Annotated in this window: 47 protein-coding genes (1 of these 47 running past the window's edge); 16 read left to right on the top strand and 31 right to left on the bottom strand. The window is 32.8% G+C overall.

Features of this window, described 5'->3' with window-relative positions; translation table 11 throughout:
- From QZU90_RS00235 to hemL, 5 genes are all read right to left on the bottom strand, one after another.
- Positions 1–682, bottom strand: the 5' portion of a protein-coding gene (locus tag QZU90_RS00235) for a TatD family hydrolase (RefSeq protein WP_295605729.1). The gene continues 80 nt to the left of window position 1, outside the view; 682 of the gene's 762 nt are visible here — the first part of the coding sequence; the start codon lies at positions 680–682; the stop codon falls past the left edge of the window.
- Between the two features lie 90 nt (positions 683–772).
- Complete coding sequence (uppS, locus tag QZU90_RS00230) at positions 773–1,537, bottom strand: polyprenyl diphosphate synthase (RefSeq protein ID WP_295606406.1); 765 nt, start codon at positions 1,535–1,537, stop codon at positions 773–775.
- Positions 1,538–1,759: 222 nt separating this feature from the next.
- Positions 1,760–2,551, bottom strand: coding sequence for a methanogenesis marker protein Mmp4/MtxX (gene mtxX, locus QZU90_RS00225; RefSeq protein WP_296854706.1), 792 nt, complete (start codon positions 2,549–2,551; stop codon positions 1,760–1,762).
- A gap of 180 nt (positions 2,552–2,731) precedes the next feature.
- The gene (locus QZU90_RS00220) at positions 2,732–3,274 is read right to left on the bottom strand and encodes a flavodoxin family protein (RefSeq protein ID WP_295606399.1); all 543 of its coding nucleotides are present in this window, start codon (positions 3,272–3,274) and stop codon (positions 2,732–2,734) included.
- Positions 3,275–3,445: 171 nt separating this feature from the next.
- Positions 3,446–4,711: a glutamate-1-semialdehyde 2,1-aminomutase gene (gene hemL / locus QZU90_RS00215; RefSeq protein WP_296854704.1), complete on the bottom strand. Its 1,266-nt coding sequence runs from the start codon at positions 4,709–4,711 to the stop codon at positions 3,446–3,448.
- 221 nt (positions 4,712–4,932) lie between these two features.
- Between hemL and QZU90_RS00210 the strand changes: the two genes are divergently transcribed.
- Positions 4,933–5,454, top strand: a complete 522-nt coding sequence (locus tag QZU90_RS00210; protein ID WP_295606393.1) for a nitroreductase family protein — start codon at positions 4,933–4,935, stop codon at positions 5,452–5,454.
- 358 nt (positions 5,455–5,812) lie between these two features.
- Here the strand turns inward: QZU90_RS00210 and QZU90_RS00205 are convergent, their stop codons facing one another.
- The 3 genes from QZU90_RS00205 to QZU90_RS00195 all read right to left on the bottom strand — a co-directional run bounded on the left by QZU90_RS00205 (position 5,813) and on the right by QZU90_RS00195 (position 8,289).
- Entirely contained in the window at positions 5,813–6,010 is a 198-nt protein-coding gene (locus QZU90_RS00205) for a hypothetical protein (protein ID WP_295606390.1), read from the bottom strand.
- A gap of 252 nt (positions 6,011–6,262) precedes the next feature.
- Positions 6,263–7,393, bottom strand: a complete 1,131-nt coding sequence (locus tag QZU90_RS00200; RefSeq protein WP_296854703.1) for a 3-dehydroquinate synthase II — start codon at positions 7,391–7,393, stop codon at positions 6,263–6,265.
- A gap of 98 nt (positions 7,394–7,491) precedes the next feature.
- The gene (locus QZU90_RS00195) at positions 7,492–8,289 is read right to left on the bottom strand and encodes a 2-amino-3,7-dideoxy-D-threo-hept-6-ulosonate synthase (RefSeq protein WP_296854701.1); all 798 of its coding nucleotides are present in this window, start codon (positions 8,287–8,289) and stop codon (positions 7,492–7,494) included.
- 386 nt (positions 8,290–8,675) lie between these two features.
- Here QZU90_RS00195 and QZU90_RS00190 point away from each other — a divergent pair, with 386 nt between their 5' ends.
- The 6 genes from QZU90_RS00190 (at position 8,676) to hdrA (ending at position 15,721) form a co-directional block, all read left to right on the top strand.
- Positions 8,676–9,389: a UPF0280 family protein gene (locus QZU90_RS00190; RefSeq protein WP_295606381.1), complete on the top strand. Its 714-nt coding sequence runs from the start codon at positions 8,676–8,678 to the stop codon at positions 9,387–9,389.
- A gap of 264 nt (positions 9,390–9,653) precedes the next feature.
- Positions 9,654–10,424 carry a phosphosulfolactate synthase gene (gene comA, locus QZU90_RS00185; RefSeq protein ID WP_295606378.1) on the top strand — a complete coding sequence of 257 codons (771 nt, stop codon included), beginning with the start codon at positions 9,654–9,656 and terminating at the stop codon, positions 10,422–10,424.
- Positions 10,425–10,436: 12 nt separating this feature from the next.
- The gene (locus QZU90_RS00180) at positions 10,437–11,693 is read left to right on the top strand and encodes a methanogenesis marker 16 metalloprotein (protein ID WP_295606373.1); all 1,257 of its coding nucleotides are present in this window, start codon (positions 10,437–10,439) and stop codon (positions 11,691–11,693) included.
- A gap of 127 nt (positions 11,694–11,820) precedes the next feature.
- On the top strand, positions 11,821–12,480 hold the full coding sequence (hdrC, locus tag QZU90_RS00175) for a ferredoxin:CoB-CoM heterodisulfide reductase subunit HdrC (protein WP_295606370.1): 660 nt from the start codon (positions 11,821–11,823) through the stop codon (positions 12,478–12,480).
- On the top strand, positions 12,477–13,418 hold the full coding sequence (gene hdrB / locus QZU90_RS00170) for a ferredoxin:CoB-CoM heterodisulfide reductase subunit HdrB (RefSeq protein WP_295606366.1): 942 nt from the start codon (positions 12,477–12,479) through the stop codon (positions 13,416–13,418). The genes hdrC and hdrB overlap by 4 nt, the downstream gene beginning before the upstream one ends.
- Positions 13,415–15,721, top strand: a complete 2,307-nt coding sequence (gene hdrA / locus QZU90_RS00165) for a ferredoxin:CoB-CoM heterodisulfide reductase subunit HdrA (RefSeq protein ID WP_295606363.1) — start codon at positions 13,415–13,417, stop codon at positions 15,719–15,721. The genes hdrB and hdrA overlap by 4 nt, the downstream gene beginning before the upstream one ends.
- Positions 15,722–15,968: 247 nt before the next feature.
- Here the strand turns inward: hdrA and comE are convergent, their stop codons facing one another.
- Entirely contained in the window at positions 15,969–16,514 is a 546-nt protein-coding gene (gene comE, locus QZU90_RS00160) for a sulfopyruvate decarboxylase subunit beta (RefSeq protein ID WP_296854697.1), read from the bottom strand.
- 4 nt (positions 16,515–16,518) lie between these two features.
- A complete protein-coding gene (gene comD, locus QZU90_RS00155; RefSeq protein WP_295606357.1) occupies positions 16,519–17,010 on the bottom strand; it encodes a sulfopyruvate decarboxylase subunit alpha in 492 nt (163 codons plus the stop codon).
- A 262-nt stretch (positions 17,011–17,272) separates the two neighbouring features.
- On the opposite strand from comD, the gene QZU90_RS00150 reads away from it, so the two are divergent.
- Positions 17,273–17,749, top strand: a complete 477-nt coding sequence (locus QZU90_RS00150) for a MarR family winged helix-turn-helix transcriptional regulator (protein ID WP_295606354.1) — start codon at positions 17,273–17,275, stop codon at positions 17,747–17,749.
- 107 nt (positions 17,750–17,856) lie between these two features.
- Here QZU90_RS00150 and QZU90_RS00145 read toward each other — a convergent pair whose 3' ends face one another.
- Complete coding sequence (locus tag QZU90_RS00145) at positions 17,857–18,510, bottom strand: tetratricopeptide repeat protein (protein WP_296854694.1); 654 nt, start codon at positions 18,508–18,510, stop codon at positions 17,857–17,859.
- Between the two features lie 227 nt (positions 18,511–18,737).
- On the opposite strand from QZU90_RS00145, the gene QZU90_RS00140 reads away from it, so the two are divergent.
- The 5 genes from QZU90_RS00140 (at position 18,738) to QZU90_RS00120 (ending at position 22,834) form a co-directional block, all read left to right on the top strand.
- Entirely contained in the window at positions 18,738–19,676 is a 939-nt protein-coding gene (locus tag QZU90_RS00140) for a 3-hydroxyacyl-CoA dehydrogenase (protein ID WP_295606348.1), read from the top strand.
- A gap of 460 nt (positions 19,677–20,136) precedes the next feature.
- On the top strand, positions 20,137–20,820 hold the full coding sequence (npdG, locus tag QZU90_RS00135) for an NADPH-dependent F420 reductase (RefSeq protein WP_012955793.1): 684 nt from the start codon (positions 20,137–20,139) through the stop codon (positions 20,818–20,820).
- A gap of 206 nt (positions 20,821–21,026) precedes the next feature.
- On the top strand, positions 21,027–21,416 hold the full coding sequence (locus QZU90_RS00130) for a GNAT family N-acetyltransferase (protein WP_363142458.1): 390 nt from the start codon (positions 21,027–21,029) through the stop codon (positions 21,414–21,416).
- 60 nt (positions 21,417–21,476) lie between these two features.
- Entirely contained in the window at positions 21,477–21,779 is a 303-nt protein-coding gene (locus QZU90_RS00125; RefSeq protein ID WP_295606342.1) for a putative quinol monooxygenase, read from the top strand.
- A gap of 149 nt (positions 21,780–21,928) precedes the next feature.
- Positions 21,929–22,834: a hypothetical protein gene (locus QZU90_RS00120; RefSeq protein WP_295606339.1), complete on the top strand. Its 906-nt coding sequence runs from the start codon at positions 21,929–21,931 to the stop codon at positions 22,832–22,834.
- 50 nt (positions 22,835–22,884) lie between these two features.
- Here QZU90_RS00120 and thpR read toward each other — a convergent pair whose 3' ends face one another.
- From thpR to priS, 6 genes are all read right to left on the bottom strand, one after another.
- Positions 22,885–23,460 (bottom strand): RNA 2',3'-cyclic phosphodiesterase, encoded by a 576-nt coding sequence (thpR, locus tag QZU90_RS00115; protein ID WP_296854689.1) that lies wholly within the window; start codon positions 23,458–23,460, stop codon positions 22,885–22,887.
- 14 nt (positions 23,461–23,474) lie between these two features.
- Positions 23,475–24,965, bottom strand: coding sequence for a CCA tRNA nucleotidyltransferase (gene cca / locus QZU90_RS00110; RefSeq protein ID WP_296854686.1), 1,491 nt, complete (start codon positions 24,963–24,965; stop codon positions 23,475–23,477).
- A gap of 194 nt (positions 24,966–25,159) precedes the next feature.
- Positions 25,160–26,422: a serine/threonine transporter SstT gene (gene sstT / locus QZU90_RS00105; protein WP_296854684.1), complete on the bottom strand. Its 1,263-nt coding sequence runs from the start codon at positions 26,420–26,422 to the stop codon at positions 25,160–25,162.
- Positions 26,423–26,662: 240 nt separating this feature from the next.
- Entirely contained in the window at positions 26,663–27,451 is a 789-nt protein-coding gene (locus tag QZU90_RS00100; protein ID WP_295606327.1) for a vWA domain-containing protein, read from the bottom strand.
- A 573-nt stretch (positions 27,452–28,024) separates the two neighbouring features.
- Positions 28,025–28,417: a hypothetical protein gene (locus tag QZU90_RS00095; protein ID WP_296854681.1), complete on the bottom strand. Its 393-nt coding sequence runs from the start codon at positions 28,415–28,417 to the stop codon at positions 28,025–28,027.
- 232 nt (positions 28,418–28,649) lie between these two features.
- Complete coding sequence (priS, locus tag QZU90_RS00090; RefSeq protein WP_296854679.1) at positions 28,650–29,636, bottom strand: DNA primase catalytic subunit PriS; 987 nt, start codon at positions 29,634–29,636, stop codon at positions 28,650–28,652.
- A gap of 277 nt (positions 29,637–29,913) precedes the next feature.
- Between priS and QZU90_RS00085 the strand changes: the two genes are divergently transcribed.
- Positions 29,914–30,405 (top strand): hypothetical protein, encoded by a 492-nt coding sequence (locus QZU90_RS00085; RefSeq protein WP_296854677.1) that lies wholly within the window; start codon positions 29,914–29,916, stop codon positions 30,403–30,405.
- A gap of 35 nt (positions 30,406–30,440) precedes the next feature.
- Here the strand turns inward: QZU90_RS00085 and QZU90_RS00080 are convergent, their stop codons facing one another.
- A complete protein-coding gene (locus QZU90_RS00080; RefSeq protein WP_296854675.1) occupies positions 30,441–31,814 on the bottom strand; it encodes a DNA primase in 1,374 nt (457 codons plus the stop codon).
- A gap of 317 nt (positions 31,815–32,131) precedes the next feature.
- On the opposite strand from QZU90_RS00080, the gene QZU90_RS00075 reads away from it, so the two are divergent.
- Together QZU90_RS00075 and QZU90_RS00070 are read left to right on the top strand one after the other, a co-directional pair.
- Complete coding sequence (locus tag QZU90_RS00075) at positions 32,132–32,596, top strand: hypothetical protein (RefSeq protein ID WP_296854673.1); 465 nt, start codon at positions 32,132–32,134, stop codon at positions 32,594–32,596.
- A 42-nt stretch (positions 32,597–32,638) separates the two neighbouring features.
- Positions 32,639–33,142 carry a hypothetical protein gene (locus tag QZU90_RS00070; protein WP_296854671.1) on the top strand — a complete coding sequence of 168 codons (504 nt, stop codon included), beginning with the start codon at positions 32,639–32,641 and terminating at the stop codon, positions 33,140–33,142.
- A 172-nt stretch (positions 33,143–33,314) separates the two neighbouring features.
- Here QZU90_RS00070 and QZU90_RS00065 read toward each other — a convergent pair whose 3' ends face one another.
- The 13 genes from QZU90_RS00065 to QZU90_RS00005 all read right to left on the bottom strand — a co-directional run bounded on the left by QZU90_RS00065 (position 33,315) and on the right by QZU90_RS00005 (position 57,191).
- On the bottom strand, positions 33,315–34,340 hold the full coding sequence (locus QZU90_RS00065; protein WP_296854670.1) for a multidrug transporter: 1,026 nt from the start codon (positions 34,338–34,340) through the stop codon (positions 33,315–33,317).
- 604 nt (positions 34,341–34,944) lie between these two features.
- Entirely contained in the window at positions 34,945–41,400 is a 6,456-nt protein-coding gene (locus QZU90_RS00060) for an Ig-like domain repeat protein (protein WP_296854668.1), read from the bottom strand.
- A gap of 680 nt (positions 41,401–42,080) precedes the next feature.
- Positions 42,081–42,761: a hypothetical protein gene (locus tag QZU90_RS00055; protein ID WP_296854666.1), complete on the bottom strand. Its 681-nt coding sequence runs from the start codon at positions 42,759–42,761 to the stop codon at positions 42,081–42,083.
- A 23-nt stretch (positions 42,762–42,784) separates the two neighbouring features.
- Positions 42,785–44,368, bottom strand: a complete 1,584-nt coding sequence (locus QZU90_RS00050; protein ID WP_296854665.1) for a DUF530 domain-containing protein — start codon at positions 44,366–44,368, stop codon at positions 42,785–42,787.
- A 184-nt stretch (positions 44,369–44,552) separates the two neighbouring features.
- Positions 44,553–46,586: a methionine--tRNA ligase gene (metG, locus tag QZU90_RS00045; RefSeq protein WP_296854663.1), complete on the bottom strand. Its 2,034-nt coding sequence runs from the start codon at positions 46,584–46,586 to the stop codon at positions 44,553–44,555.
- Between the two features lie 273 nt (positions 46,587–46,859).
- Positions 46,860–47,780, bottom strand: coding sequence for a hypothetical protein (locus tag QZU90_RS00040; protein ID WP_296854661.1), 921 nt, complete (start codon positions 47,778–47,780; stop codon positions 46,860–46,862).
- A gap of 363 nt (positions 47,781–48,143) precedes the next feature.
- Positions 48,144–49,481 (bottom strand): FAD-dependent oxidoreductase, encoded by a 1,338-nt coding sequence (locus QZU90_RS00035; protein WP_296854659.1) that lies wholly within the window; start codon positions 49,479–49,481, stop codon positions 48,144–48,146.
- Positions 49,482–49,873: 392 nt separating this feature from the next.
- Positions 49,874–51,334 (bottom strand): ATP-binding protein, encoded by a 1,461-nt coding sequence (locus QZU90_RS00030; RefSeq protein ID WP_296854657.1) that lies wholly within the window; start codon positions 51,332–51,334, stop codon positions 49,874–49,876.
- 435 nt (positions 51,335–51,769) lie between these two features.
- Positions 51,770–52,108, bottom strand: a complete 339-nt coding sequence (locus tag QZU90_RS00025) for a DUF2149 domain-containing protein (protein ID WP_296854655.1) — start codon at positions 52,106–52,108, stop codon at positions 51,770–51,772.
- Positions 52,109–52,121: 13 nt separating this feature from the next.
- A complete protein-coding gene (locus QZU90_RS00020; protein WP_296854653.1) occupies positions 52,122–52,754 on the bottom strand; it encodes a MotA/TolQ/ExbB proton channel family protein in 633 nt (210 codons plus the stop codon).
- A 359-nt stretch (positions 52,755–53,113) separates the two neighbouring features.
- On the bottom strand, positions 53,114–55,201 hold the full coding sequence (locus tag QZU90_RS00015; protein ID WP_296854651.1) for a right-handed parallel beta-helix repeat-containing protein: 2,088 nt from the start codon (positions 55,199–55,201) through the stop codon (positions 53,114–53,116).
- Between the two features lie 189 nt (positions 55,202–55,390).
- Positions 55,391–55,549 carry a hypothetical protein gene (locus QZU90_RS00010; RefSeq protein ID WP_296854649.1) on the bottom strand — a complete coding sequence of 53 codons (159 nt, stop codon included), beginning with the start codon at positions 55,547–55,549 and terminating at the stop codon, positions 55,391–55,393.
- Positions 55,550–55,568: 19 nt separating this feature from the next.
- Positions 55,569–57,191 (bottom strand): carboxypeptidase-like regulatory domain-containing protein, encoded by a 1,623-nt coding sequence (locus QZU90_RS00005; RefSeq protein ID WP_296854647.1) that lies wholly within the window; start codon positions 57,189–57,191, stop codon positions 55,569–55,571.
- Positions 57,192–57,671: the final 480 nt, after the last annotated feature.

Below are 57,671 nucleotides of genomic sequence, written 5' to 3'. Positions count from 1 at the left end.
GTTTTTCAACTGCAAGTGCAACATTTGCAGGTTCATTTCTTTCATCCTTGGTCATTGCCAAATATGGGCTGTCAGTTTCAGTCAAGATTCTTTCAATAGGGATTTCCTTGAATAAGTCCTGATGCCTTTGACTATAGCATACCATAGTAGAACAGCTTAAGTAATGGTCTTCCATATCCAAAATCTTTCTGGCTGTTTTTAGGCTACCCCCATAACAATGATAGATCACCTTAGGAATATCATCATAATCCTTCAACAAATTGAATATCTTCTTTTCACAGTCTCTTCCGTGAATGAGCAATGGTTTCTTATATTCATTTGCAATTTCAATGAATCCTGTGAAGATTTCCTGTTGACGAGCCCTCAATGCCTTGTCTGTGCAATAGAAGAAATCCATTCCAACTTCACCAATGGCCAATATCTCATCAAGATGCTCAATCATCTGCTTATGTGCTGCATCTATTTCCTCTTGAGGAGAGTTCTGGGATGATACCGGATGGAATCCAAAGGTTGGATAAACGAATCCTTCATACTCCTTAGAAAGAGCCAATGCCTTTGCATTGCTTTCCAAACCATATCCTGAATTGATGACAGCATTGAGTTTTTCCTTAGCTCTGGATATGACATTATCCCTATCTTCATCAAACTCATCAAAATCTATATGACAATGTGTGTCTATCATAATAATCACAATCAATAAAACAATGATAAAAATAAAATAATTATGTTAAAAAAAGATAAAAAGAGAAATAAATTTTAAGTTTTTAAAGTATTATACTCCAAAACGCCTATCTCTTTCCTGATAGTCTCTAATGGCTCTTAAATAGTCAACCTTTCTTAACTCTGGCCATAAGCTATCGCAGAAATAAAGCTCTGAATAGGAAGATTGCCATAAAAGGAATCCACTAAGTCTTTCTTCACCACTGGTCCTTATGATAAGGCTCGGATCTTCAAGCCCTGCAGTGTAAAGATTTTTGCTGACCATTTCCTCATCGATATCGTCAATGGAAATCTCACCTGCTTCCACTTGCTTATAGATCTTCTTGATTGCATCAACGATTTCCAATCTTCCATCATAACCGATAGCCAAGTTGAAAAGTCTTTCATCATAGTCCTTTGTAGCCTCTTCAGCTTCCATAATAGCTTCTCTAACGCTATCCGGCAAGAGTTCAGTTCTTCCTACAACCTTAACTTTAACCTTATTCCTATGAATCTTTTCATGACTTACAATTCTCTTGAAATTCTTGACAAAGAGATTCATCAATCCTTCCACTTCATGTTCAGGCCTATTGAAGTTTTCAGTGGAAAAAGCATAAGCGGTAACTATTTCGATTCCTAAATCAATACTCCAATCAAGAACCTTTTCCAAGGTATCTACACCAATTTCGTGTCCCTTGATAACTTCCATATTTCCTTGAATCTTTGAGTATCTTCTATTACCATCCATGATAATAGCTACATGCTTTGGCATCCTTTCAGGATCCAATTCCTTTAAAAGACGCTTTTCATAGATACTGTATAAAAATTTTGGTGGCAAAACAATCCCCCATGATATTTTTTTATTTTTTTATTTTTTATTTTGGAAAAATTTCCTTAATTTTATTTAACTATTACTTAATGAAGTAATTCTAATATTAATATATTTAAAAAAAATAATTTAAATAGTTTTATATAAATTTTCAGAAAAACAGTTCTTAAATTTATAAAAATAATTAAAAAAAAGTAAAATGAATAGATTCATGAAAATAAAAAAATAGAATTATTCTCTTAATTTAGATAGATTATAAGCTAATCTTAAGCTTCTCACATAACCTTCTACAGTTTGGTCACGGCTTGTATCAATGAAAATCTCATCTATTCCAAGAGTTACAGCACCATAGCTCGGCCATTTGTCAAGAAGCACAAGTGTCCTGAACATGATGTTTCCAAAGATGCCATCATTTGCAAGAAGGATGTTATAACCATCTTCAATAGCTTGTTCCAAGAGAATATAATAGTTTTTAATGGAATAATTCTTTGATAGTTCATCACTATCATTATCAAAATTATCCAATTCTTTAAAAGTCTCAATTAATTTATTTGTCAATTCTTCAGAGGATATTAAACTTTCATCAATTCTTTCGCTTCTTCCCAAATCATCCTTTCTTCCTTCAGCTAAAATAGCTATTTTAGGCTTTTTTCCAAGGTATTGGATGAAATTAGCTGCTTGAATAGCCAAAGTGACTTTTTCTTCAATGTTCTTTCCTTCATCAATGCCTACTGGAGCAAGCAGGAATTCATAATCCTTTGAAAAACTTTCATCGTCTTCTGTATTAATATAAGTGGTTCTGTTGATTGTTTTATCTGATTTGAACTCTTTAATGGCTTTTATGACTTTAGATGCCTTTAGGGATCCTCTGATAACTGCATCAATTTCCGGATTCTTAAATGCTTCTATAAGTTCATCTTCAGTTTTAACTAAAGTAATCTCCAAATCATCAATCTCATTGAGTTCGTTAGAAGCCTTAATGATATTCTCATTTTCTCCTAAACCAGCCACTATTCTAATCATAGTAATTGTTTTATTCATTATTTAATTTATAGTTTTATAAAATTAGAAAAAATGATTAGGAATTTTTTAAAAATAGTTAAAATAAGTTTAAAAAAAAGAACTAGTTAAGAGTAATTACTCCAAACTAGTGAAAATATTTTGGTCCAGGTTTTTCGTTGCCGAAGGCAACGTAAAAGCTGGTTAGAATTGTTTACCTAATTCGTAAGCTTCTTTTAATTTGTCTTCTTGTTCTTCTGCAACGATTCCTGCAGGACCAGCGCTACCAGCATCTACATGACCGATAACTTCATATCCCATAAATGTGAATGGGGAGAATTTGGTCAATTCGATGTATGCTTCGTAGGTTCCTTCAGGTTGGTTTTCAGTGAAGATAAGGGCTGCTTTACCGCTTAAGCTTTTATTTGGGTTTTGACCGATTGCATAGAAACGGTCAATGATTGTTTTTGCTTGTGCAGTCATTTGACCATAGTAGATAGGAGTTGCAAAGATTACACCATCTGCTGCAACCAATTCATTGATGATCTTGTTACCATCGTCTTCACGTACACAGTCAGGGTTTTCAGCACAGAACATACATGCTTTACAGCCTGCAATGTTTTCTTCTTCGAGGTAGTATTTAACTACTTCGTGACCGTTTTCTTCTGCCCCTTTAATCATTTCATCCATTAATACGTCACAGTTTCCACCGATACGTGGACTTCCTTGTAATGCAATAATTTTCATTTTTCAAACCTCCAAAATATTTAAATCAGTATTTAATAATTTAAATGATTATTAATTACATTTAATCTCCTATTTTAAATTAATAAAATCTTATTAATTTACATTTAATAGTTTATTTTACGATTATATATAGTTTTTTTAGTTAAATAGGTTAATCTAATCTAATTTTACCTATTTTTCCCAAGCAACTTTCAATGCAGTTTCAATAGCTTCTGATGTCTTTACCAAGTCATCTTCAGTATGTGCACCGGAAATGAAATTACATTCAAATTGGCTTGGTGGAATGAATACACCATTCTTCAACAATTCTCTGAAGTATACCAAGAACCTTTTGGTGTCTGACTTTTGAGCTATTTCATAATTGAGAACTGGCTCTGGATTGAAGTAGATTTGGAACATTGATGCAAGCCCTACAACCTGCAAGTCCAATTTCAAGTCTTCAACGATGTCTTTCATATTGTCTCTCAAGAAGTCTCCTTTTCTTGCCAATTCACCATAGAATACATAATCCAATTTCTTTAATGTGGAAAGACCTGCTTGAACTGAAATTGGGTTTCCGCTAAAGGTTCCTGCCTGATAAACTTTACCGTTAGGCGCAATGAGTTCCATGATTTCCTTTTTACCTGCATAAGCACCAATTGGGAATCCTCCACCTAATATCTTAGCGAAAGTGACCAAATCAGGTTTGACTCCATAATACTCTTGAGCTCCACCACGGGAAACTCTGAAACCGGTAATCACTTCGTCAAATATCAATACAATATCATTTTCTTCAGTGATTTCCCTAAGGAATTTCAAGAATTTTACATTAGGTTCCACACATCCTATGTTTCCCATAACCGGCTCTACGATAATACAGGCGATGTTTTCTCCTTCCTCATCAATCAATTTGGTCAATGCATCAACATCATTGAATGGTACGGAAAGGGTGTTTTGGGTTGTTTCCACTGGAATTCCTGCGGAATCCGGAAGACATGCTGCACCGGAACCTGATTTTACAAGCACATAGTCATGAGCCCCATGATAAGATCCTTCAAACTTGACAATCTTATCCCTACCGGTAAACCCTCTTGCAAGTCTGATTGCAGCCATTGTAGCTTCAGTACCGGAGTTTACAAAACGAACCATCTCAGCACATGGAACCCTGTCAATTATTTCCTGAGCCAATTTAACCTCATTTTCAGTAGGAGCACCATAAGCGGTTCCCTTTTGCATCTGTGCAAAAACGTCATTCATGACATCGTCATCACTATGACCAAGCAAGATAGGACCATAAGCCAAACAGTGGTCAACATAATCATTGCCGTCAATGTCTTTGATGTGAGAACCTTTTGCTTCCTTTACAAAGAATGGATAAGGTTCAAAAGCACGTACTGGAGAGTTTACTCCTCCAGGAGTGATGGTTTTACTTATTTTAAATAATTCTTCGCTATTCATGATAATAATTCCTATAAGTTTAATTTAAATGAATAATTTTAATCATAAATCAATTATTATATAATATAGTTTATTTATCTTAATTAATAGGTATTTCTATTTTATAAAAAGTTTAATATGATAATTAAGCAGTTATTTCTATTTTATAAAAAGTTTAATAAGATAAACTATAAAAATCAATTCAAGAAATAAACAATCAACTAATTTTAAAGGATGATAGAATGGATTTATTGGATGTAATGCTTAAAAGAAGAAGTGTAAGAAAATATACTGATGAAGAGATCCCAAAAGAAAAGCTAAACAGGATATTGCAGGCAGGACTCCTTGCCCCAACAAGCAGAAACCTAAGGCCATGCAATTTTTTAGTTATTGAAAACAAGGAAACATTAAAGGAAATAAGCAAATCAAAAGCATTTGGAGCTTCATTTGTAAAGGATGCTAATAAGGCAATAGCTGTAATTGCAAACGGCGAGATTTCAGATACCTGGATAGAAGATTCCTCAATAGCTTTAGCATTCATGCATTTGATGGCAGCAGAACAGGATATTGGAAGCTGCTGGATCCAAATACATTTGAGAAAATCCAAATTAGGAAAATCAACAGAAGACCTTGTACGTGACATTTTAGGAATTGACGATTACTTTAGAATAGTTGGAATATTGGCTTTGGGAATAGAAGATGGGCATACGGAAGCTTACAGCCTTGATGATATCGATAAGGAAAAAGTCCATTATCTTCGTTAAATTGTTAAAAAAAGAGCAATAGTTATATTTTTTTATTTTTTAAAAAAATGATTTATGAATCTAATCCTAATGGATTAAGATTCAAATCATTCCCAATATCTACATTGCAGGATAAAATCCTGCAATCCCTAAGATAGATATTGTAAATCCATAAAAAAGGTTTGGATCAAAAAGTTTAATGAATAAACTTTTTAAACTCTACTAATGAGTATAAATGAAATAATATTTAAACTTTTTTAATATGTTTATAAATTGCAGGATGTGAACTTTACAAGCCAAAGGAAACTCAAGAACAACTTAGGGAGTTGTTTAAAAACAAAATCTTGCAATAAAGTTTTTTCCTACAATTTAAAGGGCATTATGACCTCATAACAATTTGTATAAAATCATTATGATTATAAAGGCCATGCACCACAAATAAATGAGATACACAACCAGTGCCAACCAAATCTTTGATCGGACAGACATAATGACCCTCCTTTTTTAGGATTTGCCAGATAGAATTTTCTTCAAGAATATCCTGAACCAAATTCATGGCAATAAAGCAAAAATGCATAATATCACCTCCTGGACTTAAAGAGTTTACATTTAGGTATAAAAATATATAATTACTTTTATTTATAGTTTATTTTTAATATAAATCCTTAAAAATTCTTATTTAACCATAATATTGATTTAAAATCATTATAATATTATAACAATCTTGTTATAATATTGATTTAAATTTGTTAAAAAAAAGTAAAAATAGTTAAAAAAAAAATTAAAAAAAATGATTTAAGAGCAATTGCCCTTAAGAATCTAAAAAAAGTTATTGTTCAATGATCTGTTCATCAATAGCCATACCAAAATGTCTTGCGCTATCGTCAATAAATCCTTTGACTTTCATTCCAGGCTCTAGAACTGAAACGGAAATAGGTTCATTATTCACATCGACTAATCTTATGGTTTCTGCATTTTGAACCAATGCCCTTATTTTCATATCCTCATATTCCGCTTCAATCAAAAGAAGAGGCCTTTTTTCTATCTTGGATCTGCCTACAATAGACTTTTTGGTCTTTCCATCCTTATCAACAATCAATACCTCATCACCTGTTTCAAGTTCACTTAGGTATCTTGTCTTGTTGCCAGGAACCATAACATAAGCTTGTACAGGCCCTGCATTAACTCTAAATGGTCTTGATGCCACATATTCGCTTTCTAAGCTTTCGCTGTGAATGAAAAACATTGCTTTAGAGTAAGAGCCAATTAACATTCCTTCTCCAGGCTTCATCATGGTTGTTGTGTCAATGCATACTCTGTCTCCAGAGCCTACTGGCTCAACATTGGTGATTGTCAAGTCCTTTAAGGAATAGCTTTCTGTAGAAAGCTCATCAATCAAGTTGGCAATGTCTTTAATCTGTGCAAATTCCTGTGGCTCGAATATGACACCATCAGTGCCCACTTCCAAGGTTTCCATAGCCACTTTTGCATCATCAGCAGTCTTTACAGCAGCAATGATGTTAACATTTTCCTTTTGCAAATCTGCAATGATGTTTTCAAGGGGAATGATTGTCCAGTCAGTCGCTACAAGGATTATATAGTCAACAACTCTGCCTAATGTCACTGCCAATTGCTCATGCAACTTGTCGGTAATGACTATATAGGCACAGACAGTTTTTCCACTGTTTTTAGCTTCATTTGCTTTAGCCAAATCTGCTGATTCATTCAAGTTGTCCTTAAGCTCAAGAGTGCCGTCTCCTTCACCGTCAATTCCAACCAAATAAATGTCAGCATCCTCTTCATTTGAAATTATCTTGAAGTTTCCAACCTTTCTGATGTTTTCACTGTCTTCTGTATCAAGAACGTAATCTATTCCTGATTCAAGTGCTGTTGTGATGAATTCTTTCTTATCGTCCCAATCTGCTTTTGGGGACATAATCCAAGCGAATTTATTTGACAATTTTAATCTCCTTAAATTTTTCTTGCATTAATTCTTGCATTATTTTTCTGTATTGATTGTTAATAGATAAAAAAACCATCTTTCATAATTATGATTAATTATTCGAGGAATTTCAATGCTTCTTCAACATCCAAATCATTGTGAACTACTTCAGCAATAGCTCTTGTGATTTTTCCAGGGTTTTCAGCTTGGAAAAGGTTTCTTCCAAATGCTACACCTGCTCCTCCAACTTCAAGGGAATCCTTTACCATCTCTAAAAGTTCCCTGTCTGTTTCAACTTTAGGTCCTCCTGCAATGACTACAGGCACTAATGCTCCATCCACTACTTCCTTGAATGTGTCTGGATCACCGGTATAATTAGTTTTTACAATGTCTACACCAAGTTCAGAACCTACACGTGCTGCATGCTTTACCATTTCAACATCATGCTCGTTTTCCACTTTTTGACCTCTTGGGTACATCATTGCTAAAAGTGGAATTCCCCAGTAACTGCAGGTTTCAGAGATTTCACCAAGTTCCATAAGCATTTCAGGTTCGGTTTCAGAACCTATGTTCACATGCACGGACACTGCATCTGCACCTAATTGGATAGCCTTTTCAACACTGGTTACAGTTACCTTGTTGTTTGGGTCTGGGCTTAATGAGGTACTTGCAGACAAGTGTACAATAAGACCTATGTCCTTACCGTATCCTCTGTGTCCAAGTCCTACAATACCTTTGTGCATTAATATTGCGTTTGCTCCGCCTTGGGAGATGCTTTCAACGGTTTCATCCATGTTAATTATTCCTTTGATTGGACCGCTTGATACACCATGGTCCATAGGAGCAATTACGGTTCTTCCGGTTTTTCTATTGAAAATCCTTTCTAAACGAATTTTTTTTCCTATTTCAGTCATAAGATTAGTCTCCATAACTTTAAATAATAATTAAATAAATTTTAGGATAATGATTTATCTTTTGCTTTTTAAATTTATTAAAAAAAAATAAAGATGTGATAATCTTTTACTTTAAAAATAATTTAAAATATAAAGCTATGATAATCTTTCCATTTAATATATAATAAATTATAGTTTATATATTTTTGTTTAACAAAACTTCCTTATTGAAAAAATATGAAAATTTTCCAATAATAATGTACATATTTATACACTATTGTATTTTTTATTACATATATCTTAATATCTAAGTTCTATTATATAAATCTTTTTTTAAAATGATTCATGAACATTGTTTAATGCTGATTGATTAAAATTAATATAGTTTTAAAAGCAAATATTAAAATATGAATTTTTCTGAAATTGATTTAAAACAAACACACATTCGTTTAAGAACAGATTTGCCAAATCATAATCTGAATGAATATATCATTTACATCAGAAATGAATTGGAAAACTATCTCTTAAAGGATCAGGACTTCCTATTGGCACTTGAGCCTATAAAAAGAGATGGGAATTTGCCTTTGATTGTAAAAACAATGGTTGAATCCTCTAATATTGCTGATGTTGGACCTATGGCTTGTGTTGCAGGAACAATTTCTGAAATGTCTCTCGATTATTTGATTGCAAATGATTCAAGATATTCAATCATTGAAAATGGGGGAGACATTGCAATGATAAATGATGAAGAGGTCTTATGCGGCATCTATTCAAACAATGAAGTTTTAGGAAATGACATTGCATTTAAGATCAAGTCTCGAAAAAGGCCATTGGGAATCTGCACTTCCTCAGGAAAAATAGGACATTCCATAAGCTTTGGAACATCTGACAGCGTTACTGTGATTTCCAAATCAGCGTCAATTGCAGATGGGCTTGCAACTAGAATAGCTAATGAAATCAATGGAGAAAGCAGTGAAGACAAGGTGTCAAACGGTTTGGAATGTGGCGAAGATTACAAAGAGTTTTTTGAAGGGGCTTTAATCATTTCAGACAATCATGTCGGAACAATCGGCAAACTGCCGAAGATAGTTGAGACAAAAGAGTTTGATGTGAAAATCTAATAAATAATACAAGAATCAATAACAAAGAATAAGAATAATAGCAAATAAGAAGAATTAATAAAGAAAAATAAGAATCAAAGACGAATAACAATAATAAGAATAATAATGATAATTGAGAAGATAAGAAGAATAATTTTGTACAAAAATTTATCAAAAAAATCTCCAAAAACAGATGAAAAACAATACAATCCAAATATATAAATATCATAATGCTATAGTTATTATTTAAAACATTAATTTAAAAACAAATAAATGAGTGATATTTTGAAATCATTTGAATTTTTATCCAAAAAAAGAGAAGAAAAACCAAGGACCTGTGGATTGACAATGGTCTTGGATAAAGGATTAGGACTTGAAACTGCAAGCAGCCTAATGGACATTTCCGGCGAATATGTGGATTACCTGAAATTTGGATGGGGAACATCCATTGTACATGAACAAGATATAATCAGAGCAAAGGTAGAGATGTATAAGTCCCACCAGATAACCCCATATACTGGAGGAACATTATTTGAGCTTGCATATAAGAATGGGAGGCTCAATGAATTTTTCAATGAGGCGCATGAATTAGGCTTCCCTGCTATTGAGATATCAGACGGATCCACCATCATATCCCATGAAGACAAATTGGAATGCATTGAGCTTGCTTGCGATGACGGGTTTGAAGTCTTGTCTGAAGTGGGAAAAAAGGACCCTATTTTAGATAAGGAAATGTCACTCGATGATAGAATCAAAGCTATGAACGATGAACTAAATGCCGGTTCATCCCTGATAATTGTAGAGGCCCGTGAAGGGGGAAAGAACATTGGAATATTTGACAAATCAGGCAAGGCAAAGGAAGATGAGATAGATACTATTTTAAATAATGTTGATAATGAAAAAATTCTCTGGGAAGCTCCAAACAAGGACCAACAGGTATTTTTCATATTAAAACTTGGAAATGAAGTTAATTTGGGAAATATATCAAGCGACGATATAACTTCTCTTGAAACTTTAAGAAGAGGATTGAGAGGAGACACATTAGGGAAAATTTAAGGATGTGTTCAATTGACCAATAAAAGGAGCATTGCTGAAATAAACCAAAAGATTGAAGATGGCGAAGCTAAAATTTTCACTGCTGAAGAATTCAAAAAGCTCATTAAGGATGATGATGCACCGAGCTTTGATGAAGTTGATATTGTTACTTGCGGTACCTGTGGTGTAATGAGCGGAACCGCAGCTATTTTAAACTTTATAGTCTCTGAACCTGGAGAATTCATAAGGGCCAGCGAAGTTTACTTAAATGGAGTTCCGGCTTATGCAGGACCATGCCCAAATGAATGGCTCGGTTCAGTTGACGTGATACTTCATGGAACAGCCCATTCAATCTATGATGAAAGCTACGGCGGAGGATTCTTACTTAAGGACATTCTTGAAGGGAATGAAATTGATGTGAGAGTGGAAAGCGCTGATGGAAAAACAATAGAAAATAAGATAACCATGAAAGACATTACCAGAGCACAGATAATAGGCTCACGTATGTCATTTAAGAATTATACTGCATTCACAAATCCTAATGAGGAATCAGTCTCATCAATATTTGGAGCGATACCTCTTGAAGGAAACTTAAGGGGACTGACATTTTCAGGCTGTGGAGCATTGAATCCGCTTCAAAACGACTGTGCTCAAAATATTATTAAGGAAGGAACTAAAGTCCTTTTGAATGGAACCCAAGGTTACATATTAGGCAATGGAACAAGGTCAAGCCCTGAAAAGCCAAACTTGATGTTATCGGCAGATATTACTAAAATGGATCCATACTATATGGGAGGATTTAAGACAGGACAAGGCGGAGAGGTTTATGATACTGTGGCAATACCAATCCCTGTATTGACTGAAGAGATTTATAATAACTTACTTATAATGGATGAAGATGTTAAGATTCCAGTGGCAGACATAAGAGGACGCCATTTGCCTTTGGATGAAACAGATTATGGCAAATTATGGGCAGAAAATGATTTGAGACCAAAATATGATAGCGACAAATGTTTAAAATGTGATTCATGCATTGTAGAGGAAATATGCCCTACAAATGCATTTGCAAGTGAAAGAATTGACTTCACATATTGTTTTGGTTGTGGAATGTGTGCAAATTACTGTCCTAACAATGCATTTGACATGAATACCGGTGATGTTGATTTGAAAATCAATGGAAATGAAGTTAACATTCCAATCATTTGCAGACAATCAGATAGATTAAGAGCAAACAAATTATCAATGAAATTAAAAGAAATGATAGAAAATAAAGAGTTTAAATTAGATTAAGAGCAATGACTATCAAAAATAAAGAAAATAATAGAAAAATAAAGAGTTTAAATTAGATTAAAAGAGATAAACTATCAAAAATAAAGAAGATGATAGAAAATAATAGTTATTTATAGTAGGTGTAAATTTGTCCAATCATCAAAAGATTACTGATTCACCCATAGACTTTGCAGAACAAGTCATTGATGATGTAAAAAATTCAAAGGAAGATGGGGTTTTGAAATGTGTGCAATGTGGAATGTGCACTTCAACCTGTCCTGCAGCACGCCATAGCGAATATAATCCTCGAGACATTATGGAAAGAGTCTTGGAAGGAGACTTGACAATCCTGGAAGAGGATTGGATATGGAACTGTTTCTACTGCTATACATGCCATAGCGTATGCCCTGTTGGAAACAGCGTATGTGAAGTGAATCAAATATTAAAGCAATTTGCAATAAAGAATGAAATGGCTTATGACAAGCTTTACGAATATATGGGATTTGCAGATTCCTATTTTACAGCAGCAATTGGAGCAATTCCAGAAATATTCTTTGATGACATAGACCGTGACGTTCCAGGATGGTGGGATTTCAGACAGCACTTGGATGAAATCAGAAATGAATTGGAGCTTGATCCTCCATTGATTCCTCCAAAAGAGGTTATTGATGAAGTAAGCAAGATCTTGACAATAACCGGTTTTAAGGATAAGATTGAAAAGATAAGGGAAAGCCAAGAGGAAGAAATATCACTCATTCATGAAAAGAACATTCAAGTATCAAGAATCATGCAGGAGGAAGAAGAATGAAATCCATTCCCGATAAAAACATTCTGCTCTTTAGAAGCTGTCTTGTTAGCGTTGAATATCCTGGTGTTGAAGCTTCAACAAAGTTTGTATTTGATAAATTAGGCATTGGCTATAAGATATCCGAAAAGCAAACCTGCTGCACTGGTCTCGGATATTATTCAGATGTCTTTGACCAAATCGACACAACAGCAATTGGAGCACGGAATTTCAAGATAGCCAAGGAACTTGATTGCCCAAACCTTGTGATGATGTGTGCAACATGCTATGCAATAAATAAGAAATCAGTTAAATTGCTCAATAAAAAGGATGATTTGAGAGAACATATAAACAGATTATTTGATGAAAACGGCTTATCACACTTAAAATATGAAAAGGATGACTTGAAGCCAACAGAAAACATTTTCCATGTTATAGACATTTTATATGGCAAGAAAGATGAGATGAAAAACCATATCAAATATGATTTAAGTGATTACACAATAGCAACCCATCATGGATGCCATTACTGCAAGGTCCACTATGAGGATACAATCGGCGGCGTAAGGGATCCGAACATCATGGATGAAATAATAGAAGAGTGCGGATGCAAAACAATTGGATGGTATGACCACAAGCGTGCAACCTGCGGTACAGGATTTAGACAAAGATATTCCAATCCAGAATTGTCATTTACAGCCACTGCAGATAAGATGAATGCAATTGAAGATGAGGATGTGGACATTCTAGTCCATTTATGTCCAAATTGCCATATTCAATTTGACAGATATCAGGACTTGATATCCAAGCGTGAAGGCAGAAAGTTCAAGGCGATTCATTTGAATATAGCCCAGTTCATTGCACTTGCAATGGGAGGGGATTTCGATAAGGTAATAGGAGCAAAAGCCCATACAGTTCCAATTGATTCAATTATTACAGAGTTGAAGGAGGTTTCTAAATGAGGGAAGAATTGAAAGTTGGCGTATTCTTATGTGAATGCGGAGGAAATATAGCGGATATTGTAGATTTGGATAAGGTTCGAAGCGAGCTTGATGTTGAATTCATTGGCCAGTTTGAGAACTTATGTTCTCTCAATGGACGAAAACTGATTAGAGATGCAATATTTGAGCATGACCTTGACCGTGTTGTGATTGCAGCATGCTCCCCAATAAGCCATGAAAAAACATTTCAGGATTATGTGAAACCTCTAAACCCTTACTTAATGGACATGGCAAACATCCGTGAACAGTGCTCTTGGGTACACTCAGATAAGGAGAAAGCAACCCAAAAGGCCCTCACTCTCATCAATGCATCAATCGAAAAGCTGAAGCAATCAGAAGCTGTTGACCCTATTTACTGCCAAACCCCAAATGAAGTTGCAATAATCGGTGGGGGAATAGCTGGAATGAATGCAGCATTATCCCTTGCAAAGCAAGGAATCAAGGTAACAATAATAGAGCAGTCCCCTTCAATCGGAGGCCATATGGCAAAGATCGGTAAGGTCTTCTCACCAGTCAAGATTGCAGAAGAATGTGGGATGTGCCTTTTAAACCCAATATTGAATGAGATTGTATGGCATGACAATATTGAAATAATGACCAATGCAAGAGTGATTGAAGCTGAAAGAAGAGCGGGAACCTATAATTTAATCATTGAACAATGTCCAAGATATGTTGACACTGAAAAATGCATTGCATGCGGCAAATGCAGTGAAGCCTGTGAAGTTGAAGTTCCAAATGACTGGAACGATAACCTCTCCATGAGAAAGGCAATTTACAGGCCATTCGGACAATCCTACCCAGAAGCCTATGTAATTGATATGGACAACTGTGAAAAATGTGGAAAATGTGTCAAGGCATGCAATATGAAGGCAATAAAGCTTAGGGGAAAAAGTGAAAGAAGCCTTCTCCAAGTGGGTTCAATCATCGTTGCAACAGGCCATAAGCTCTTTGACATGTCAAAAAGACCGGAATATGGGTACGACCGTTATGATGATGTTATAACCCAGTCCGAATTGGGACGTATCACTGGAGTGAACGGGCCTACAAAGGGCAAGCTACTAAAAGCCAATGGAGAAGTTCCTAAACGTGTAGTGATGATCCAATGTGTTGGTTCAAGGGATGAAAAGCCTGATGGACACAAATACTGCTCAAAGATTTGCTGTACAGTAGCCCTTAAGAATGCAAACATCATCAAGCATAAATACCCCGACACTGATGTATTGATATGTTATACTGATGTCAGAACCCCTGGAATGTTTGAAAAGTACTACAAGCACACTCAGGAAAATCAAGTTCGCTTCCTGAGAGGTCGACCTGGAGAGGTAGTCAAGAAAGGAGATAACTTCATAGTAAGAACAGAGGATACCTTGAAAGGAGAATTCATTGAAATTGAAGCGGACATGGTTGTTCTTTCAACAGCAATGGAGCCATCCGACGGCACTCGTGAAATCGCTGAAATCTTAAATATAGGAACAACAGAAGACGGTTTCATCAAGGAATCACATCCAAAAATCAAGCCTGTGGCTACTGATGTTCAGGGAATATTCGTATGTGGAACAGCACACGATCCAAAAGACATCACCGATTCAATCATGCAGGCAACAGCAGCAGCTGCAAAAGTTGCTGAATACAACTATGGAAAGGTTGAAATCGAGCCATTCATTGCAGAAATAGATAACGAAAGCTGCATACTTTGTGGAGAATGCATCTCAAGATGCAAATACAAATCAATGACCATACAGCAGGATGAAATCTATATAGATCCAATGAGCTGTACAGGATGTGGTAAATGTCTTACCGGATGTAATCAAAGGGCAATTACAGTAAACGGTAACATTGATGAGAAAATCACATCCACAATCAAAGGAGTATTGTCTAAAAAGCAAGAAGGCCAACGCATGATTTTAGTATTCTTGGATAACATTGGATACACTGCTGCAGACAATATTGGAGTAAATAAACTATCTTATCCTGAGTCAATACACATCATTAAGGTTATTTCAGTAAATAGAGTTCGTCCAAGACATATCAGATATGCACTGGACCATGGTGCTGATGGAGTCTTCATTGGTGAATTCCCTGGAGACCTGATGTATGATGAGGTTGAGCGAAAAATCCAAAGAGTGAAAGATAGAATCCTTGAAATGGATGAAGATCCTGAAAGATTGATGTTTTCAAAAGTGTATATCCCATACTTTTCAGGACTTGCTCGCAAATTCATAGATTTTGATAAAAAAATTGCACAGCTGGATGAAGGGAAATAAGAATCTTTTGATTATAAAAGATTAAATAATCCCAATATTATTTTTTTTATTTGAAACTGTGCTTTTAATTATTTTTTTAAAGAAAAAGGAGTGCAAAAATCTCTTTTTTCTTATTTATCTTATTTTTATAATTATTAATATTTCAAATTATCTAATTTGTCTAATAATTTAATTTTTCTGCAATAATTAATTTTTCAAATTATTAAATTTGTCTAATTACTTAATTTTTCTGCAATAATTATTTTTTCTAATTTTCATTAAATAATGCCATAAATCTATCTCTAATTGTAACTGGGTCCAAATCGATTATTGGAGCTTTAGAATTGCCGGCTTCAGTTTCATAGACTACAAAACTAGCATCATCACTTTTAATTAATTCCTTTAAATTGATGTCTTCAAAGTGATAACTGTTTTTAAATCCAACTCCTTTAGCAATATCAACCAAATCGACCTTTTGAGCATAAGTGTCCTGATTTCCAGTAGAACCATATGCTCCATTGTCTATTACAATCCAAGTAAAGTTAGAAGGATTATTTGCAAATACTGTAACAAGAGAACCCATATTCATCAAGAGTGAACCGTCTCCATCAATTACAACTATATCCCTTTCAGGTTGTGCCAGCGCCAAACCAAGGCCGATTGATGATGCAAGACCCATTGATCCAATCATATAAAAGTTTTCTTCCCTATCATCAATATCATACAATTCCCTTGATGGAAATCCTATATTACAGATGATAAGCTCATCATCAATGCATTTCATTATATCTTCAATAGCTTCTCTTCTTGCCATATTATCACCAATATTTAATCTCCAATAAAACGCTCACAGGCTTTCCTTCTTGAAGAGACAAATCCCATGCCTCTTTTATATTTTCATAGGCTTCCTCAGGTTTTTCCGGCTTGAAATATTTAAAGTCCATTGCCTCTAAAATCCTTGGAGTGGACTCTCCCATAGGAACCTGTCCGCAAATGCCTTCCCCTTCAGTTCCCCTATGGCTCATTATCATAAGCAAAGGCATTTCATACAATTGAGTAAGTGATTTCAAAGCATTTATTGAGTTTCCAAGTCCTGAATTCTGCATCAATATTGCCACTTTCTTTCCTCCAAGATAAGCCCCAGCACACAATCCTATTCCCTCTTCCTCTCGTGTGACCGGAACATGTATGATTTCATCATCTTCATCAATCATACCCAATATCTTTGATAGATTTACACATGGAACGCTTACGATAAAATCGATTCCAACACATTTAAGCCCATCATAAACGGCTTTGCTACTGTCCATAATATCACATCATTATTTTAATATTTTTAATAAATTATATTCGATAACAAATATCTTTAAATTTCATTAGATATTCATAAAATATTTTCGTTACAAATAATTTTAATTTTTATTATATTTTCCTAATTTATTTTCGATTACACTTATGTTTAACTTTTATTATATAAATCTTTTTAAATTTAAAAAAAAACACGACTTATATTCATTTGAAAAATGGAAATCTGGCCATTTCAGTTATTTTTAAATAATTGTATCAATAAAAATGAAAGTGATGACAAAGAAAATCAAATCCGAATTTTATGATTACAACCGTTTAGGAGACCTCCTATTTATTTTTCATAAGAATCATAAAATCTATTTAAACAATGCTTTAGCAGAATATGATTTAAATTTAATTCAGGTATTATGTATGCTTAGAATATGCAATGAAGAAGAGCTGAATCACAGCTATTTAAATCAAAAGGACTTGTCCGATAGTTTATACATAACAAAAGGAGCTATCACTAAAGCAATTAAAAAACTGGAGTCCAATGGGATCATTATCAGAGAACAATCCCAAGAAGATAAAAGAAACAATATATTAAAATTGTCAAAAAAGGGGAGAGACTTAATTCCAATCATTGAAGAGATGAATAAAAATTGGGAAGAGCAAATGGGATTAGACAAACTGGATTCCGAATTCTTTATAAAGTTGATTGAATTATCCCATAAATCAGCTAAATTAAATGGATATGAATAGAAAGAGATGAATTAAAAAAACTTTTCACTTTAAAGCTTACCCTAAAAAAATAAACAAAATAGCTTACCCAAAATCATATCCCAAAAAAATAAACAAAATAGCTAACTTTAAATGTTACCCTTATTAGCCATATCTTTATAAATCAAATCAATTTCCTCATTTTTTCCTAATTTTCTAAGCAACTCCATTTTTTTAAGAAAATTTTCTTCACTTGGTATCATGTTAATCAGTTCATCACAGGCCATAAATGCCTCCTCATAGCTTCCAATCTCTTCCAAGATTTCTATTTTTTTCTCAATGCACCTTTCCGGATTGTATTTTAATAAATGTCTGAATTCACTGTCAATGCCTTTTAAATCATAATGCAAATTGCTTTTACAAAATTCTATGACTTCATCCAGACAACCTAAAGCCTCATTATATGCATTTAAATGGTAAAAACAGTTAGCCATATTCTTAAGAATAAAAAAATCATCAGGATTAAGATCTTTAGCATTATTGTAATAGCAAATCGCCTCTTCATATTTTCCAAGCTTTTCCAGATCCCGACCCTTTTCCTTATAATTTACAGATTTCTCAGACTTTTTCTGAATATATTCTTCTTTTTCCACTAATTTTACCCTGCATTTAGGACATGCCTTCCGAACGAAATATTCATGTTCACAAATCGGGCATATTTTAGGTTCCGGTCTTTTTGTGCCACAATGAGGACAGAACTTATATGAGTTTAAATATCTCCTATTGCAATTTGGACATTTCATGTTTTTCCCTCCCTTTCAAGCAAATAGTATATATTCTTCACTGTATTATGCGGAGATAAAAAAATTTCAATCATTTGACAAAACATATGAAAAATTTTAAATAATCATATTGATAAAATAGTATACAAGTAAACTATATTTTTATTTTATTTTATTGAATTATCATATAAAAATGTTTCTAAAAAAATATAGTTTAAAAATATAGTTTATAACATTTGGTGATTAAAATGGATATTAAAAAACTTGTAGTAGCTGGCGGAGGAGTATTAGGCAGTCAAATCGCTTATCAATCTGCATACTGCGGATTTGATGTGACAGTTTGGCTAAGAAGCGAAGGTTCAATTGAAAGGGCAAAGCCTAAATTTGAAAGATTGCTTAACATCTACCTCAATACCCTTGAAGCTATGAAAACCGATAAAGCTGCATACTGCAGAGGATTAAGCAAGAAAACAGATTTGACAGATGAAGAAATCGATGCATTGAAAGAGCAAGCCCAAAAGGCATTTGACAGCTTGACCTTAACAACAAGCTATGAAGAGGCAGCAGAAGATGCAGACCTTATAATTGAGGCAATTGCAGAAGACCCTGAACAGAAAATTGCATTCTATGAAGAATTGAAAAAATATCTTCCTGAAAAGACCGTTGTTGTGACCAATTCATCCACATTGCTTCCAAGCCAATTCGCAGAACATACAGGAAGGCCGGAAAAGTATCTTGCATTCCACTTTGCAAACAATATCTGGGCTCAAAACACTGCTGAAGTAATGCCACACCCTGGAACAGATCCACAATACTTCGATGCAATCGTTCAATTTGCAGAAGACATAAACATGGTTCCAATTAAATTGCTTAAGGAACAGCCAGGATATGTGCTAAATTCCTTGCTTGTACCATTCCTTTCTGCAGGACAGGCTTTATGGGCAAATGAAGTGGCAGACCCTGAAACAATCGACTTGACATGGAGGCTTGCTACTGGTGCACCTAATGGACCATTCCAAATCTTGGATGTTGTAGGGCTTGTAACTGCATACAATATTGTAATTATGGATCCAAGAGCTGCAGACCCTGAAACAACTCAAGGAAAAATAGCTGCAAAACTTAAGGCAAAAATAGATGCTGGTGAAACCGGTATAAATGCAGGAAAAGGATTCTACAATTATAAATAAATAATCTAATTTTCTTTATTTTTTTCTTTTTTATTTAATTTTTTAAAATTGATTTTTTCTCTTTTTTCAAAATAATTCTTATTTTATCAATTAAAATATTCAAAACAAATAATTTTTCTAAAATCTATAATATTTGTTCAATTTAATTCATAATTTTTTTACAAAAAATGAAATCAAAAATTTTACCCTTTTATTAGATTGTTTTAATTTTTTCAATTAAAATGATAATATTAATTTTTTTTAAATTATTAATTTTACAAAATTATAACTAAAATAAAAAATATTAAAAAATATTCATATAAATCTAATTTAAACTAAACATTAACTAGGTAAAATAAAAAAATTCTAAACTAAAAAGAAAGATTTATAAACATTTTAAAACATAAATTATACCAACAATATATTGTACAATATATTCAAAAAGACTTTTTACAAAATACTATATTTTAGGAGACAAAAAATGATCGTAAGTGTAATTGGTGGAACTGGTCCACAAGGTTTAGGAATTGCTCTTAGATTAGCAATTGAAGGTGTAGAAGTTATTGTCGGTTCTCGTAAGGAAGAAAAGGCTTTAGATGTTGTTGCAGAAGCTAAGGAAAAATATGCTGACTACGACTTAAACATCAAAGGTTTAGCTAACGAAGATGCAGCAAAAGAAGGAGACATTTTAATCCTCACTGTACCTCTCGCAGCACAAAAACCAACTGTAGAAGGCATCAAGGAATTCTGTACTGATAAAATCGTATTAGATGCAACTGTACCTTTAGAAACTGCAATTGGTGGAAAACCATTCAGATTCATTGACTTAATGGAAGGCTCTGCTGCAGAAAGAACCGCATCTATCCTTGACGGAACCGGTGCAAAAGTTATCTGTGCATTCTGTAACATCAGTAACTCCCACTTATCCAACATTCCAGAAGACATTGACTGTGACTGTTTAATTGCTGGTGATGACAAGGAAGCAAAAGAAATTGCAGCAGAACTCATCAATAAGATTCCTGGTGTAAGAACCATCGATACTGGAATCTTGGAAAAATCCAGAATCATCGAAAAGATTACCCCATTGTTAATCGGATTAAACATCAAATACAAATCCCATTACGGTGGACTCAGAATCACTGGAATTCCAAAATTAGATGAATAAATTCAATAACAAATCCAAGATTTAATTATTCTATTTCTATAGAATAATTATTCTTCTTTTTTCTATTTTTCCTTTACAAAAATTTTATATATAAAAATCAACAACATACACTTAAAAAACAACTATTTTTAGGAAGTGATTTAATAAACTGGAAATTTAAAAAGTTTGATGAACTTACAGCAAATGAACTTTACGAAATCCTAAAATTGAGAGCAGAAGTATTTGTTGTTGAACAGAATTGCGCTTATCAAGACTTGGATGATAAAGACAAGTGTGCATATCATCTATTTTTAGAAGATGAAGACAATTCAACAGTTATAGCCCTTTTAAGAATCCTTCCAGAAAATATTGCATATGATGATATGGCTATTGGAAGAGTGATTGTTAAGAAGTCACACAGAGGGCAGGGCATCTCTAGAATAATGATGAAGAAGGCAATTGCATTCATAATAGAAAACTTAGGTAAAAAAAGAATAAGACTATCCGGACAAGCTTATTTAACTGAATTCTATGAGGATCTTGGTTTTGAAAAAGTCTCTGGTCTTTATTTGGAAGATGGAATAGACCATTATGAGTTTTTATATGAAATAGAATAAAATAATAAGTTTTTAATATACTTATAATAAATTTTTAAGAACAATAAAAGGAGATTAATTATGAGCTTTATAGTAGTTATGGCAGAACTTATACCAAAAGAAGGAGCAGAAGAGAAATTGATTCCTCTTGCAGAAGCATTGGTTGAAGCAACCCTTAAAGAGGAAGGAAACATTGGTTATAAATGCTTAAAATCAATTACAGATGGAACTTTCACTTTCGTTGAAGAGTGGGAAAGCGTAGAAGCATTAAGTGACCATCTGAATTCAACTCATTTCAAATTATTCTCAAAGGAATCTGCTGATTTAGCAGAGGATATGGAAATTAAAGTGCTTAGCGCTGAAGAAGTAAATTTATACGAATAAATAATTTTTTAGATAAGTTCATTACTTATCTAAATCTTTTTTTAAGACTTTTCCTAAAACATTTTCTAAAACTTTTTTAAAAAAATATATTTCCATATCTCAAAACTATTAAGAAAAATTTTATTAAACACTTTTTTTAAATTAATATTATGAATATTATAAAAAATCTGCCTTTAGCAATCACTGGTCTAATTTTAGCAATTCTATCATTAGGTAAGATTTTTACAGATTATAGCAATATATTTTTTATTATCGGATCAATCATCATATTTTTAGTTCTGTTAAAGCTTGTCTTTCACTTTGACATTTTCATAAATGAACTGAATACACTGATTACACTAAGTACATTCGGTACATTTTCAATGGCTCTAATGCTATTCAGCACATATCTTAAGCCATTGTTCATGCCATTGTCTCAAAGGATTGCTTTTGGAATATGGATTTTAGGAATAATACTCCATTTATCAATACTTCTAATCTTTACTAAAAAGTATGTTATTGATAAATTTGATATTGAAACCGTATTCGCTACCTGGTGGATTGTTTACATTGGAATTACAATGGCTTCAATTACAGCTCCAGCATATGACTTGCAACAATACGGGTTTATCTTCTTTGGAATAGGTTTCATACTTATGATACCAACACTCATTTTAGTCTCATACAGATACCTTAAGTTTACTGCAATAGAGGATAAAAATAAACCATTCATTTGCATTTACACTGCACTTTTCTCAATCCTTATTGTTGGATACGTGAATGCATTGAACATTAATGGAAACTTCTTAAGCTTAATCTATATAGCCGCATGCATTTTTTATGTTTTTGCAATTTATCAGGCCATCAGACTATTGGTTTTAGAAAAATTGCAATTCATGCCAAGCTTTTCAGCATTTACATTTCCATTTGTAATAAGTGCAATAGCTACTGGTGAAGCGTATAAATTCTTTGGATTTAGTATTTTAAACTATTTATTCTATATACAAGCAGCCATAGCATTGATTTTAGTAATATTCGTTTCATACAAATACTTGAAATTCCTAATGGAAAAATAAAGGATTCATTATGAATCCTATTAAAAAAATAGCAAAAATAATTAAAAAAATTAATTCAATTCAAACACTTTAATATCCTCATAGATTGGCCCTTGAGGGGTTAAAGTGCTCTTTTTTAAGCAGATTTTAGAAACAGTGAAATTTCCAATTTCAATATTTTCCAATTTTTCAATTGTTTGCCTTATCTCTTTTTTATTCTTAGGACTTTTCACTCTTCCGATAGTCAAATGGGAAATGAAGTTCCTTTCCTTCTTGAATCCTAATTTCCTGAATTCCTTATCAAGGTCCTTTTGAAGATTAATTATTGGAGAGCCTTCATCCAATCCAAACCATAGAACTTTAATTACATTTTTATTTGGGAAACAACCACATTTCTTAATATTCAAATCAAAAGAAGAGTAATTTTTTATGACTTTATTGACTGCATCAGCAATATCTTCAACCATATCCAAATCAATGTTTCCAAAGAACTTCAAGGTAAAATGCATGTTCTTTGATGGAACATATTTTATATTGGCATTTGTCTTCTTAAACTCCTTTTGAACATCTAGAATCTTAGGCACCAATTCTTGATCAAGTTCAATGGCTAAAAAGCTTCTGATGGTTTCAGATTTACTTGTTTTCATATGAACACCCTAAATTATCTTTTAATATACTGTCCAGGATTCAAAAAGTCATCTAAAGAGTTTAAATAATCTTTTGCTAATTCATCACCAGTCTTATTGGAAATGCCATAATCAAATTCAGTATTTAAATCATTAAGGAATTCATCTATTTCAATAGGAACACATTCATCACTGCAAATAGCTTCCTTAATGTTCTTTCCAATCTTGAAGATATGTATATGATTATCATCTAAGGTTTTCTCTAAAAATTCTTTTGCAGTCTTAAACTCTCTTTCCCTTGTTAAAACCATAAATTCATCTAAAGGATATAAAGCATCCTGCCATTTCTTCTTGAAATTGTCACAAGCTTTCTTAGGCCATACTTTAGGACCTTTGTGTATGTAGTATTTTCCTTGCTTGAATACATTGAGCTCTATGGTAAAAATAACGAATCTCTCTTCATCTGTCCAATAATCATATTTAAATACAGAAAATTCTTCCATCTCTATCTTTTCACAAATGGAACTTACAGTCTTAAGCAACTGCGGATGAAGAGCATCAGCAGACATTTCTGGAATAGGGAACTTAATGACTAATGTTTGAGTCTCCCTATCTTTAAATGACTCCATTATATAATTAGCTATTTCTTCATTGGATTTACCGAATAAATGCTCTTTTTCTAGAGGCTTGAAGAATTCAATTATCTTTTCCTGCTTTTCTTCCTCATTCAAGTCATTATCATCAGCAATGCCTAAGAAGTTTCTGGAAGCGACAATGAAATCAACATACCTTTCCATTCTTAAAGCTGCACCTACATTTCTGTTTTTGTCTGTTGGATCAATGAAAACAAGAGGGTCATTCTTAAAGAGAGGATTTCCTGCTGTACCAAAATCTTCCAAATCAATTACAGTGTGCCTTTTCCAGTTTTGAGCAGTTCTTAAAGTGGCTTCAAATGTTCCATACTTTAAGATAAGCAATTCACATAAATATCCTGCAAAACCACCTGTCTTGAATTCAGAACCATAAGTTCCAACAGCATCCATAAACTTCTTAAGCAATAGAACCTCATCTTCCTGCTCTTTTCTTAAATGCCTTTGAATATATTTTGTATGCAAAATTGTTCTATCAACAGCAGAAATAATGGATTGGCCCTCTCCAATAGCATAACAAGGAACTATATCAACTTCAAAGCCATCTATGTCACAGGTCAAATAGGGATGGGAAGCGTAATGCTCTGAAGGGTTTCCATCTAATGCTTCATTGGTTTTATATGCAATATCCAAACCCTTTTCCTTAAGGTAATCCATATCTGTATCAATAGGAAAACTAATGAAAATGTCTATATCAGATTTACCTCTTAACCAAGTGTTTTTTGCAACAGAACCAACAGCATTGGCTTTAGCATCAATGCCTTCTTTTTCGCAGAGTTCATTAATGAAATTAATTACCTTTTCAGTAGTTCCATTAACTGCATCAATCTCTTCAGAAGTTGGTCTTAATTGTTTTAATATTGATTCATAATTCATTGTTTAGTCCCTTTAGTTAATTTAAAATCTGATTTGAAATATATAGTCGTTATAATTATATTATAATTTTTATTAGTTTTATAATTTTATAATTTTTAGAGCTTATTATAAAAGTAGAATTTCAAAATAGAAATAAAAAGAATATATAAAAAGTTAAAAAAATATAAAAAAAGCTAAAAGAATAAAGAAGAAAATTAAGCTGTTGTCTCTTCCTTATTTTTAGCAAATTCACCTAAGAAATTAACTGGTTCTCCTGCTTTTGCCCTGTCATGATACTCGGCTGTTGCAGAGAACAATGCATCCCCACTTGAGTTAAGAGCGGTTTCACAGGAGTCTTGAATTACCCCAATGATGAATCCGACAGCAATGGCTTGCATGGAAATGTCTGCAGGTATTCCAAACAATGAACATGCCATTGGAATAAGCAATAAGGAACCTCCAGCAACACCTGAAGATCCAGCTGCTGCCAATGTAGAGATAATACATAAAACAATGGTTGTAGGCAAGTCTACACTAATTCCCAAAGTATGACAAACAGCTAAAGTCATTATTGTGATTGTAATGGCTGCACCTTCCATGTTGATTGTAGCTCCAAGTGGAATACTGATTGAATAGAAGTCCTTATCAAGACCTAATCTTTCACAAAGTCTCATATTCACCGGAATGTTCGCTGCTGAACTTCTTGTAAAGAATGCAGTTATACCACTTTCCTTAAGGCAAGTGAAAACAAGTGGATAAGGATTGCGTCTTAAAGCGAATGCTGCAATCAAAGGATCTGTAATCAATGCAACTGTTGCAATACAAGCGACAAGGAGTAAGATCAATTGTCCATATTGAATGAAAATGCTTAAACCGCTTTCTGCCACTGCACTGAATACAAGTGACATAATACCTATTGGAGCAAATTGAATGATTCCTTTTACAATCAAACTTGTAGCGTTTGCACAGTCTTCAAATACATTCTTTGTTGTGGGACTTCCAACTTGCTTCAAGCAGATACCAAATACGATTGCCCAAAATAGGATTCCAAGGTAATCCCCTTGAGAAAGTGACTGCAATGGATTAGTGAATATATTCAATAGCATGTTGCTTATGACTTCACCTAAACCTCCAGGAGCAGTTACTTTACCTGCTTGTGTAAGATGCATTGACACTGGGAATAGGAAACTGCCAGTTACTGCAACCATAGCAGATAGGAATGTTGAGAAGATATATAAAACAATTACAGTCTTGAATCTGCTTCTTATACCCTCTCCTGCTTTAGACAAAGCTGAAGCAACCAATACAAAAACAAGAAGTGGAGCAATAGCTTTCAATGCACTTACAAACAATTGACCTAAAAGCCCAATCATTTCATATTGTGGGACTGCAAGACCTAAAATTGCCCCAATGATTAATCCAATAAGTATCTTTAATATTAGGCTGGATTCAACCCATTTTTCAACATATTTATTCATAAAATTCCTCTAAATAATCATTAAGATATTAAAATTATTAAGTTTGAAATACTAAATTATTTAATAATTCAATACTTAATTAGATATAGGATTTTATAATGTAAATAATTATTGAAAAAATTATGTGAAAAATGGGAAACTAATAATAAAAAACATTTAAAAAAATATGGAAAAAAGAGAAAATATAAAATTAAAAAATATTTAAGTTAAAAGTTTAAAATAAAGAAATAAAGAAAGGGATTAGTCTAATTTCTCTTTCCAATCCTCATTGTCATCATTAATGTTTCTTAATCTGTAGAACCTATCAGTGACTATTTCACATGCATCATACATATCTTCGAAACCATCAGCACTTTTTCTGCTTTTAGCTATACGGCTACTGCGGATTCCAATATCTGAAGCTTCAGAGTAAGCGTCAATATCTGCTCCTATGAATACAAATTCCCATCCGCTACTTTCAATTAAATTCTTTATTTGATCCCTTTTGAACTCTCTGGAAGCATTTTCATAACCATCTGAAGTTATGATACACATAGCGGAGCCTACTTTGTTTTTATAGGTGTTTACAGTTTTTCCAATTGAATCAAGCAATGCTGTTAATCCTCTAACATAATACTCTTTTTCAGTAAGTGGCTCAACTTTAGATATAGGTTTTCTGGAATATAGGACTTCATATCTGTCATCAAAGAGAATGGTTGTTACAAATATATTGTGGTTTTTCTTTGCTTGCCTTTCAATGAAAGAATTGAACCCATTAATGGTATCAGTTTCACTGCCCCCCATAGATCCGCTTCTGTCTAAAATGAAGAATAAATCCATTTCCTCATCTTCAAGACCAATATTTGCAATTTTTTCATCACTGTAGTCATCTACAACTATTTTATTTTCATTTCTCATATCATTTCCCCCTTTTACATTATTTTTATTTTTGTTTTCTTGGTATGTTTCATTAAAATTTTCTTTCATTTCTTCAAGATCAGAGATTTCACCAGAATCCTGATTGTCGATTTTTAAACTTTCATTATCCATAAAATACCCCCTTTAGTTTAGATTATAAAAGTAAAAATTTTTAAAACAACATTCACTCCCCCCTTTTAGTTTATTTAACAGCTAATGTGATAAATGGTGTACTCATTAAATATAGTGAATGTTGAAAAATGATTAGCAAACTAGATATCAACCCCCTATTTTGAAGTCATTTTTCTTCGACAATAATAGTATGAACTTCATAGTATATAAAGATGTCCTTTTTTTTAAGAACAAATGAATAAAAATTAAGAACATGGTAAAAATTTTCATGGATTCAACATTTCAAACTTAAAGATGTGATTAAAAAAATCATTAAAAACAAATTAAATTTAAAATAAAGGACAAAAAGACTTTTTAAATACATTTTCTAACAACATTATATTTCTGTTACTTATAAAGCTTTGTAGTTGATTGAAATTAAAAATAAAAAAATAAATTTTAAAAAAAAGTTGAAGAAATAAAATAATTAAAAATAAAAAAATAAAATTTAAAAAAAAAGTTAAAAAATTAATTATTAGAAATTAAAAAATAAAAAATTAAAAAAAGAAATTAAAAAAGTAAAAAAATTAAAAATTATCCTACTTTCTCAATTTTGATTGGACCATCGTTTTCTGTGTAATAAAGCACATAGGTTCCTGGTTCCATTCCTTCATGTTGACCTGTTTCATTTTCGGATACAGTGAAAGTTTGCTTTTTCAATACATCACCAGAATCTACGGCATTAGAGTTTGCATTTGTATTGTTTGCATCATTAACTGTTTTATTTGCATTAACTGCTGATGCATTTACATCTGTAGTGTTGACAGTTAAATTTTGAGTAATGTTATCAGTTAAATTCTCTGCATTATCAGTTAGGTTTAAATTAAGCACATCATTGTTAGGAACAAGATGCAATGCAACAAAACCGACAGCAATAAGAGCTATTAATGCAACAATAAAAGCTATAATAAGTTTTTTATTCAACATATTGAACCTCCTTAATGAAATTAATAAATTAAATAAATTAATTCTTAATAATATTTATGTTGAAGATAAATTTAAAAATATCTATTTTTTAGTAAAAAAGTATAATTTTATCATTTACAGATTTAAAAATAGCTATTTTTTAGTAAAAAAGTATAATTTTATCATTTACAGATTTAAAAATAGCTATTTTTTAGTAAAAAAGTACAATTATCTAAATGAAGGTTTAAAAAATCTATTTTTCTGCAATAGATTCATCCTTTCTTTCATATACAAATTTAGGAACAGCATGTTTAAATGGATCGAATGTTTCAGGATTCTTTACCTCAACGCATTTCATGCTTACTTTAGAGTGAAGGGAACTAGGAAGTCTTAAAATCCTCTTTAAATCAATGGTTACCTTTGCATCAATTGTTGCAAGGTTCACTCTTGCCATGGCATTTACCATATCCTTATACCTTCTTGGACCAATAGCCTGCTTGAATGATCCCCAATCATCATCGTAAAGGTAATCCCTATTCTTTACCATGTCCTTCAACAATCTATTGTTGATTCCATCAAGCTTCTCATCTCCCTTCATGTGAAGAATGTTATACTTTACCTTTTCAGTGAAAATCGCGGGATAAGCTATTGGAATTGAGAAATGCTCAAAATTATAAGGCTTTCCACTTGGATTTGGATACTGTGATTTTGGAACTTCCGCTCCAGCAACATATTTCAAAACCTCTCCCCTTAAGTCACTGTCCGCTTCCATCATTACAGGGTCAAGTATCCTTATGTGGAATCCCCTTCCTGAATAAATAAGATGTATGTTCTTAAGGCCTAAATCACCTTTTAAAGTGTCTAGCATAATGTTTACTCTCTCAAGAGCTTCCCCTAAGCAAATCTCGCATACTCCATCGCAAGTGCAGGAGCGAATAGGCAAATCCTTTGCATCAATATCAAATATGTATTCTGCCTTTTCCCATCCTCCACGATTTCTTGGACTTGCATAAAATGCCACAGAAATGTATGCTGCAAATGGTGCTTTAGTTCTTAAAAATCGCTTGAGAGGCCTTGTTCCAAAAAACACTTTATAACGGTCATTAGGACCATGACCTAAATGATCAAAACCGAATTCCCTTTTAGTGATTCCATCTGCGATAAAATCTGGAATGTCCTTTTCAGACCATTCTTCCCTGTAATATCTCCTTCTTTCTTGGATACTTGATTGTCCAAACATATAATCACCAAAAGATAAATTCGAAAAATAAATTAAATTAAAATATTTATAAATTTCATAATTTATTAATTAAAAATAAAATAAATTAAATTAAAAAAATTATAAATTTCATAATTTATTAAATAAAGTTTTTAATTGATTTAAATAAATATTATATATAAGTAAAAATATTTATGACTTATATAATACTTAAAACTTATTATAATGAAAATAGCTAATGAAAAAAGCATAATTTGAAGGAAAATCAGCTAATAAAAAACTGGAATGGAGAATTGAAATGCTAAGTGAAGAGGAACTTAGAAGACTTATAGAAAGCTTAAGCATAAGGGAAATCATAGAGCCAGCATTGGATAAGTGGATAGCTTACGAATCAACCGGAAAAACAATCATCAACCTTAAGACCGGAAAAGTTCAAGGAATTGGATTGAATATAAACGAATTGCTTGATATGAACCATGACAGCGAGCATATTGAACTATACAAAATAGAATCTGAAGAGGAGCTATATGATGAAGAGGAGATTCTAGATGATGATGAATACGAAAGATTTCTTGAATTTAAACTAAAAAAAGAAGAGAAAGAAGAGTATTTTGATGACTATGATCCAGAACTCTTGGATGAATTCTGCAATATTGAATCAATAGACAAAAAAGAAAGACAAATAAGGATTCTAATTGAGGATTATGAGGAATATCATTTCAATAACTATCAGGATTTTGAACATTCCATAATCTTAAGATACTACGATGAAGAGGATTATACATATTAATAATTTTTATCCAATTTTTCTCTAAATGATTTCATCTATTCTTTAGAATCAGTTTTAGAATCCCCTTTAGAGCTATCATCAGAAGGCAATTCCCCATTCTTGCTCATTATCCATTTTTTCCTTGAATAATAGCTCAATGGATTGTTAATCTTAGCGCAATCCTTATTTTCCTTACAAAGATGTGGCAAATGCATCTTGATCTTTTCACAACTCATTGGAGTGTACCATTTGGTCTCTCCCTCATTTTCAAGACTTACTTCCTCATGCATTCCAAATCCTAATTTTGATATGATGTTTATCTTTTCCTGAGGCTGGTCCTCAAACAAAGGAGGAGTACAATTGTCTGCTGCTTCAAAGATAAGAGGCAATATCTCATTTAAGGTAATGTTAAGGTTTGTATCAATGTCTGAAACCTTTACTGTCCTATCAGAGCCAAAAATACCTGGATAGAGCCTTGCATAAGATACAAATGAAGTTAAAAGAAGAACGATAGCATCATTTCTTCCACCTGATGACACACCATTTACAGTGTTTTCAATGCATGGAGGGAAAGCTTCCCTAATGAGTTTTCCAATTTCCATATTGCCGTAAGCGCCACCGCTTGCATAATAAGTGCTGTATTTAGCTAATGATTCAGTAATAGTCTCATCAAGCATTTCACCTAATTCAACAATGGCAGGATGCATTTCAACTATAGCCAATTGATCCTGAATTGACTTTATGTAATCTTCAGTCTTCTGCATCAATAGCTTAGTTAAAATAAGCTCTCTCAAATTGTCTCCAATCAAGATATCATAAATCCTCTCTGGAGACCTATCACTGAATTCATCACCAAATGAGTAAACAAACTCTTCCCTATCCAAAACTATTTCTCCATTTTGAAGAACCAGATCTGTCAAGGACAATTTCTTAGTGGCCACTAAATCCTTTAAGAAAGACCATTCAATGCCATCTTGAATAAGCAAATCGCTTAAAATCTCTTCTACAGCCTCTTTCCTTTCAGATAATGGAAGCTTGATCAATCTGTCCTCAATCATCAAACCTTGGGATTCCACAAACAGCTTAACCTCACGGGAACCTGGCCTAAACTTATTTGCAATAGCTTGAGCCAATATGTGAAAGACAATGGTATCATATTCAGCTATTCTTTCATTGAAAAAATAAGCATAATCGTTAGGATTAAAGTCCTTATTGTTTTTACGTTCAATATACCATTTTATACGATTTAAAGCCAAATCGACAAGAGTTTCAGGAACAACCTCCTGATTGGAAATGGTCTGACGATTGGTATGAATAACAATATCCATAAGATCATCATTATGTGAATATATCTCTTCAAGTCCACCTAATCCCCTTACAATATTCCTTCCTTCCTGTGATAGGGGATTCAAATAAGAAACTAAAACCATTTAATTACTCCTAAGCTCTCATGACTATTTTCAACAAAAATAATATATTGATATTTTTAAAAAAATCAGCTTTTATATATTATACTATAATTCAATACATTTAAATAATTTTTTATAGGGTTGATGAATTTTTTTAATTAAATTACATTTTCTAAAATAAACCTAACTTAATTAAATGATAAAAATATTGATTTGATGATTTAAAATTATTAAAAACTTGATAAATCATATTCAAATTAAAAAATAACAATTATACAATTAAATTGACTTGAAATATTAGCAAATATTTAAATAATGATAAAATAAAAAGAATATCTATGGATTCAAAAGGAATAATCAATATAGAACTTTTATTTTGCATCTTGATTCTAATCCTGCTTTTAATTGTAAATCTGCCTATGATAGAAAAAGGCCTAAGCTCAGATATTGAAATTCATGAAAACAGCGAAGGCAGATTTTTAGCTAACCATATTGCAGACTCGATAAATGAGGTCAATTCAAATGAATATGGATTCAGGAAAAAGATCAAATTGCCTGAATCCATTGAAGGGAACTTTTATAAGATCATTGTAACGGAAAGAGAGACAATAGTTGAATTTAATAATAAAAAAGGAAAATCAGTTATTAATCCAATTAAACTTATTGATACAAGCAATAAATCAATAAAAAGGATTGAATTATATAACGGAAGAACTTATTTGATTGAAAAAACATTGATTAATGACAATAAGACTGATACAATCAATCAAAGTTCAATGTTGATTAGACAGATAAGTGATTAAAAAATTTATAAAAACATTCAAGTTTATCTAAAGGAAAATATTATGAAAATGGATACGAAAGGCCAAATAAGTGTAGAATTACTGTTATTAATCAGTTTTTCACTTATTTCGGCAATCCTATTAGCAAATGCAATAATTGATGCCAATGAACTAAACGTGGCAATGGCTTCAGCAAGAGATGGTGCTTTTGAAGGAATCTCATCAAATGGATTGGCAATTTATCCAAAGGAATCCTATGATAACTATTCAAAAGATTTCAGGAAGCAATCACTCTTAAGGGAAAAGAATATAAAAATAGTTAATATAAGCCAATCCATAAAAGGAAAGGACAGTTTCAATAGGACAAGAATACAATTGAAGATTTATGCATCATCTCCCAATGTGAAAACAAAAGAAGAGAAGGAAGCTGTTGGAGATCGTATAAATTATAATGTTAGAAAAAGCATAACACAATCTTTCAAAAGTGAGAATATTACAAATAAACTGTTTAATCCTGCATTTTCAAATAAGTACAGTTTCACTACTGCAAATGTAGTTTGGGTTTGATTGGCAAAAAATCTTAAAAAAAGAGAAAAGAGAAGATGAAAATAAAATTAATAAAAATTTTAATAGTGAGAGAAAATAGAAAAATTGAAAATAAAAAATATTTAAAAAAAGAATAATGAAAATAAAAAATATTTAAAAAAAGAATAATGAAAATAAAAAAAGTATTAGGATATTATCCTAAATAATAGAAAATATCTTTTAGATGAATGAATTGTGCAAATGTTTGATTGTGAGTAACTCCAGGCATTAAAATAGCTACAATTATTCCAAGTATACCAAATAAAATGCCAATACCCCAAATCATCATTACAGCAGTTTTTTCATCAACAGGCTTTCTTAAAACAAATCTGATTAAAGATTTGAATCCTTGTTCAGGCCTTACCAATTTACCATCATCATTTAACTGAGTAGGCTTATGCTGTTGCCTTTCCATAACTCCAGCACTATAGAATTTAAGTGCTGCATCCATGATATTAGGCAAAAGAACAATAAATGCAATCAATTTTACCCTACCAATAAATGCAATGGCAGCAATGGTTGCTCCAATGATAAGTGTACCGGTATCTCCAGGGAAAACCTTTGCAGGATACTTATTGTAATAGAGGAAAGCAATTAAGGTACCTAACATGCTCATGCTTATAATAGCTACATCATATTTTCCAAGGATGATACAGCTTATTGTAAGGGAAGTCATAGAAATAACTCCAAGACCTGATTCAATACCATTCAATCCTGCAAGCATATTGGTTAAATTGGAACAGATAGAAACAGCTATTGGAATCAAGAGCATGTACAAAAGACCAACATTAGGTGGTGCAATCCACCATAATGGGATACCTGCCAAAAAGAGCAAGAACAATTTTTCCTTAGATGACAAGACAATCAAGTCATCCACCATACCAACCATTCCAACAAGTAAAACTACAACAAGAACAACTACCAATTGGAATGTCAATGTTGGGAAAAGAATTATACCTACAAAAATTCCTATAATAAAACCAAATAGTATCCCCATACCACCCATTTCAGCTACAATAGGTCGAGAGGATTTATGGATATCCTTTCCTATGATTTCTGCCTTCTCAAGCTTACGAATAAGCCATGGCATGACTAATCGAGTACTGATAAATGATAAGATCCCACAAATCAATGCAATAACAACTAAAGGCAATGTGGGAATTGAAATTAAACTTGACATTTTTACACCAAATATTGTTTAATCTAAAATTAATTCCATAATAATAAATTACGAGAATCAATTATTAAAAATTTAATTATTGAAAATTTAATAAAATTATTAATTAATTAATTTACTAATTTAATTAATTTATTTTTTATTATTTATATTAAATAAACTTTTTATAAAATTCATGACATGACAAAAATAATATATAAAAAATAACTAAAACCATAAAAAAGTAATAGCCCATCTACATATAACAAATTCAAATAAGCAAAATGCCAATTAAAGTTTATTATATTAAATATATAGTTAATTAAATTAAAATAACATGGTATAACTATCAAAAATATCAATTATTAATTTTATTTTTCTACTAATGAATTTTTTGTTAAAAAATGAGTCAAAAATAAGCATATTTTATAGAATTTTTTCTCAAAAATGAAATTTATGAGAAAAATTAAAAATTAAAAATTTTAAGAAAAATTTCATTAAATAAAAAAAGTGTAAAATCAAAAAATTATAATCTTAAAAAAATTAAATTTTAAAAATAAGTTCAAAAATAAAAATAAAAATAAAAAATTTAGATTTTATAAAAAAATAAAAAAATGAAGATAAAGGATTAATCCTCATCTTCTTCGTCTTTTTTTCTTTTTAATGGTATAATGCCTAAGAATACAAGTACAAATAAAAGTGCTAAAACTGGGTTTCCAGTAGCTTTAGTAGACAAATCAATGCCATTAGCATGACCTTTATGATCATTAGAGCCATTATTGTTATCTTCTATGACTTTAATGTATCCACCATCAACTACAGATGATTCATATTTGTCATCACCTGTGTAGAAAACCTTAATTGAATGTTTGCCCACTTTCAAGCCACTTACTGTAAATACAGCTTTACCATCTTTGATTTGAGAAGTGTAATTTTTGCCATCTATTTCAATAGTAACCTTACCAGTTGCGTCTTTTGGTAGAGTTACAGTGATTTTACCATCTTCACCCACTTTAATTGTTGGTGCACTAACATCAATATCCGGTTTAACCTTAGATACAGCGAATGTAGTCTCATTTGAACTTTCAGTGTAATTTTCACTTCCAGGGTATGAAACAGTTACAGTGTGATTGCCTGCTTTTAATCCTGGAACTTTAATACTTGCCTTACCGTTTTTAGGAGTTACAGTATATTCTTTTCCATCAACAGTAATTGTTAGTTTTCCAGGAGCAGCGCTAGGTGATAATTCCACATTGATGACTGCATCTTCGCCAACCTTGATATCATCAACAGATACTGTTACGGATGTTTCCTTTTTAAGTACATTGAAGACATCCTCATCCTCTGCCTCGTTGTAGTTTTCATTACCATTGTAATGAACTTTAGCAGGGTAAGTGCCTGCTGCCAAGTTTTCAAGGTCCCATTGTGCCTTGCCTGAATATGGACTTAGCCAACTTGCAAATAGAATATGACCATAACCATTTTCAAGTGGCAAGGTTACACTAGCACCATTTACATAGATAGTGACAGTACCTGGAGCATTACAGGTTACTGTAAGCTCTTCTATATCACCATAGATAATGTCATAAACATGAATCTCAACTATTGCATCAGCTTTAGCAACTTCAAACTTGCCTTCTGTACTATTTGTTTTATAGTTGCCATCACCAGAGTAATCAACATGAACTGTGTAGTTACCTGCATTCAATCCAGGAACAGTGATTTGTGCACTTGCCTCATCAATAGGAACAGTTTCACTATAAACAGGAGTGTCATCCTTTGAATAGATAGTGATAGTCACACTACCAGTAGCATCATCATTAACAGAAACGCTTATTGTTTCCTCTTCACCATAAGTGATATTCTCAGTTTCTAAGTTTACTGGAGTATCAATCTTATTAACGGTGAAATTAGCTTTACCGATTTCTGCATTGTAATTGTTATCACCAGAATATTCAACTGTGACATTATATTTGCCAGCAGACAAATCAGGAACAGTGAAACTAGCTTTGCTACCACTAAGTTCAGAACTGTTACTATAAACAACATCACCTGTTTCATTTTTAACTGTAATGCTTACAGTACCTGTTGCGTCATCATTAACTGTAACATTAATGGTTTCGCTGTCATGATAATCAATATCACTTGCATTAACAAGAATTGAAGGATCAATCTTGTTTACAGTGAAATTAGCATTACCATCAGCATGTCTATAATTATCATCACCATTATAGCTAACAGTCACATTATACTTACCTGCAACTAAATCGTCAACATGAACAGTGACAGCACCATTAGTAAGATTATGGGTTTGATTATAGACAACACCACCAGTTTCATTGAAAACGACAACAGTCACATTACCAGTAGGAATATCACCATCCACACCAGTCACATTGACTTTAATGGATTCACTGTCATGATAATCAATGTAAGTGGTATTAACATTCACACTAGGAGTAGCCTTACCAACAGAGAAATTAGCAACAGCGCTTGATGGATTGAAGTTATTGTCACCATTATAAGTCACGTTAACAGTATAGTTACCGCCGAGTAAATCAGCTACAACTACACCAACAGTACCATTCACGATAGGAACCTCAGGCAATACAATAGGCTCATCCAAAGCATCACCAGTAATGGTAATGGTCACATTACCAGTAGCACCATCAGTAACATTATACTTGATGATTTCATCTTCACCATAAGTGATGTTAACAGGATCCACAGTAACACTGGAATCAATTGGATTTACAGTGAATTTAGCTTTGGAACTGTTTCCATTGTATTTGTAATTTCCCGAATAAGCAACAGCTATAGTGTAATTGCCTACAGGTAAAATCATGTCATTAATGGTCCAGTCAATCACTTTGCCATCATCGCCAATAGTGATGATTATTTGGCTAATGTTTTCAAATCCGATTGCATCTTCACTTGTAATGTTCATAATAAGGTTTCCAGTGAAGTTTCCACTTGTGCCATCTGAACTAACTGTAATGTTGATATCTTCCAAAGATCCATAGATGATAGATGGAATAGGAACAACTTCCACGGTTGAATTCCATTTGCTTACATTGAACTGGGCAGTTTCATCATCAGGTATGTAATCATTGTCTCCATTATAGATTGCATAAATGTAATACTGGCTTGCATTTAATCCGGTAAGGGTTATGTTTGCTTCACCAGAACCATTTAAAGAAATGGTATCATTGAATATTACATTTCCATCTGTATCGTTAATGAATACAGTGATATTGCCGGTAGGAGTGTCCTTACCTGTAACCTTGAAAGTGATTCTTTCCTCATCGTCAACATAAATGTTCTCACAATCAATATCTAGTTTGGATGGGACTCTCACGATTTCATATTCAGCACCAGTGTAATAATTATCCTCTGGATGGTAAACTTTAACTAAAGATACAACAGCACCATCTAAAGACAAGTCAAAGTTATAGTTACCGTCTTCATCAGTGTAATTGGTTAGATTATATTTCAATTCACCATTTACATCATAGACTTCCATGACCACAATTTGATGAACTTCATTGTATGAATTAGCTGAAAGAACATCATCAGTATTGGTTGTTCCTTCGCCAACTCCTCCACCATTTACACCACAGTATGTAACATTATTGAAAGTGCCTGAATTTGCTTTAATACCGTTTAAGAGATTATCTTTTCCTACAAATGTACCGCTAACTGTTAAATGGTCATCTGCAAATATATAATTCTCATTTTCCCATTTATCAAATGAAGCTTGGTTTTCAAGCAATTCAGTATTGCTCATGTCAATTGTAGCTGTACTAATAGCGGAACCGGATTCCGCCTTGTTGTATTTGAAAGTGGACTGATCTACAACCAAATTGGAATTTTCAGTTGCTATTGCACCACCAAATTTAGCAGTGTTGTTTTCAAATGTAGATCCTGATACTTCAAGGTTGCTAGCAGTGTAAATAGCTCCACCGGAACCATTACATGAATTTGCAGTGAATGTTGAATTTACAACATTGATATTTGCATGCAATCTAGCAGCACCACCATTTCCATCACTGGCAGTAGCGCTGTTATTTGTAAAGTTATTGTTTACAAATGAGGATATTGTTGCTGCATCATCAATAAACAATGCACCATAATTAGGAGCATGGTTATCTGTGAATGTGTTGTTTTCAAGTTTCACATTTCTAACAAGAGAATTCATATATATAGCTCCTGCTGACTGTTGAGCAGTACAATTATCAAAGTGACAATCTGCAATAGTAATATTATTCACAAGATTACTACCATCACCTTGAAGTCTTATTGCACCTCCTCCAAGAGTACTGGTACAGTTAGTGAAATTACATCCAATGATTTGATTGTTATTACCCTGTTGAATTTGTATAGCTTGCACACCACCATAATTAGTAGATCCGGATGATTTACCACAATCAATAAAGGTGTTATTAACGATTAAACCGTTATTTCCAATCCAAGTAAGGACTCCTCTACTACCAGATGTACAATTAATGAATTTGCTGTTGGATATTATTGTTCCACTAGCTTGGGTACCACCAGTAGCACCTGCATAAATTGCACCACCGTTCTTTTCTTTGTCCACATGACAACTTTCAAAGGTACAGTTATCTATCTGACCGTTTGTACCAGGGTACCAGTGGACTCCACCTCCATGACCTGCTGAAGTGTCATTATAGAAATAACAATCCTTAATCAGACAGTCTGTAGATTTTTCAAGCCATTCCACTCCACCTCCAAAATTGGAAGCGCGACCATTTGTAATGTTACATCCGATAAGCTTACCACCAATCATATTTGCTACCATATAAACATTAGCACCATTTTTTGCAGTGTTATGGTCTATAATGGAATAGCTGACAGTGTTATTGTTACCTTGATAGTAAACACCTCCACCATTGTTAGATGCCTTATTGTTGGAAATGTTAGTATTGTTAATGATGTTTTCCTTACCATAAATCCATATTCCTCCAGCATCATTTGCAGAGTTATTCAAAACATTACAGTTATCCAAAAAGGTATTACTACCATCAATGTATATGGCTCCTGCGCCAAGAACAGCAGTGTTGTTGGTGAAGTTACAATTGCTTAAGTTAGCATTGTTACCAATGATATACATTGCTCCACCATAAGACTTGCCCTTATTGTAATTGACAGAACATTTGTGGAATATGGAATCGCTGATGTTACAATTGTTTCCAGTTAAAAAGACTGCTCCACCTTGGAGAGGTTTATCACCAGTATAATGATTAGCAAAAACACGGCTATTGGTAATGTTAAGTTTTTCCAAATTCATATTGTTTCCGCTTAGAACAAGGGTACCTCCCTTGGAACTGCCTTCAGAAGGGTTTCCATAATAGTAACCTTCTGAACTGTCAGCGTAATTGCCAATAGCAGTTAAATTATAGACTCTACCATTGTCACCATTCCATTCGATTGCACCACCATCATTGTGAGCAACATTGCCAATAAAGACAGTATTATTCAAGGTACAGTCCTTACCTTCAATGTAAATTGCACCACCATCTTCACTTGCAGTGTTGTTGGTAAAGTTACAATTTACTATATTGGTATTGTTACCCCAGATGTACAATGCACCACCGGAAGCGTTTGAATTATCCTTATAGTAAACTACAGAACAATTTGTGAATGTAGAATTGGTAATGTTACAGTTATTACCGGATAAAGCTAAAGCTCCCCCTTGGACGGCACTACTTCCTGAGTAATGTTCACCATTAACAAAGGTATTGGAAACATTTAGTTTATCCAAAACCATATTGTCACCGGCTATAAGAAGAGTTCCTCCTTTGGAACCACCGTTTCCACAGTCTGCATAATTTCTGGAAGCGGTCAAGTCATAGATTACTCCATTGTCACCGTTCCATTCGATTGCACCACCATCATTGTGAGCAACATTGCCAATGAAAACAGTTTTATTCAAGGTACAGTCCTTACCTTCAATGTAAATTGCACCACCATCTTCACTTGCAGTGTTGTTGGTAAAGTTACAATTTACTATGTTGGTATTGTTACCAAGAACATAGATTGCACCACCTGATGAATTTTCTACTGTGGACTCAACGGAACAGTTAGTGAATACTGAATTGGTAATGTTACAGTTATTACCAGTTAAGAAGATAGCACCCCCTCTAAGGGCTCTTTCTCCACCATCTTTATAAAGACGACTGTTGGAAATATTGAGCTTATCCATATGGATATTGTTACCTGTAATTAGCAAGGTACCTCCATTAGGATTACCGTTTTCACCATCAGCTGTATTGCCGGAAGCATTCAAGTCATAGATTATACCATTTTGACCATACCATGCGATCGCACCACCATCGTCATGAGCGATATTGTCACGGAAAACTGTATGATTCAAAATACAGTCACTTCCATCGATATAAATAGCTCCACCCTTTTCATAAGCGGTATTATTGATGAAACTACAATTTTCCAAAGTAGTGTGATCTCCGTGAATGTAAACTGCTCCACCATTTGTGTCATAATCTGTGTCATAATCACTTGAATCGGTTGTTTTAGCATTTCTAAAGGTGATTCCATTCAAGAACACATTATCAGATTCTATAACAAAGATTCTTGCTAAGGAATTTGCATCAATAATGTGATTGGCACCTATGATAGTGATTGGAGAGCTGATGACAATACCGTTTTTAAAAGCATCGTCATCCCCATCAACGAAAGTAAAATCACGATTCAATGTTAAGGGATTCCCTGAGTAAGTTGCATTGTCAATAAGAATCTTCAAATCTGTGAAACTGTTTCCATTGCCATCTGCAGATAGAATATCATTGTCCGGATTGCTTTGGGAAAGTTTCTCTCCTTTTGCTGGAATTTGAGAAATGTCCCCATCATCAGCAACAACACTATCTATAAAAGCATCATCTTCAATGCTGGAAGCAATATCTGAATCTACATTATCAAAATTGGATTCAATCACTGAATTATCAATTAAACCGGAATCAGCGCTTATTTCAGCAGCTGAAACCATTGGTAGGGTAAATAAAAGACATATGCATAATCCAATAAGAATTAATGTCTTATTATTCATCAAATTTTTCCTCCATAATAAAAATTTAATCAATAATGAAAAAATCATACACTCTTTAAATTTCTGCCATTAACGCAATATGGCCAATTTAAAGCCCATACGATTTTTAAATTCAACAACTCAATTATATATTAATATAATTTCATTCAAATTAGAAATTTTATAATATTTTTAATAATAAAATTTCTTCACATGGACTTAATAAACATAAATTTAATACAAAGTTTTCGATAATTTTAAAAAATATTTCTTAATTAAGTTAATATAATAAACAAAAAAATTGAACAAAATTCAATTAAATGAGTCTTTACTTAACTAAGATAACTTTATAATTTTCGATGAAAAACTATCAAAAATCGTCCATATTACTTTATATATTTATATAAAATTATATATAAGTATTACGAAATAGTCTTAAAAATTGATATAAAAATCATTGATTGAATAATTTTCAAAAAGTTAATAAAATAGAATCTTATTAAAATTAAAAAAATGAGTTATTAAAATAAAAAAATAGACTATAAATAAAAAAAGGGATATTTATAATTAAAAAATGGACTATTAAAATAAAAAAAGGGATATTTATAATTAAAAAAGGGACTATTAAAATAAAAAAAGGAATATTTATAATTAAAAAAGGGACTATTAAAATAAAAAAAGGGATTATTAAAATAAATAAATTATTTTTTATTCAAGATATAGTAGACGGACCTAACTGGAATGTCAAGCTCTTTGGAAATCTCTTTAGGCTTTAATCCTTCTTCTTTAAGTGATTTTACCTTTAGCCTGCATTCATCATCATACTTTCTCTTATAATGCTTTACATTGATCTTGTCAAAATACTTTGATTTAATATAATTGACATTTGCAACAGGCATTTCCAATATATCAGCTATTTCTTCAGAACGTTTTCCTGCATTGAACAAATCAACGACCTGATTGATTTGAGTCATGGAATACTTTTTCTTGCCCCAATTATATTTTATCTCAATTGAAACCCCTAAATTGTCTAAAGCCTTAATGTAATCTGGAGAAATCCTATTATAAATGCTTTGAGGGCAAGTGATTCTTTTTAAAGATGGGTAAGTGTCCATCAATTGAATGATCTTTTGGGATGTGAGCTGTGTTGAAATATGAACTTCTACAGCATTGATGTCATAATCAGAATCCAATTCCAAAGGCTTTTCATCAAAGATATCCAACTCTTCCTTTGAATCGATATCAAGATTGTCAAAGTCTAGTGTCTCATCGTTGAAGTCTTCGAAATCATCATCGAATTCATCATCAAAATCATCGTAATCCTCAAAATCATCATCGAATTCATCATCAAAATCGTCAAATTCATCAAAGTCTTCAACCATATAGCGATCTCCTTAAGGGAAAGTTAAGATTTGTTCTTTACCAAATCAATAAAGTCTCTGGAACGTTTAGTGTTAGGTTTTCTAATGCTTTTCATATTATTAATTTCACGCTTAATGCTCTTTTCACCTACTTTAAAGGCATGTGAAACTTCTTTAATGCTGTAATTGGAATTGGTGAATACGATAGCTGGACCTACAGCAGCATAATTCAACTTGATGTTGAGGTTTTTGATTCTTCCTTCAAACTTGAACTTCTTATGCAACAATAAATCCATATCCGGAACAGATAAGATGTGCTCTTTCTCCTTTTCCCTTAAAAGGTCAACCACTTGAGTGTGTGGATTCTGGAATACCTTACGCTGTTGCCTGTCTATGTCTCCACGAATGTATGGGAAAGGTGAACCGTAACGCTTACGCCTGTCTTGGGAAGTGCATAAATAGTATTTGGAGATGTCCCACAATATCAATGTAGGGGCAATGTCTGCAAAGATCTTTGTCTTTATCTTTTCCCTTTCCTTTAGGTCTTTCTTTAATCCTCTATCCAAATGGCCAAACTTGTCTATCAAGCCTAACTCTTCAAGGGTCTTGTTGATTTTATCCTTTCTCCAATCCTCTAAATCGCTTGAATCAATGAATTCTGGCTTTTCAAGATTGACTGAGTATATTATCTCATCATAGATTTTTAGATTGTTTAAATCCTTGATTTTGTCTTCAAAAATAGCTTCTCCATGACGCTCTACAATATCTTCAGCATGCTTTACATAAGCAAGAGCCAAATTGGTGCATGTGTGCTTGTCATTGATGATTGTCGGCTTGGTTCTGTGGAATTCCAATCTTTCAATACGAACTCCCTTACCGAATCTTCTTCTAAGCTCCTCTTCATAGCTGTCTGCAAATTCACTGTCAAGAGGAACCCTTTTGGTGATTGTTCTGCCGTTTTCTTTATACTTGACAATAGGAGTTACTGTCTTTACAACTCCTCTTCTTTGCTGTTTTAAGATGTTTAGAACCCTTTTGAAGGATTCCCTTCCCCAGCTTGAAAGACCAGACATCAAGACCATGTAATTACCGGATAATGGAAGATAAGGGATTATTTCAAGTCTGTGAACACCAGAATGGTTAATCTTGAATTCAAAATTAGAGGAACCACACTTGCAGACCTTTCCATTATCGAGAAAACTGCTTACACGATAGGACTTCTTGCAGTCCTTGCATCTTATTTTAGCATATTCCTCAAGATTGCCTAATGCGATTCTATGAGCAGAAATAGCATATTTTACCCTATCAAAACTGTTCTTCTTGGCAGATGCCTTGTTTCTGAAGATTTGATTATGGCGACTTATTTCACCTAATTCCTCAAAATCAACATCCTCACTTACACGGGAACCATAACGATTCAAGGATCTGAATGGAGCAGTATAACCGCTTTCATCCATGCTTTCCTTCATTTCCTGAAGCTTATCCAAATTTCCTTTAAGAAGTTCATAGATTTCTAAAAATGACTCTAAATCATTAAAATCATTCTTTAGATTAGTTAAATCTAATCTTTCCTTCTCTATTTGATTTAGAAATTTTTCAGACTCTGTTATCATCAATGATTCATCCATAATATCACCGTGAGGACTTTTATAGGTTTGCCGCCAAGAACCTATAGTTTAATAGGATATTATAAATTAAATTTCGTTTAATAAACATCTTTGCTAAAACCGATGAAAATCAGTTTTTTCAATTTATAAAAATCTTTGTAATGATTAAATATTCAAATTAATATAAAAATTGAAAAAAGACAAATTACATAAGTAATTCGCCGATTTCACAATCATCTGGAGTTAAGATAGCTGCACTTTCAGTAGCCATGATCATTCCTTCAGATAATTCACCCATGAGTTTAGCAGGTTTTAAATTGGTTACAACAGGTACCTTTTTGCCCACTAAATCTTCAGGAGCGTATCTTTTGCCTAAACCTGCAATTACTTGAATGGTTTTGTCACCGATATCAATTTGAGTTCTTAATAACTTGTTGGATTTTTCAATCTTTTCACATTCTAAAATCTTACCTATCTTAATTTCCACTTTTGCAAATTCATCAATACTAATTAAATCCATTTTTTCACCTTCATCTTTAGACTCTTCACTCTTTTTGTCGTCCTTTTTATCATCTTTAGACTCGTTTTCTTGAGTCTCTAAATTCTTGTATAATTTTTCTTTTTGTGCTTCAATCACTTTATCTTCAATCTTCTTGAATAATGGTTTTGCCTTGTTGATTTCATGGCCGGTTTCCAAGAAGACCTTTGCATCATCCCAAGTGTTTTCAGTTGGAATGTTTATTATATTGCAGATTGCATCTGCCTTGTTCGGAATATATGGCTTTAAGAGCACTGCCATTGCCTTACATAATTGATTTGATAAGTATAAGCAGTTTGAAGCTTTTTCCATATCTTCTTTTACAGCTTTCCATGGCTCTTGGTCATTGAAGTACTTGTTACCTTTTTTGGCAGTCAATATGATTTCAACCAAACCTTCCCTGAATTTCATGTCAGCAATCAAATCCCCTACCTTATCAGGCAATTCCTTGATTGCTTGCTCAAATTCCAAGTCAGCTTCACTTGGGTTTTTATATTCTGGCACTTTACCGTCAAAGAACTTCTTGGTGAAAGTGAATGTTCTATGCAGGAAGTTACCGATTACATCTGCCAATTCATCGTTTACCCTTCTTTGGAACTCATCCCAAGAGAAGTCTGTGTCCTTATTCAATGGAGCGTTGATTGTAAGGTAATACCTGAGTAGATCTGAATCAAAGTCCTTTACGAAGTCTGCTACCCAAACAACCCAGTTCTTACTGGTTGACATCTTTCTGCCTTCAAGGGAAAGGAACTCTCCTGCAAAGATGTCATCAGGCAATTTGCAGTCACGTCCGAGCAACATTGCAGGCCAGAACAATGAGTGGTGGTAAATGATATCCTTACCGATGAAATGAACCACATGGCCGTTCCAATAGTCTTCCCATGGAATGCCTGTTCTTCTTGACCAAGCTGCAGCAGAGGACATGTAACCTATGAACGCTTCTCCCCATACGTAAATAACCTTGCCTTCTGCACCTTCCAAAGGTACTGGAATACCCCATTTCATGTCACGGGTCATAATCCAGTCTTGAAGACCTTCCTTCAACCAGTTTTGAGCATAATTCCTTACATTTGGAGGTAAGTATGGGTTTGTGCTAATGTATTCTTCAAGAGGCTTTTGGAAATGACTTAATTTAAAGAAGTACTGTGTACTGTCACGAATGACTGGAGTGTTGCCGCAAGTCAAACATTTAGGTTCAACAAGTTCAATAGGGTCCAATGCTCTACCACAAACTTCACAGTGGTCTCCTCTTGCTTCTGCACCGCAGACAGGACAGATTCCTTCAACATATCTGTCTGGCAAGAACTTTTCACAGTTTTCACAGTAAAGCTGTTGGATGGTTTCCTCATAAATCAATCCCTTATCATAAAGGTATTTGAAGAAGTCCTGTGAAATCTTATAGTGAATCTCATCAGTTGTCCTTGCAAAGTTATCAAAGGAAATGTCACAGCTATTAATGTCTTCTACAATCATGTCATGGTAACGTTTTGCAACCTCAATAGGTTCCTTGCCTTCAGCATCTGCCTTTACTGCAATAGGAGTACCATGCTCATCAGTTGCACAAACCATCAATACATCATTTCCAGCCATACGATTGTATCTTGCATAGATGTCAGCTGGAATGTAAGTGGATCTCAAATGTCCTAAATGACATGGTCCATTTGCATATGGAAGTGCACATGAAATAAATATTTTAGTCAATTAAATCCTCTCCAATAATCCAATAGTATTTTTAATTAATTTTAAATGCTTTTTAAGTTTGATAATTATAATATTATAATAAAACATTTATCACTATATTATATATTTACAGTAATATAAATAAGTAGTGATTTTTATAAAAATAGTACAAAAATAAAAATTAAGTGTTGCAAATAGAGTTAGAAAAATTAAAAATAAAAAAATAGTTTGGTTAAAAAAATAAAAAGTATAAGTTTTAATTTATGAAGATTGAAAAAGAATAAAATTAGCTTATTATTTACTCTTTTCCACATATTTTAAAACTCTTTCCAATGGAATATCATAATCTTTAGAAATCTCTTCAGGACTTTTAAACTTTAAAAGAGCAGGAATCAACTTTTTCTCAGTTTCAGCAGCACCTTGCCTCTTACCAATATCTATACCCTCTTTCTTACCAATATCAATACCTCTTTCAAATCTATTCACCATCAATGCATCTCTAAACTGCTCTTCAAATGGCCTAAGTTTTAATTCAGACATAGTAAAACACTTCCTTGCTTTTTCTAATTTATTTTCATCTTTTACATATTTTCCCATCCACAATAAATATGATTTCTCTACAATATATCTTAACTTATTGTCCATAGGAATATCTTTCAACAAACTTATACACTTTAGTATACACTCTTCAAATTCCATATTAGTATTAAATTTTGGAAGCCAGATCAAATCAAAGCAATCAAAAACATTCAATTTAATATTTTCATTTATCTTATAAAGAATATTATTCAAACGAATATTACCTTCAACTTCTTTTGTAATGAACCAATTTGGATTGAAAAACATCAAATCATTTAAATAATCTACCTTTTTTATAGGTAACGCTCCAGTATAAAAAATGAAGGGATGAACATATTTACCGGAATTTGAATGGAGAATGACAGAATATTGATAATCTCTTCTCATTAATCTTGAATTAATGAAGGAATGATGTTCAATATTTATTAAATCTCCATTTAACCTTTGCCTAACTGAATCCAAGCTTAAATTCTTATAATCCAAAGATATTAACCTATTGTCATACCTGCCTACAATATCATTGAAATTGGTAATATATTTTGGAAATTCTTCAGTCTCAGACATACATATGATAAATATTTCATCCTCAACATCAAATCTAGATGGAAATTGAGAGTAATTAGATTTATTTTCCATAATTACCCTCCAAACTTATTATTTACTCTTTATTTTATAATTAAAACTATATAAACCTTTCTTTTTTTAAAATAATTGCAATTTCATTATAATTTTTGGTTTACTATTTAATATCATATGTAAATCGTAAAATTATAAGGAATTAGGAAAATTAAAGTTAAAATAATAAATTATAATCAATTTAGAAAATTATATTTTAATATGAAATTATGATCAATTTGAAAAATTACAATGAAATAGTAAAAATAGAAAAATATTACAAAAATAAAAATTAAATATTGCAATTATAATTAAAAAAAGAAAAAAAACTATTTAATAAGATAAAAACTCTTAAAAAAAAAATAAAATAAATAAAAAGTTTATTTAATTATCAAACTTCTTACTTACTTCCTCTACAGCCATTACCAATGGGTCAATAACCATAGACACTGGAGGTGCATAAGCAAATTCCATATTGCTTAATTCAAAGCAAGTGAGCTCTTGAGTGATAGCTAAAGTCATTGTATCAATTCTTTCAGCCACCCTTTCCTCTGCAATGATTTGGCATCCAATGATTGTACCATCTGCATCACAGATTACCTTAACGTTCATTGGCTTTGCATTTGGATAGTATCTTGCCCTTGTCAACGCTTCAACCTTTGCCACAACTGCCTTTATGCTGTTCTGTTGAGCAAAGCTTCTTGTAAGACCTACTGCACCAAATTCCAATTTACCCACTTTGGAAACCATTGAATTCAAGACAGGATTGAATCTGGAACGTTTTCCTGCAAGGGTTTGAGCCAATGTCTTAGCTTGCCTTACAGCAGTTGTCCCTAATTGGGAAACGGTGTTTGATCTAAGTATTGCACTGTAGGACTCTACACAATCACCAACTGCATAAACATCAGGTACACTTGTTGCCATTCTGTCATTTACAAGCACAGCCCATCTACCACAGTCACATCCAGCCATTTTAGGCAAAGTAAGCTCTGCCCTTACACCAGTAGCCAAGATGACCATATCTGCATCCGCTTCAGATCCATCTTCAAAGACAGCAGTCTTGACTCTGCCATCTTCACCTTTAAGTTCAGTGATAGGCTGGCCAAGCACAACATCAATTCCTTCACTAATCAAGTAGTCTGTAATGATTTTAGCCATATCAGGGTCTAAGGAACGTGGAACTATTTGAGGCAACATTTCACATAAGGTTACCTTCAATCCCATTTTCTTGAATGCATATGCTATTTCAATACCGATCAATCCTGCACCTGTAACTAAAGCGCTTTGGCAGTTTTCAGCCCATTCCTTGACTCTTTTACCATCATCCAAGGTTCTTATCTTGAATACACCATCCAAATCAACTCCTTTCATAGGAGGGACAAATGGGCTTCCACCAGTAGCCAATACCAATTTATCATAGCTCATGGTATTTTCTTTCCCATCATTTAGATAGGTTACTGTTTTTTTAGCACTATCAACAGCAGTGACTTCAGTCTCAAGCATGACATCAATGTTCTTTGCCTTGTAATCATCAACAGATCTCATTACGATATCATCAAATGAATGGATTCTATCTGACAATACGTAAGGGATAGCACAAGGGGAATAAGAGACATGATTATCTCTTGTAAGTACAATAATTTCAACTTCCTTATCTAATCTTCTAAGGTTTGAAGCTGTGGATATTCCTCCAGCTCCACCACCAACGATAACAACTTTCATTTGCTCAAATCCTAAATAAATACATTATTCTTTATAGTTAGTTGAATTTTGAATTATAAACATTCTAATAAATTAATAAGATAAGATTAATCAATTTTAAACAAAATGAATAAATTTGAAAAATTATTGAATAAAAATTAATTTAAAAGAGAATTAATTATTATTAGAATTATATTAAATTTTCTCAATTCTATTATATATACTATTCTTTAAGTAAGTGAATGATTTAAAAAAAGTGAGTTAACCCTTTAAAAAAAAAATAGTGAAAACTTTTGAAAAAATAAAAAATGAAATAAAAAAATAGTTAAATCATTTCAGATTAGTACTGAACCGTTTAATGAAAATAAGAGCGAGGCAATTAACCCATATTTGAATTAACTTAAATTAATATTTCAGATTAATGAGAATGTATTTATTGGAACAAATATTACATTATCAACTTTCTCAATAGTCTTTGTCGTATCAGATATGATAATCCCATAGGAAGCTTTATAACGCCTTATTGCATCCTTGATTTGACTAGTGTCTTTTTTTCCATGCCCCACTTCTATTGGAATTATATCATCAAACTCTTTTTTCACTATAAAATCAACACACTTACTCTTCACTTTATAAGTGTCGTAGAATATGCTGAATTCAAAGAATTTTTCACTATTCTTTAGGTTAACCAAGTTAGAAGCAACTAATGTTTCAAGAAGTATCCCCTCATATTCGCTTAAGCTTATGGAAGAAAAGCCGAATTTAAGATTAATAGCATGCATTATGCTTGGTGTTGCAAAATAATATTGCCATGATTTATTCGCTCTTGCATTTGCACCTGAATATGGTTCTATGTGAAATAGCAAATGGGTCTTTTCAAGCAAGTCCATTATTGTATTCACTGTCCCTGCAGAAGTTTTGATCTTATTTGCAAGGGCATTCTGTGAAATGTCTCCAGGATATTTTTCCGCTAAAAATTTCATAAGTCTTAAAGCACTTGTTTGAGTATTAGCCGTAAGGTTACTCATTGTTCCCAAATCCTTTGTCACTACCGCTTCAACAGAATAATATAACTTTTTAGATGCATTTCTGCAATTAGTATCATGCATCACTGCCGGAAATCCACCAAACTTAAAATAATTATCCCAATCCATTGAAAAATAATTCCTCAAATTCAACAAATCCCGATTTACCTGCTTTTCTTTTATGATTGCATTCTCAACATTGCCATTGAACAATAAATCAACTAAATCATTGGAAATATCGGTTTGATAGCCATATTTCAATTTTAAGTGTTGTGAGTAATTTAATGGAGTAATCGGGTATCTTACCATTCTCCTTGCTGCTTCTGCATTATATTCCAGATTTAATGCAGATGACCCGGTGAAAATCATGAAAATGTTTTTTGACTTATCATGAATTAGCTTTCCGGAAATTGACCAATCCTTGTCAAAATGTGCTTCATCAATCAATAGAAATATCTTTTCATCAACAGTCTGAAATGATGAGTTATGGAATTCTTTCAGATAATACTTAATCGTATCATAGATATCACAATCCTCAATTTTATTCAGTTCCTCACATGAAAAGTAAAGTATCTGATTGGGATTAACATTCTTTTGATTTATCAGGTATTCATATGCCTGAAATAGTATTGTTGTTTTTCCAACCCCCCGAAGGCCAGGCAGAACAATATACCTATTAACATTATTTCCATCAATAAAGTTATCTATAAATGATTTTATCTCTTCAAAATCATCCCTATGATTAAATTTAACCCCCTTATTTGAAAGTTCACTGTTAAGGGACAATGGAGTGTCTGCAATCTGACTCTGCAAAAAATCATGGATTGAATCTTCATTATCAGGATTCACAATATTCACCTCTTTAATAATATATTGAATACAATAATATATAAAGTTATTCAATATATTGAATAAATATATATAAAAATAAATTCAATAAATTGAATGTAATGTAAAAATCAATTCCAAAACGGACATTCCTAACTTACTTACAATAAAGGAATATTAAAATTTATACATTATAAAAATTTTTAAAGTGCGAAATTGTGAATAAACACAAATGTGTAAAAAAATAGTGAGTTAATCCCTACATAGAATTAACTCATAAAAAAAAGATAGGTGAAACTTTGAAAATAAAAAAAATAGTGAGTTAATCCCTACATAGAATTAACTCATAAAAAAAGATAGGTGAAACTTTGAAAATAAAAAAAATAGTGAGTTAATCCCTACATAGAATTAACTCATAAAAAAAGACAGGTAAAACTTTGAAAATAAAAAAAATAATCAGTTCTCTATCATTATCAGCTTGCCCGTATTGGAATCCTTGTAGACCTTTCCAAGCTCACTGTAACCTTCACCGGAACTTGAGCTTACATCAGGGGTCTCATTCAACTGCTTGCCTTGATCTATCTCAGTAACCTGCTTCATGGCATTGATAGCATCCTGCCTTTGATCAGGACTGATATCCTCATTGAATACAATTGCCTGCATGTTCCAGCTTATTACTAGAAACACCAAAAGTCCCACTGCTATTACAAGCATTGCATCCACAAGGTTTGCAACACCAGTCATTGGGTCTTCCTCTTCCTCCTCAAAAGCAGTCTTTCGATTAAGCTTAACCATAAAAACATTACTCCTAAAGCTTTCCTATTTTTGTAAGGACAACATCAGTCAAGACATCTATGTTAGCAATATACTCACTGTACCATCTGCGTCTTACCTTACTGATTACATAAGCAAGTGCACCTGCACCAATACCTACAACAGTGGTGTCAAAAGCAACAATGATAGCATTGGACAAAGTCACAATATCACCGCTACCTAAAGCAGCAAGACCAGGACCCATAGGAATCAAAGTACCCATCAAACCTAAAGTAGGGCCGATACGAGTGATAATATCAGTGTATGAGAGTCTTTTCTCCAATTTCTTTTCCCTGCTGCTCACTAGTTTCTTTGCAAGTGCTATTCTTGATTCAAGATCAAGATCAGTGTCTGTAATCTCTCTTAAGTCATTCTTCATTGAATTTGGAATCTCTGAAGATTGTACTATATTCAATATTTCTCCTTGACTTTTTGCATTTGAGATTTCATTGATTAATCTTTTCATCTCCACATTGGAAACAGCCTTTCTATGCCTAAACTCCCTAATCAATCCACCCAATAGGATTATTGCACCTATTGCAAATAATAATAGGAAAATGATCACAGGGATTTGAAGACTTTGACTAACCAAATCCAAAGTAGATGTTAAAATGTTAGTGCCAACCATATAAAAATACTCCTCCTAAAAACTATACAATTTAATTAAAAATATGATGAATTAAACTTAAAATCAATTATTAAAACCATCGTTTAATCAATCGAATCATTAAAATAATTAAAGAAAGATTCTAATCTTAAATTTTATAAATTAAATATCTACATAAAACAATTAATAAATCCACATTAATCTATTAATTTTAAAATTAAAAAACAAAACTTTATCCTTTAATTTTAAAATTAAAAAATTAAAAAGGAAAGCATTTGCCAAAAAACTAATAAATTTAGAGGTTTATTATCTAAAAATCTATGAAGCTTAAAAAATTGATATTTTTTGGCAAACACTCCATTATAAACAAAAATTTTTAACTATTCTTCTTCCTCTTTATCCTTCTGACGCTTATAACCAACAAGCAACAATAACAAGGCAACAATGCAAATTATTCCCAATTGGAAATAATCTGAAGACTTGCTAACAACATTGTCCTGCTCATCAATCTCATAGGCATTCGGATCAGCAGCAGAACTGCCACTTTCACCAGGACTTGCAGCAGTGAAACTTGGAGAAGCATCACCACCAAAACCAGGAGCAGTATCCCTATTTGAACCGAAAACAGTATCACCATTAGGATTAGACCCAGTATTCCAAGGCGCTGCACCATTACCTTCATCATCAGTCAATCCAGAACCATTAGACCCCTCACGATAATACCTAGGAACAACAATCCTTGGAACCAAACCCTTATGATTCTTCAGCCAATCAGGCAAATCATCCGGATTTAAGGTATTCCTGAAAACGCCATCAGTATTGTTACGGATAGTATTGTTGTAACCAGCACCAACACGAACTGCACGATTACCGCTGGACTTATTGGTATTCAGCACATTATTCGCAATGATTGAATCCACAACCAAAGATTGGGGGCCTGACAATGAAACGGCATAGCGACCATTGGTAGTCACATTATTATATTGGATATTATATGTATGATTACCATCAGTGCTTTGAGAATAGCTGATTCCATAAATGTTATTGGCATCATTGTACTCTCCTATATTGTTTACGATAATCGTATTGTTCCAGATTAGGTCATCGGAATCCTGAACCTCAATTCCTGCAACCAAAGCATAATAATGAGTGCTTGCCACACCAGTTACATTAATGAAGTTGCTGATCATGTAATTCTGGGTCTGGCCATAATAATTCATGGAATAAATTCCACAATTAGGACCATAATTAAAGGTTGTAAGATTATTGTAAGCAATCAATACTCCCTTGGAAGGTCCGTTGACCTGAATTGGATATGCAGTTCCCATACCTGCACGGCCACCAGTAGTAATCATATCAATCTTATTGTGGACAATTGTCACGTTATTTGAGAAGTATAGGTCTATTCCCTGCAGGTAATTGTCCTTGCCATCCTTGCTGTTGAAATCCTCAACATGAATGTCATTATTCTCAATTTTAGCATTGTTGCATCCATAAATTACAAGAGTGTCCAAGGTAGGATAGGTCTTGCCTCCACCATTAACTGAGGAAAATACCTTGTTGCTTGAAAATGTCAAATTAGGACAGGACTGTGCAACAAAAACGCCTACCGCTTCCATGCTCACGCCTCCGAAAATATCAAAGGAATAATCGACGGCACGCAAAGGAAGGGATGAGTTTATATTGTTTCCATAGACCATTGCATTTTCCACCTGGTCTATGAATATGCAATAATCCCAACCGCCACGCAGATTGTTTCCAACAAAGTTGATGGTGCTGTTTGCAAGAGTGAAATTCTCTATCTTGTCTCCATCACTGCCTTCAGCATAAACGCAGAAGCCAGTAGTGGTCTCTGGAACCGAATAATCTATAGTGCAGTTATAGATAGTGCAGTTGTCACCAAGGACAAGGATTCCTGCATTGTCATTGTCGCTGAATTCACGATTCCATACAAAGTTAAGCCCAGCAAGCATTATATTGTTGGATTCAATACAGAATGCAGTGTTCTTCAACAATGAATTGTTTCCGATAATGGTGACATTGGAAGACTTGATATCCAATATTCCCTTATCGTTGAATTCTCCATTGAAGACCAATATTGAATCGGCATAATCATCCTTTAAAAAGCCATCGGCAAAGAAGGAATCCAAATTATCACTATCCACATTATAAACGGAATCAAGAGAATCCTTCAATGAGGATTTGCCATTGCCTTTTAATGATGATTTGGAATCGGCGCCATTTGAAGAAGAATCAGAACACAAAACCCTATCTTCATTATCTTCAACACTTTCATCAAGAGGATAATTTAATGAGCATTCATCAAGACCAATGCCCGTCTCAACGATCTCCTCATTGACTCCAGATGAAAGGTTATCATCAGCATTCGCTGCAGAAACAGCTGCTATGCTGATTAATAAGATTAAAAATATTGAAAATAATAAAGCAATCCTTTTTACTTTTTGCATTAAATTCCTCTAAATCGTCTTTAAAGCTATTAATTAGCTTCTTTTTTATAAAATAAATCTTTTCTTATATTAAAAAAAAATTTATTTATTATTCCAACTTGATAAATGATTGGAATAAGAAATAAATTCCAAATTATTATAAAAAAAAAATTAAAGAAGAAAAAAAAGATTGTTGATTTCTTTTTCTTCTTATGCTTTGTAGTATTTGCTTCCTGCAAATTTAATAGTTGCAGTGTATTTGCCTTTTTTGGTTAATTTGGTAATTTTAAAGGTTGCTTTACCTTTGCTGTTTGTAGTAGCTTTGTAGGTTTTTTTGCCTACTTTCAAGGTAAGTTTGACCTTTTTCAATACTTTACCTTTATTGTTTTTAAGGGTAACAGTATATTTTTTGGTTTTTTTTGCTTACAACTACTTTAGGGCTTACGCTGGAAGCAATGTAACTATCATCACCTGCAAACTTAACAGTTGCTGTGTAAGTTTTAGGAACAAGTGTAGCGACATTAAGGCTTACTTGACCTTTAGCGTTAGTGTTCAAGGTTTTGCTGATAGTGCCAACTTTTACAGTCACTTTCTTGTTAGCAAGGACTTTGCCATCCTTATCGGTAAGGGTGATTACAAGCTTTTTAGCAACATTATAAACAGCACTTACCTTAGGAGCAGTGATCTTGGTAGCAACTTTAGCAGGAACTACAGGCTCTTCTGTGAAATTAAAGAACATGGAGTCACTAATAGGGTTGAAAGAATCGTTTCCTTCATAGTTTACTGCAATGGTAACTTCACCGGTTAAACCAGAAATGGTAAATTTTCCATCTTCACCAGTAACATCAGTTTGCTCATCTCCACCATTAACAGTGTATTTAACAGTAGCGCCAGCAATAGGATTAGCACCATCAGTTAAAGTGATAACAACAACACCTTTTTCAGATGAACTGATGTCAACAACACTATCAACAGCAACTACTTTAAGCTTGGTAGCATTTAGGTAATTGTGAGAGTATTCATCCACCATAGCAATATCAGTAGTAGCATCAAAGTCATAATCACAATTTTCAATAGCACAGTAATCAGCTATCTCAATATTTCCAGGAATATCAACTACACCTTTAACATTACAGTTAGCGAATTTACAATCATAGAAGTAAATACCGTCTTGATTAATAAAATCACCATTTCTACTAATAATAGAATCAGCAACAATATTATCAAAAGTACAATTAGTAAATTTAGCTTGACTATATCTATAAAGGGTTATTGGGGAGTTTACGGAATTTAAATTTTTAAATTCACAATTATCAAAGTTGAAGAAATAGGTATTTGCATCACCACTTTCATCAAGTTGTACTTGAGTTATCATTCCTTGATCCAAATAGTCTTGAATTGCTTTTTCCATATTTATATCACTTAAAAAAGTACAATTAATAAAATTAGAACTTCTACCAAAATCATTATAGGATCCCGCAATAGTTAAATTTATAAAAGTAAATGCTCTTTCAGGGTTCCCTGCTGTATATATAGGAGTAGTGACATTATTGAAAATTGTGTTTTCGCCTTGACCAATAAAAGTAATAGTTGCTGGGTAATTGATATCTAAGGTGGGGTCAATTCCATAGATTCCGTCAGCGGCATAAATAATTCCAATATCTGTTATTTCACAATATGCATCATCAATAGCCCATTCTCCCCCAAAAGCTTCATCCCAACTACTACCGTCCCCACTACTATCCTTGCTAGCATTTACAAAAATAATAATCGGATCATCTCCAAGAGGGCTTGAAGTTAAAATATCCTGAGCAGGTGCAGACTCATCCACAACCGGCTCATCTTCAACAACTGATTCCAAAGAATCGCTTACGTCTTCGGAAACCGCATCAACTGCAACGGCATCATCGCTTGCATCCACAACATCCGTGGACACATCCTCTGCAGCGCTTGCAGCTCCGATTATACAAAATATAAGTATTAAACATATGCATATCTTTTTAAAACTCATATTATCACAAAATTATAATTTTTTTATTTTCAAAATTCCTCACCTTTCCATCAGGAAAGGTAGAAAAGAATATCCAGAAAATTTCTTCAATAAGTCCTATAGGTTCTCATGATTTTTATGTTTCTTTGGTAAAGAAACATAATTTATCTAAAAACAGCTGCATTGTATGATGATCTAAAAAAGCATTTTTTTAGTGAAATTTTAAACAGTTAAATTTAACTTATTTTTATTTTTAAGGGAAATTCTTTAGTTGTTTAATTTAAAACTAGATTTTAATAGTTATATTCGAAAAAAAAAAACAGTTATTTGGATTAAGCATTAAAATGGCCTTTTATATCAAAAAATTTTTTGACCGAACTTAATTCAGCAAACTTTATATACGTATATATTTATATATAATAAATGTAAAATTCATTTGAGTAGTCACCAATCTAGCTTGATAAGAACTTACTTTTTTATCAAGATTATTTGAATGGATTT

The sequence above is a fragment of the uncultured Methanobrevibacter sp. genome, from assembly GCF_902784195.1.
Lineage (GTDB): Archaea > Methanobacteriota > Methanobacteria > Methanobacteriales > Methanobacteriaceae > Methanobrevibacter.
The sequence above is the reverse complement of the archived record's forward strand: the minus strand, read 5'-3'. Positions and strand labels throughout refer to the sequence as shown.

Coding starts and splice junctions, on each gene's coding strand:
- sstT (WP_296854684.1), bottom strand. CDS start 26,422: ATGAATAAATATGTTGAAAAATGGGTTGAATCCAGCCTAATATTAAAG.
- cca (WP_296854686.1), bottom strand. CDS start 24,965: ATGAATTATGAATCAATATTAAAACAATTAAGACCAACTTCTGAAGAG.
- mtxX (WP_296854706.1), bottom strand. CDS start 2,551: ATGATTAGAATAGTGGCTGGTTTAGGAGAAAATGAGAATATCATTAAG.
- QZU90_RS00020 (WP_296854653.1), bottom strand. CDS start 52,754: ATGGTTGGCACTAACATTTTAACATCTACTTTGGATTTGGTTAGTCAA.
- QZU90_RS00015 (WP_296854651.1), bottom strand. CDS start 55,201: ATGCAAAAAGTAAAAAGGATTGCTTTATTATTTTCAATATTTTTAATC.
- QZU90_RS00145 (WP_296854694.1), bottom strand. CDS start 18,510: ATGAAATGTCCAAATTGCAATAGGAGATATTTAAACTCATATAAGTTC.
- comD (WP_295606357.1), bottom strand. CDS start 17,010: ATGGACAGTAGCAAAGCCGTTTATGATGGGCTTAAATGTGTTGGAATC.
- QZU90_RS00150 (WP_295606354.1), top strand. CDS start 17,273: ATGAAAGTGATGACAAAGAAAATCAAATCCGAATTTTATGATTACAAC.
- QZU90_RS00050 (WP_296854665.1), bottom strand. CDS start 44,368: ATGGATGAATCATTGATGATAACAGAGTCTGAAAAATTTCTAAATCAA.
- QZU90_RS00100 (WP_295606327.1), bottom strand. CDS start 27,451: ATGGATAATGAAAGTTTAAAAATCGACAATCAGGATTCTGGTGAAATC.
- QZU90_RS00210 (WP_295606393.1), top strand. CDS start 4,933: ATGGATTTATTGGATGTAATGCTTAAAAGAAGAAGTGTAAGAAAATAT.
- QZU90_RS00005 (WP_296854647.1), bottom strand. CDS start 57,191: ATGAGTTTTAAAAAGATATGCATATGTTTAATACTTATATTTTGTATA.
- QZU90_RS00195 (WP_296854701.1), bottom strand. CDS start 8,289: ATGACTGAAATAGGAAAAAAAATTCGTTTAGAAAGGATTTTCAATAGA.
- hdrB (WP_295606366.1), top strand. CDS start 12,477: ATGAAATCCATTCCCGATAAAAACATTCTGCTCTTTAGAAGCTGTCTT.
- QZU90_RS00095 (WP_296854681.1), bottom strand. CDS start 28,417: ATGTTGAATAAAAAACTTATTATAGCTTTTATTGTTGCATTAATAGCT.
- npdG (WP_012955793.1), top strand. CDS start 20,137: ATGATCGTAAGTGTAATTGGTGGAACTGGTCCACAAGGTTTAGGAATT.
- hdrA (WP_295606363.1), top strand. CDS start 13,415: ATGAGGGAAGAATTGAAAGTTGGCGTATTCTTATGTGAATGCGGAGGA.
- QZU90_RS00055 (WP_296854666.1), bottom strand. CDS start 42,761: ATGGTTGAAGACTTTGATGAATTTGACGATTTTGATGATGAATTCGAT.
- QZU90_RS00220 (WP_295606399.1), bottom strand. CDS start 3,274: ATGAAAATTATTGCATTACAAGGAAGTCCACGTATCGGTGGAAACTGT.
- QZU90_RS00080 (WP_296854675.1), bottom strand. CDS start 31,814: ATGGTTTTAGTTTCTTATTTGAATCCCCTATCACAGGAAGGAAGGAAT.
- QZU90_RS00075 (WP_296854673.1), top strand. CDS start 32,132: ATGGATTCAAAAGGAATAATCAATATAGAACTTTTATTTTGCATCTTG.
- QZU90_RS00140 (WP_295606348.1), top strand. CDS start 18,738: ATGGATATTAAAAAACTTGTAGTAGCTGGCGGAGGAGTATTAGGCAGT.
- QZU90_RS00120 (WP_295606339.1), top strand. CDS start 21,929: ATGAATATTATAAAAAATCTGCCTTTAGCAATCACTGGTCTAATTTTA.
- QZU90_RS00125 (WP_295606342.1), top strand. CDS start 21,477: ATGAGCTTTATAGTAGTTATGGCAGAACTTATACCAAAAGAAGGAGCA.
- QZU90_RS00040 (WP_296854661.1), bottom strand. CDS start 47,780: ATGGAAAATAAATCTAATTACTCTCAATTTCCATCTAGATTTGATGTT.
- thpR (WP_296854689.1), bottom strand. CDS start 23,460: ATGAAAACAAGTAAATCTGAAACCATCAGAAGCTTTTTAGCCATTGAA.
- QZU90_RS00070 (WP_296854671.1), top strand. CDS start 32,639: ATGAAAATGGATACGAAAGGCCAAATAAGTGTAGAATTACTGTTATTA.
- QZU90_RS00065 (WP_296854670.1), bottom strand. CDS start 34,340: ATGTCAAGTTTAATTTCAATTCCCACATTGCCTTTAGTTGTTATTGCA.
- QZU90_RS00190 (WP_295606381.1), top strand. CDS start 8,676: ATGAATTTTTCTGAAATTGATTTAAAACAAACACACATTCGTTTAAGA.
- QZU90_RS00035 (WP_296854659.1), bottom strand. CDS start 49,481: ATGAAAGTTGTTATCGTTGGTGGTGGAGCTGGAGGAATATCCACAGCT.
- priS (WP_296854679.1), bottom strand. CDS start 29,636: ATGTTTGGACAATCAAGTATCCAAGAAAGAAGGAGATATTACAGGGAA.
- comE (WP_296854697.1), bottom strand. CDS start 16,514: ATGGCAAGAAGAGAAGCTATTGAAGATATAATGAAATGCATTGATGAT.
- QZU90_RS00025 (WP_296854655.1), bottom strand. CDS start 52,108: ATGGTTAAGCTTAATCGAAAGACTGCTTTTGAGGAGGAAGAGGAAGAC.
- hemL (WP_296854704.1), bottom strand. CDS start 4,711: ATGAATAGCGAAGAATTATTTAAAATAAGTAAAACCATCACTCCTGGA.
- QZU90_RS00085 (WP_296854677.1), top strand. CDS start 29,914: ATGCTAAGTGAAGAGGAACTTAGAAGACTTATAGAAAGCTTAAGCATA.
- QZU90_RS00060 (WP_296854668.1), bottom strand. CDS start 41,400: ATGAATAATAAGACATTAATTCTTATTGGATTATGCATATGTCTTTTA.
- QZU90_RS00205 (WP_295606390.1), bottom strand. CDS start 6,010: ATGCATTTTTGCTTTATTGCCATGAATTTGGTTCAGGATATTCTTGAA.